Source organism: Rhodosalinus sp. (assembly GCF_046542825.1).
GTDB lineage: Bacteria > Pseudomonadota > Alphaproteobacteria > Rhodobacterales > Rhodobacteraceae > Rhodosalinus.
The window spans coordinates 1-43,232 of the sequence record NZ_JBKHAQ010000008.1; the positions used below are offsets into that span (position 1 = coordinate 1).

Below are 43,232 nucleotides of genomic sequence, written 5' to 3' on the forward strand. Positions count from 1 at the left end.
TGCCTGCGCCACGGCAGCTTGCCACCGCCTGCAGCGCCAGAAAAAGGGGGAAGGCCCGGTGAGCCTTTCCTCTGCCCCCTTGCGATTGGCGCGACGGGGTGAGCTGCCTTTCAGCTTGCCCCCGCGGTGGGTCGTGCATCGCTCCTCCCGGCGGACAGCCTTCCCGAAGCGCCGCACCGACAGCGTCTTTGCCGGGGGCGAACACGCCGGGTGACGGCAGCGCCCGGCAGGAGGCGACTGCGTATCGCCGTGTCACGTTCCGCGTGGTATGCTCCGCGCGCGCTTCGCGCATGACAAGGAAGCGACATGGCTGCGCGGCATCACGGTGCGATCGTCGTCGTTGGGGGTGGAATCGCCGGTCTGTCGGCCGCGATCTACGCACGTCTCAACGATTTCGAGGCCACGGTCTACGAGATGGCGCAGAAACCCGGCGGTGTCTGCGCCGGGTGGGAGCGCAGCGGGTTCCTTGTCAATGGGTCGATCCACTGGCTGGTCGGATCCGCGCCCGGAAGCGATCTGCATGACATGTGGATGCAGTTGGGTGTGCTCGATGACCACCCGCATCTGTCGCCCGCCCGCTTTGCCCTGTTTCGTGACCTGGATGGCGTCGATGTCCACCTGTGGCGGGATCCCGACAAGCTTCAGGTCCATCTGAGCGAGATTTCGCCCGATGACGCCGACACGGTCGCCGAGATGTGCGACGCGATCCGCGTGTTCCGCGATGCCGAGTTTCCCATGCGGCGCGATTTCGAATTGCTCAGCCTGACGGAGTGGATCGGGATCTTCGCGCGCAACATGCCCTTCATGCTGGCGCATCGCCGCTATGGCGCCCTGACGGTCGAGGACTATGCCGCGCGGTTCAGGCATCCCGCCTTGCAGGGCATGTTGCGGAATTTCTGGACACCGGGCCTGTCGATGCAGTTCCTGCTGATGCAACTTGGCTTCGCGGCGCGCGGGACGGCTGCCTATCCACTGGGCGGGTCCGGGCCGTTCATCGACCGGCTGGTGCGCCGTCTCGAGGGGCTTGGCGGCCGGATCGAAACCGGCGTGCGGGTGACGGGGATCGACGTATCGGACGGCAAGGCCACCGGTCTCTTCCTCGCTGATGGCCGCCGCGTGGCCGCCGACCACGTCATCGCCGCCTGCGACGCGACGCAGGTATTCGATCGGTTGCTCCCCGGTGGGGAGGCGCTGCGCCCGGAAAGCCTTGACCACCTGACGACGTTTCCGCCGCTTTGCTACTTTTCGGCCGGTGCAAGCTATGACTTCGCCGGCCTCGAGACGGTTTCGATGGGCCACAACCTGCGTTTCGACCCACCCCTGCAGGTCGGACCGGTGAGCCACCCGCGCGCGACCGTGCAGATCTACAGCTTCGACCCGACGCTGGCGCCGCGGGGCCAGGTCCTGCTCACGGCGATGCTCGACAGCGACTATGACTGGTGGCGCGCGCGTCACGACGAGGGGGCGGACGCTTACCGCTGCGCTCGCGACAACATCGCCGATGCGATGATCGACGGGCTCGACCGGCATTTCCCCGGGTTGCGCGACGGGGTCGTGTTCCGCGACCTTGCCACGCCGCTGACCTATGAGCGCTACACGGGCAACCATCGCGGCGCCTATGAGGGCTGGCTGCCCACGCCGGCGGCCGCGAAGGCCAGGATCCCGACCCATTTCGATGCTGTGCGCAACTTCTGGATGGCCGGCCATTGGGTCGCACCGGGCGGTGGCATGCCGCCAGCCGCCTATACGGGCCGAAATGCGGTTCAACTGATTTGCGATGCAGAAGACATCGAGTTTCGGGTCGGCCTGCCATGATGCGAAATCTTTACGTCTGGTTTCTGAAGAGAATTGCGATCCCCGTAACCTGGTATGCCTCTGCGGTCTTCCTGATCGGTCCCGCGGCGCCCAGCGTGTTCGCGGAATTCGTCAGCGGGGCAGTGGTCCTTGTCGTCTGGGCCGTGGTTGCCGACTGGCCCTTGCAAAAGGACTGACGGCCAGGATGCCGCCTGGCGGCCCTTGCCTGCGCGAAACTCCAACCGCCGCCGTCGAGGATCGCCTTGCGCCCCGTTTTCGCCTGCCGGCGTTCCACGGCGAGATCGACATGGGCCGGGGCTGACCACCGTCGCGAAACCGCGGCGGCCGCCCCGGGGAAATGCTCGCCCAGGGAAATGCTGCCGGAAGGACTCTCCCGGCGCCGTGAACGGCTGCCGGAAACGACCGATGACAGGTCGTTGCGGCGGATCGCGTCGCCCGTCTGCGTCCGCTCGAGCACCAAGCGAACCGGAAGGCCCAGCACCGCCAGGCCGATCGCGACCGGGAAGAGCGCCGCGAGAGCCTGCGGGGCGGCCCCCCGGCTCAGCCCCTGCAAAGTGTCTCCGTCTTGACCTGTCTCAATGTCCCGGCGCCGCCATGACCCTAACGTAACGCACGAGGGCGGGCCACCGCCTTCGCAACGCACCATGAGAAGAGGGAGGAGAGCCATGCGTCGCAACCTGAGTGCCGCCGTGCTTGTCCTGCTCGCGGCCCCTGCCGTGGCGGACGACGACATCGTCACCTACGAGACCGACCTCGCCTTCGGCGACGTCGCCTTCGGGCTCGAGAACGCCATCCTGGACGAGGGGCTGGTGATCGACCACGTGAGCCGCGTCGGAGGCATGCTGGAGCGCACCCGCGCAGACGTGGGATCGGAGATGCAGCTTTACGAAGGGGCGGACGCCTACGGCTTCTGCTCCGCCACCGTCTCACGCGAGGTGATGGAGGCGGACCCGATGAACATCGCCTATTGTCCCTATCACGTCTTCATCATGCAGAAGGCGGGCGAGGACACGGTGACCATCGGCTACCGCGGCTATCCCGACGGGCCGATGGACGCGGTCGAGGAGCTTCTGGACCGTATCGCGCGCAACGCGATCGGGATGGATTAGGCCCGACCGGATCACGCCGGATCACAAGTCTTTTATTGGCCAGACAGGAGGTTGCAGGCTTAGCCTTGAACCCTTGCCAGTCAAGTCGCGTCGGCGGAAATCCCCGCTGAACCTGTGGCACATGTCCTGCGTAGAGGGATCTGGACATCCCGGCATCGGGTGTCCCGAATTGACATTCAGGAGGACAGTCATGTTCCGCAGAACACTTATCGCTCTCGCGTCCGCCACCGCACTTGCCGGCCCGGCGCTGGCCAACGACTCCACGGACATGGATATCGTCGACACGGCCGTTGCGGCCGGCAATTTCACGACGCTCGTTGCCGCTGTCGAAGCGGCCGGGCTGGTCGAGACGCTGAAGGGCGAGGGTCCCTTCACCGTCTTCGCACCGACCGACGAGGCATTTGCCGCACTGCCCGAGGGCACGGTCGAGGGGCTGCTGGAGGACACCGACGCCCTGACCGAGGTGCTCACCTATCACGTCGTGCCGGGCAAGGTGATGTCGACCGACCTCTCCGACGGCATGACGGCCGAAACGGTGCAGGGTCAGGAAGTGACCATCGGCACCGAGGGCGGCGTGACCGTGGACGGCGCCAACGTCGTGCAGGCCGACATCGAGACCTCCAACGGGGTGATCCACGCCATCGACACGGTCATCCTGCCCGAGTGATCGAAACCCAGGGGGCGGCCGGGTCGGCCGCCCCTTCCCGCTTTCCGGAACCGTGACCAGAGGGAGACATGACATGAACCGCCGTTTCGCACTCCGTGCGCTCGCCGGCACCGGCCTTGCCGCGGCCGTCGCCGCCTGCGCCCCGATGGCCCAGCAGCCCACCATCGCCGGCATCCTTTCCACCAGCGACCAGTTCTCGACCCTGGTCGCGGCCGCCGACGCCGCAGGCCTTGTCGAGACGCTCGCCGGCCCCGGCCCCATCACGGTCTTCGCGCCCACCGACAACGCCTTTGCGAAACTGCCGGAAGGCACGGTCGACTCGCTGCTGCAGCCGGAGAACCGCGACCAGCTCATCGAGGTGCTGTCCTATCACGTCGTGTCGGGCGAAGTGACCTCCGACCAGCTGGCGGGCCAGCGCACCAGCGCCACCACCGTCCAGGGCGGGTCGCTGCACATCGACGCGACCGGCGATGCCGTGCATGTCAACGACGCGCGCGTGACGCAGGCGGACATCATGGCCTCGAACGGCGTGATCCACCGCATCGACACCGTGCTGCTGCCTGAATGATCGATCGGCGATGATCCGACGCGAAAGGCCCCCGCCGGCAAACCGGCGGGGGCCTTGTCCTGTCAGGGTGTGACCGGCGTCAGTGCAGGACGGCTTCCTGCGGCGGTTCGCGGTCGGAGCGGCCGACGCGGTCCCCGATGTGCAGGCCCTCGGGACCCGCGCTCACCGGGATGACGTCCCCGTCCCTGACATCGCCGCTCAGCAGCATCTCGGCGAGCGGGTCCTGCAGCGCCTTCTGGATCACCCGCTTGAGCGGACGGGCGCCGAACACCGGATCATAGCCCTCGTTCGCAAGCCATTCCTTGGCGCTCTCGTCCAGTTCCAGCCGGATCTTGCGGTTTGCCAGACGCTTCGCGAGGCGCGACAGCTGGATCTCCACGATGCCGGTCATGTCCTCGCGGCCCAGCCGGTCGAAGACGATGATCTCGTCCAGCCGGTTCAGGAACTCGGGGCGGAAGTGGTTGCGCACCGCCTCCATCACCTCTGCCTTGGCCTGCCCCGAATCCACGCCTTCCGGCAGGCGGCTCAGCGCCTGGGAGCCCAGGTTCGAGGTCAGCACGATCAGCGTCTGCTTGAAATCGACGCGGTGGCCCTGACCATCGGTCAGAACGCCGTCGTCCAGCACCTGCAGCAGCACGTTGAACACGTCCGGGTGCGCCTTTTCGACCTCGTCGAAGAGCACGACCTGATAGGGCCGGCGCCGCACCGCTTCGGTCAGCACGCCCCCCTCGTCGTAGCCCACATAGCCCGGGGGTGCGCCGATCAGCCGCGCGACCGAGTGCTTCTCCATGAACTCGGACATGTCGATACGCACCATCGCGCTCTCGTCGTCGAACAGGAAGTCCGCCAGCGACTTGGTCAGCTCCGTCTTGCCCACGCCGGTGGGGCCGAGGAACAGGAAGCTGCCCAGCGGGCGGTTCTCGTCGTTGAGACCCGCGCGCGCCCGGCGCACGGCGTTCGACACCGCGTGCACGGCCTGATCCTGCCCCACGACGCGCGCGTGCAGTTCCTCTTCCATGCGCAGCAGCTTCTCGCGCTCGCCCTCCAGCATCCTGGACATCGGGATGCCGGTCCAGCGTTCGACCACCGCGGCGATCTGTTCGGGGCGCACGGCCTCCTCGACCATCACGCCGTCGTCCTCGCCCTCGCGCTGCTCGGCTTCCGCGAGCTGCTTCTCGATCTGCGGGATGACGCCGTAGGACAGCTCGCCCGCCTTCGCCAGGTTGCCCTCACGCTTGGCGATTTCCAGATCGGCGCGCGCCCGGTCCAACTGTTCCTTCAGTTCGCGGGCCGAGGCCAGCTTGTCGCGCTCCGCCTGCCAGCGGGCGGTCATCTCGGCCGACTGCTCCTGCAACTCGGCGAGTTCCTTCTCAAGCGTCTCAAGACGGTCCTTCGAGGCCTGGTCGTCCTCCTTCTTCAGCGCCTCGGCCTCGATCTGCATCTGCAGGATCTGCCGATCGAGCGCGTCGAGTTCCTCGGGCTTGCTGTCCACCTCCATGCGCAGGCGGCTGGCGGCCTCGTCCATCAGGTCGATCGCCTTGTCGGGCAGGAAACGGTCGGTGATGTAGCGGTCCGACAACTGCGCGGCCGCGACCAGCGCGGAGTCAGAGATCCGCACGCCGTGGTGCAGCTCGTATTTCTCCTTGATGCCGCGCAGGATGCTGATGGTGTCCTCGACCGTCGGCTCGTCCACATAGAGCGGCTGGAACCGCCGTGCGAGGGCTGCGTCCTTTTCGACATACTTGCGGTATTCGTCGAGCGTGGTGGCGCCCACGCAGTGCAACTCGCCGCGCGCCAGCGCGGGCTTCAGCAGGTTCGAGGCATCCATCGCGCCGTCGGCCTTGCCTGCCCCCACCAGCGTGTGCATCTCGTCGATGAAGAGGATGATCTCGCCGGCCGCCGCGGTGATCTCGGACAGCACGGCCTTCAGCCGCTCCTCGAACTCGCCGCGATACTTCGCGCCGGCGATGAGCGCCCCCATGTCGAGCGCGAGCAGCTTCTTGTTCTTCAGGCTCTCGGGCACGTCGCCGTTGACGATGCGCAGCGCAAGGCCCTCGGCGATGGCGGTCTTGCCGACGCCGGGATCGCCGATCAGCACGGGGTTGTTCTTGGTCCGGCGGGAAAGCACCTGCATGGCGCGGCGAATTTCCTCGTCGCGGCCGATGATCGGGTCGATCTTGCCCTGCTCGGCGGCCTCGGTCAGGTCGCGCGCATACTTGTTGAGCGCGTCATAGCCCTCTTCGGCGCTTTCGGTGTCCGCCGTGCGGCCCTTGCGCAGGTCGTTGATCGCCTCGTTCAGCTTCTGCGGGCTGACGGCGCCGGCCTCCAGCGCGTCCTTGGCGGGGCTTTTCACCATGCCCAGCGCGGTCAGGATGCGCTCCACCGGGACGAAGCTGTCGCCGGCCTTCTTCGCCAGCTTCTGCGCCTCGTCCAGCACCCTGGCGGTCTGGGTGTCCAGATAGATCTGGCCCGCGCCGCTGCCGGACACCTGCGGCACCCTGGCCAGCGCGGCCTCCACGGCCTCGAGCACGCGATCGGGCGCGCCGCCTGCGCGGCGGATCAGGTTGGCGGCGAGCCCCTGCTCGTCGTCCATCAGCGCCTTGAGCAGATGCTCGGGGCCAAGCTTCTGGTGTCCCTCGCGCACCGCGATGGTCTGCGCCGCCTGAACGAAGCCGCGCGACCGCTCCGTGAACTTCGACAAGTCCATGAGTCATATCTCCTTTTTCAAGCGCCTCCAATCGTTCGCCCGCTGTGCGGCACGGCCCGTCGGAAGCCTCGCGCAAAGAGATGGGGAAGAGCGCGGCCTGTTGCAAGTCTGACACAGCCAACGGCAGGCATCCGCGCCCTCTGCAACGCGCCGCGGCCCTGAGCGCCCGGCGACCCACCGGCGGAGCGCGCGCCGCATCCTCCACCGAGCCCGCCTCTTCAGTCGGTCTGCTCGACAGGCTCGTCGGTTTGCTGCTCAGCGGGGTCGGACACCATCTCGCGGTCCGCGCTTCTTACAACCCATATCGCGACGATCGCCACGATGATGAGGATGCCTCCCACGATCAGCGCCACGGATGTTCCGCCGCCCGAGTTTCCTGGTCCATTATCGCGCATAGCTCTCTCCACCCTTACGAAGTGACCTTGCGGGACTGCTGGTCCGTCACCCAAGCAACCGGCGCCCGCATCGGCAGATTTCTTGCTCAGTCGTCCCCGTCATCGTCGGGGGGATTCGGGCGGGCCTCCGGTCCCGCTTCGCCCTCGTTCACCGTGTTCTCTCCGGGCTCCATCAGGTCGGGATCCTCTCCCGTGCCCTCGAAGAGCTGTTCGCCCTCCTCCGCCTCGGTGGCGAGGCCATCGCCCTCGATTCGCTCCTGCGTCTCTTCCGGGGTACGGACACCCTCCTGCTCCATCGAAACGGCACCGTCGTTTTCTCCGCCCGCCATGGGCTCCGTCGGTGCATCCTCTTCGGGAAAGGGGTCGGTCTGCACCACGGGCGTCTCATCGCGCATTCCCAAAAAGACGATCAGACCGATCACCAGGATTGCCGCGACGGCAGCACCTATGATCGGCGCGGGAATGCCGCCGCGCGGCGTGCCGTCGGAATTCTCTTCGGTCTTCCGCTGTGCCATCTGGCCACCTCCAGCTCCCTCGAGCAATGCGTGGCGCGCGTGCGCTGTTCCTCTGCGCTTGTGCGGCGCCTGCATTTGCGGCAAGCCCGCCACCAACCGAAGGACGTGCCCAATGCCTGACCAAGCCGACGACCGCCTGATCGTCGCCCTCGACCTGCCGGACGCCCACGCAGGCCTCACCCTCGCCGGGCAGCTCGGCGAGGCGGTGAGCTTCTACAAGATCGGCCTGGGGATGCTGACCGGCGGCGGCCTTGCGCTCGCCAACGAACTCAAGTCGGAGCACGGCAAGCGGATCTTTCTCGACATGAAGCTCTTCGACATCGGCGCGACGGTCGAGGCCGCGGTGCGTGGCCTCGCCCGCTTCGACCTGGACTTTCTCACCGTGCACGGCGACCCGAATGTCGTGCGCGCCGCGGCGGAGGGCGCGGCCGGATCGGGGCTGACTATCCTTGCCGTGACGATCCTGACCTCGCTGGACCGCGGCGACCTGGACGCCGCGATGATCCGCGCCGGCGACCTGCCGGAGATTGTCACGGAGCGGGCCGCGCGCGCCTTCGAGGCAGGGGCCGGCGGCGTCATCGCCTCGCCGAACGAGGCTGCAGCGATCCGCGCCCTGCCCCAGGCCGCCGGCCGGCTGATCGTGACGCCGGGCGTGCGGCCGGCGGGCGCCGATGCGGGCGACCAGAAGCGGATCGCGACACCGGCGGCGGCGCTGGCGGCCGGGGCCGACCACATTGTCGTCGGTCGCCCGATCTGGCAGGCCGCGGACCCGCGCGCGGCGGCAGAGGCGGTGCTGGCAGAGCTTCCGGCCCCGGTCTGAGATACGGTTTCAGGCCGGATCGGGTTGCCCTTCGCCATCCCCGGCGTTTCTTCCAGATCGACCGGAACGGCAGGGACCGCCGCGTGGACCTGCTCCTCACCCTCGGCCTGCCGCTGTCCCTTGCGGGCATCATGGCTTCGCTGGGCCTGATCTGAGCGGAGCGGACTGCGCCCGCGTGCTGACGGCGCCGCGGGCCTTCCTCGTGGGTGCCCTGGCGCAGGTGGCGCTACTGCCCGTGGTGGCCTTCACGCTCTTGCAGATCGCAAGGCTGCCGCCAGGAGCTGGCCTTCGGCGTGATGACCCTCGCCGTCTGTCCGGGCGGCGTGACGACGAAGATGCTGACGCGGATGGCGGGCGGCGACGTGGCCTTCCGTCGCAAAGACCGCGCGGGCACGCCCGCCTGAAACACTGGACGCAGGCACACGGCGGGCGCATCTTCGCCCCATGCCCGCCCTCTGCCGCGACTGTCTGACCTGCTTCGAGACCGGCCACCGCTGTCCGGCCTGCGGACGTCCGCGCGTGACTGCGCATCCCGAACTCTTCGATCTTTCCATCGCACACATGGACTGCGACGCCTTCTATGCCAGCGTGGAGAAGCGCGACCGCCCGGACCTGGCCCACAAGCCGGTGATCATCGGCGGCGGGCGGCGCGGCGTGGTCTCGACCGCCTGCTACATCGCGCGCATCCGCGGCGTGCGCTCTGCGATGCCGATGTTCAGGGCGCTGGCGCTCTGCCCCGACGCGGTGGTGCTCAGGCCGCGCATGGAGCTTTATGCCGAGGTCAGCCGCGCGATCCGCACCATGATGGAAGAGCTGACACCCGCGATCGAGCCGCTGTCGCTCGACGAGGCGTTCCTGGACCTTTCGGGCACCCAGCGCCTGCATGGCGCGCCGCCCGCGGTGCTGCTCGCCCGGCTGGTGCGGCGGATGAAGGACGAGCTGGGCGTCACCGGCTCCATCGGGCTCTCGCACAACAAGTTCCTCGCCAAGCTCGCCTCGGACCTCGACAAGCCGCAGGGGTTTTCCGTGATCGGCCGAGTGGAAACGATCGATTTCCTGGCCGAACGCCCGGTACGCGACATCTGGGGCGTGGGGGAGGCCGGCCAGGAGGCGCTGGCGCGCGCCGGCATCCATCGTTTCGCCGATCTGCGCCGCTGGGAGAAATCCGCGCTGGAGGCGCGATTCGGCTCCATGGGACCGCGGCTGTGGCATCTGGCGCGCGGGGAGGACGCGCGCCGCGTGGCGCGCGATGCGGCCCCGAAGTCGATCTCGAACGAGACGACCTTCGGCGAGGACATCGACGACCCGGACATCCTCGACGGGCACCTGTGGCGAATGGCGGAAAAGGTGGCGGACCGCGCCAAGGCCAAGGGCCTTGCGGGCCGCGTCGTGACGCTGAAGCTCAAGCAGGCGGACTTCCGGCTGGTTACCAGGCGGCAGGCGCTCCGGGACGCGACGCAGCTTGCCGACCGGCTCTATCGCGCCGCGCGGCAGCTCTTCGACGCGGTGCCGGCAGGCCGCGCCTACCGGCTTCTGGGCGTGGGCCTTTCCGATCTGTGCCCCGAGGCGCAGGCCGAACGCTCCGGCGACCTGCTCGACCCGCAGGCGGCGCGACGGGGGCAGGCAGAGCGCGCGGCCGACTCGATTCGCGCGCGTTTCGGCTCTGACGCGATCCTGAAAGGACGCGCGCTGCGCTGACCGAAGAATTTTCGGTCGAAAATTCTTCTGACCCGCTGCGCTCGCGCCACCGATTTTTCGATCGAAAAATCGGTGCGCCTCATTCCGCCGCGAGCGGCAGTGAGCTGTGCCCGCCGCCGCCAAGCGCGGCGACCTCGGCCACGATCCCACGCAACACGCGGCGGAACGCGTGGAAATCCGCGTTCGGGCGCACGCTGCGCTCGTCCATGTAGATCGCGCGATCGATCTCGATCTGCACGACATGCTGATGGCGCGAGGGCCGACCGTAGTGCTGCGCGACGTAGGCGCCCGCAAAGGGCGCGTTGCGCACCACCGTCAGTCCGGCCGCGGCGAAGGCGGCCTCGATCCGGTCCACGATGTCGGGCGCGGCCGAGGCACCGAAACGGTCGCCCAGAACGATCTGCGGACGCCGCGCGCCCGCCCGGGCGATCCCGTCCACCGCTTCGTGCGGCATGGAATGACAATCGATCAGGACGGCCTGGCCATGCGTCTCGTGCGCGACGGCAAGCTGGCGGGCGAGTTCCGCGTGATAGGGGCGCCAGACGCCGTCGATCCGCCGCTGTGCCTCGGCTAGGTCCAGCTTGCCGCGATAGATGGCGCGTCCGTTGGCCACCACGCGCGGGATCACGCCCAGGCCGGAGGTGACGCGCGGGTTGTGGCTCGACCGGCGCACCCCCTCGATCAGCGCGGGGTCCAGCTCCTCTGCCGAGCGGTTGAGATCGACGTAGGCCCGCGGTGCGCCGGCCCGCAGCAGCGGCGCGCCGAAATCCGGCGCGCAGTCGAACAGCCGGTCGACATAGGCGTCCTCGGACGAGCGGATCGAAAGCTCGTCGAGCACCGTGCGCCGCAGGAAGCTCCAGGGATAGTCGCGCCCGCTGTGCGGCGAGGCGAAAACGACGCAGGAGGTTCGCCGCACCGGCAGATCGATGTGATAGGCAGCCTTCGGCACCGCGCCCCTCCGCTTCTCTGACGCCGAACATAGCGCGTTTGCACATCGGGCCAAAAGCCCTTGATCCCCCCGGGAACTCCTTTTATAGCCCGCCCATCCGGCGCGGGCTTCCGCGCCCCCTTTCGTTTCGGGGGCGCATCGGAGCGCCCATTGCCGAGGGCGGTTAGCTCAGCGGTAGAGCACTACGTTGACATCGTAGGGGTCACTGGTTCGATCCCAGTACCGCCCACCATCGAACAGGCCGCGACGGCGGCAGCTCATCGGGCGCCCCGGCGCCCACGCGAAACTGGGAGAAGACCGATGAAGGTCAGGAACTCGCTGCGCTCGCTCAAGAACCGCCACCGCGACTGTCGCGTGGTGCGGCGCAAGGGCCGCGTTTACGTCATCAACAAGACACAGCGCCGGTTCAAGGCCCGCCAGGGCTGAATCGCGCCGCGTGACGCCGCCCGAACGGGCAGACAGGGGGCCGTTCCGCAGGAGCGCGCCCCTTTGTGCGTGCGCGGCGCGAGGCTGCATGGCAGCCTGTCGTCAAGCGGCTGTCACATGGCTGTCACGCGGCGGTGACAGACCCGAGGCGGAAAACAGCGCGAGGTCATGCGATGCCAAGGGACGACTCCCCGGCCCCCGATAGACACACGGCCGGCTCCCGGCTTGCAGAGGCGCCGGACGGCCATCTGCGCCATCAGGATCACCCGCACGAGACGTTGGACCGCGCGACGCGGGCGCTGCAGGCGCGGCTGACGGGCGGTGTGTCGCCGCACGCCGCATGGTCCGCCTGGTTGGACTGGGCCGCGCACCTGGCGCGTTCGCCCGGCCGGCAACTGGAACTTGCCGAACGCGCCGCGCGGAACGCCTGGAAGGTGACGAGCCATGCCGCCGGGCTGACCGAGGCCCCCTTCGCGCCCGAGCGCACCGATCACCGCTTTACCCACGAGGGGTGGCAGCGCCCGCCGTTCTCGGTCTGGCAGCAGGCCTTCCTGGCAACACAGGACTGGTGGGATCTGGCGACCGACCCGATACGCGGCGCCCGCGCGCGCAGCGCGGAACGTGTGCGCTTCATGGCGCGGCAGGGGCTCGACACCGTCTCGCCCTCGAACATGCCTGCCCTCAATCCCGAGATCATCGAGGCGCTGCGCGAAAGCGGTGGGCAGGCGCTTCTGGACGGGTGGCACAACCTGCAGGCGGACGTGCTGGCGGAACTGACGGGCGATACGGAGGCACCGGAAAGCCGGTTCCGTGTCGGCGAGACCCTCGCCTGCACACCGGGCCAGGTCGTCTTCCGCAACGAGATCCTCGAACTGATCCAGTACACGCCACAGACGGACACGGTGCACCCCGAACCCGTGCTGATCGTGCCGGCCTGGATCATGAAATACTACATCCTGGACCTTCAGCCGCACAATTCGCTGATCAACTGGCTTGTCGGGCAGGGCTTCACCGTCTTCACGATCTCCTGGTCCAACCCTACGGCCAAGGATCGCGACCGGAGCCTTGACGACTATCGCCGCGCCGGCGTCATGGCGGCGCTGGAGGCCGTAACCGCGATCACCGGCGCGGAAAAGGTGCATGGCTGCGGCTACTGCCTTGGCGGCACGATCCTGTCGATCGCGGCGGCCGCGATGGCGCGCGACGGCGACGCGCGGCTTGCCTCGCTCTCGCTGCTGGCGGCGCAGACCGATTTTGCCGAGGCGGGTGAACTGCTGCTCTTCGTCGACGAGAGCCAGCTCGCCTTTCTCGAGGACATGATGTGGGATCAGGGCACGCTCGAATCCCGCCAGATGGCCGGTGCCTTTCAGGCGCTGCGCGCAGAGGATCTCATCTGGACCCGCGCGGTGCGCCGCTACCTGATGGGGCAGGAGGAGCCGGACGCCGACATCCTCGTGTGGAACCGCGATGCCACGCGGATGCCGGCCCGGATGCATTCCGACTACCTGCGCGCGCTCTTCATGGAGAACCGGCTGACCGCCGGACGCTTCGCCGTGGACGGGCGCGTGGTCGTGCTGCGCGACCTGCGCGCGCCGATCTTCGCCGTGGGGACCGAGCAGGACCACATCGCGCCGTGGCGCTCGGTCTACAAGGCGAAGCTCTTCACCGACGTTGACATGCGCTTCGTGCTGACCAGCGGCGGGCACAACGGCGGCATCGTGTCAGAGCCCGGCCACAGGGGCCGCCGCTACCGCATCGGGCACCGGCCGCCCGGCGCGCTCTACATGGACCCCGACACCTGGCTCGACCATGCCGAGCAGAAGGACGGCTCCTGGTGGCCGGAATGGGGGGCCTGGCTTGCGGAGCGCAGCGGCGCTCCGGTCGCGCCGCCGCCGATGGGCGCACCGAAGAAGGGGCTGAAGCCGCTTGCCCCGGCGCCGGGCACCTACATCTTCCAGAAGTGACCGGCCCGCGCGTCGGCCCCGTGCGGGCCTCTTCGCAGCGAGGAGGCCCGTCAGGGCCGACGCGCGGCCCTCAGTCGTACTTGCGCCGGTCCTCGATCACGATGCCGTCGCGTGGCAGGCTTCCGGGGGCCACGATCTCGACCGCGCCGCGCAGCTTGAGCACCTCCGCGACGCTCGCCTCGAAGACGGCAGGCTCGCCACCCTCGGCCTCGACCTGCACGCACATCGCATCGCGCTCGCCCTCGCGGGTGACCACGACGCGGGCGCGTGCGATCTCGTCGTGCCGCGCGACCAGCGCCGCGACCTGCTCGGGGCGCACGAACATGCCCTTGATCTTGGTGGTCTGATCCGCCCGGCCCATCCAGCCCCTGATCCGCATGTTGGTCCGGCCGCAGGGGCTTTCGCCCGGCAACACGGCCGACAGGTCGCCCGTGGCGAAGCGGATCAGCGGATAGTCCGGATTGAGCGTGGTCACGACCACCTCACCCACCTCGCCGTCCGGCACCGGGTCGCCGGTGCCCGGCGTCACGATCTCGACCACGACGTGCTCGTCCACGATCATGCCCTCCTGCGCGGCACTCTCGTAGGCGATGTTGCCCAGATCGGCCGTCGCGTAGCACTGCAGGCAGGCAATCCCGCGCTCGGCGTAGAACTGCCGGAGCGAGGGGAAGAGCGCACCGCCGCCCACGGCGGCCTTCTCTATGCGCAGCGTCTCGCCCATCTCGTCGGCCTTGTCGATGATCGCCTTCAGGTAATCCGGCGTGCCGGCATAGGCGGTGGTGCCCACATCCACGGCCGCGCGCACCTGCAGTTCGGTCTGCCCCGTGCCGGCGGGCAGCACCGCGGCACCCACCGCCCGCGCCCCGCTTTCAAAGATCATGCCCGCTGGCGTCAGGTGGTAGCCGAAACAGTTCTGCACGATGTCGCCTGGCCCGATCCCGCAGCCATGCAGGAAACGGCCCATCCGCCACCAGTCGCGTGCGTCGCCGCCGGGCTCGTAGATCGGCCCCGGCGACTGGAAGACATGCGCGAATTCATGCGCCGCGCGTGTCGTGTAGCCGCCAAAGGGCGCATCGGCCGCCTGCGCATGGCCGATCCGCGACTTGCGCAGCACCGGCAGGGCCGCCAGCGCCTCGCGCGTGGTGACCTTCTCCGGCTCGACGTCCTCCAGCGCCTCGGCATATCCGGGCAGGGAGCGCGCCAGCGCCACCTGCTTCGGCAGTTCCTGGGCCAGCCAGGCGGCCCGCGCCCCGGCGCTGCGCGTCTCCAGATCGTCGAAATGCCCCTCCGCTCCCGCCTTGTCCTTCATGCAGCTGCCTCCTTCACTCTGTCGCTCGGCCCGTCGAGCCAGACGCGCGCCAGCGCCGTCACCAGCCGGACGAAGCGCTCGCGCCCGCCCGCGATCTGGGCAAGCTCCTCGGGTCGCTCGGGCAGGCCGAGATCCTTCGCCTGCTCCAGCGCGTGAGCGTCCGCCATGGGGAAGACCTCGTCCCAGACAAGCTGTGCCTCGCGCAGGAAGATGTCGGCGCCGACATCACCGATGCCCTTGACCCCCTTCAGCCGCGCCCGGATGCCGGCTGCATCGCGGCCCTCCTCGCGCAGTCGGCGCAGGTCGCCGCCATAGGTCTCCTGCACCAGTTGCGCCGCCTCGAAGATCTGGTCCGCGCCCACGTTGTCGAAGCGCGCGTAGCAGTTCTCGTTCAACACGCGGATGCGCTGATCGCGCTCGGTCTCGAGCACGCCCTGCACGGTACTCATCTCTTCCAGCTTCAGCGCGCCGGCCGCCTTGGCCGCCATCGTCGCGTCGATGCGCGCGGACATCAGCAGCGCGCCCAGAAGCCAGTGGAACCAGTCCTCGGGCGTGTCGAGGTCGATCCGCGCGCCGATCTCCTCGCTCCAGAGCCGCCCCTGATCCTCGATCAGCGCCCGCACGAGTTCCTTGCGATCCATCTCCGCCTCCATTGGCCTTGTCAGGCGCAACGGGCGGTGCAGGACCGGGTTCCGGACACGCGCTCCCATCAGGCAAGCCACCGCTTGCGCCGCCGGTAGCTGCGCACGTCGCGGAAACTCCGCCGTCCCTCGTCGGAAATGCCGAGGTAGAATTCCTTCACGTCGGGGTTCTCGCGCAGGTCGTCCGCGGGCCCCTCCATCACCACGCGCCCCGATTCGAGGATGTAGCCGTGCCGCGCGAACCTGAGCGCCACGTTGGTGTTCTGCTCGGCCAGCAGGAAGGTCACCCCCTCGTTCTCGTTGACCGATTTCACGATCTCGAAGATCTGCTCGACCAGCTGCGGCGCAAGGCCCATCGACGGCTCGTCCAGCAGGATCATCTCCGGGCGCGACATCAGCGCCCGGCCGATCGCCGTCATCTGCTGCTCGCCGCCCGAGGTATAGCCCGCCTGGCTGCGGCGCACGTCCCTGAGCCGCGGGAAGTAGTCGTAGACCATCTCGAGGTCCTGCCGCACCGCCGCCGCGCCGTCCGAGCGCGTGTAGGCCCCGGTCAGCAGGTTCTCTTCCACGGTCAGATGCTCGAAGCAGTGGCGCCCCTCCATCACCTGGATCACGCCGCGCTTGACCAGCGCGGACGGGTCGAGGTCCTGCACCCGCTCGCCGCGGTAGACGATCGAGCCCTTCGTCACCTCGCCGCGTTCCGATTTCAGCAGGTTCGAGATCGCCTTGAGCGTGGTGGTCTTGCCCGCGCCGTTGCCGCCCAGAAGCGCGACGATCCCGCCCTTGGGCACCGTCAGGCTCACGCCTTTCAGCACGAGGATGACGTGGTTGTAGATCACCTCGATGTTGTTCACTTCGAGGAGCGCCTGGTCGGTGCGGCCTGCGTCGAGCATTCTCGTTTCTCCCGCCGGGGTGCGGCCGGGCGCGCGCGCCCGGTCCTTCCTCTTGCCAGAAATACCCGTGACGCCCCGGTCGCAGCGTGCGCCGCGGCCGGGGCTTTGCGCGCTCAGCTCTCGTTGCAGCGCGTCTCGATGTTGTTCTCTTCGGCGAAGGCGACCGAGTCCGCCTCGACCAGCGGCTGGATCACCTCGTGGTCGGGCTCGATGTAATCGGTCAGCGGCTTCCACTCGCCGGCCGCGGCATCCCACTGCTGCACGATGCCGCCGCCGGAACCGCCGTGGTTCGAGCAGGACACAGAGAACTCCGGCCCGATGCCGGGCATGCCGAGTTCTTCCATCCTCGCTTCGGTCATCTCCAGCGCCTCCATCCCGTCGCGCATCATCGCGGCGTCGATCTCTTCGGTGCCGTGGATCTCCTGCGCGGTCTTGGCCGCCTCGACCGCGAGCATCGCTGCATACATCCCCCGGGTGTAGAGCACCTTGCCCACGTTCGAGCCCTCGCCGGCGGCCAGCCCCTTGTCGATCACATGCTCGCGGATGTCATCGAACACCGGGTAATCGGCGATCCGGTTCATGTTGAGCGCCTTGTAACCGTCGGCAGCCTCGCCCGCGGGGGTCACGTCGTGCTCGGCGCCCGCCCACCAGTTGCCGATGAAGTTCTCCATCGGGAAGCGGACGTTGGCGGCCTCCTGCACGGCGACCTGGTTCATCACGCCCCAGCCCCACATGATCACGTAGTCGGGCCGCTCGCGCCGGATCTGCAGCCACTGGCTCTTCTGCTCCTGTCCCGGATGGTCCACCGCGATCGTGGAGAAATTGTAGCCGTGCTTTGCCGACAGTTCCTCCAGCGTGCGGATCGGCTCCTTGCCGTAAGCGGAGTTGTGGTAGAGCAGCGTGATGTCCTTGCCCGACAGGTCGCCGCCGTTCTCGTCCAGCAGGTACTTGATCGCGACCGAGGCGGCGTCCCAGTAGTTGGCGGGGTAGTTGAACACCCACTTGAAGACCTCGCCGTTCTTGGCCGAGGTCCGGCCATAGCCCATCGTGTGCAGCGGGATGCCGTCGGACTGCACCTTCGGGATCAGCTGATAGGTGATCCCGGTCGAGAGCGGCTGATAGACCAGCGCGCCCTCGTCGCGCGTCGCCTCGTAGCACTCGACGCCCTTTTCGGTGTTGTAGGCCGTCTCGCACTCGATGACGCGGGCCTCCACGCCGCCGATGCCGCCGTCTCGCTCGTTCACCAGCGTGAAGTAGTCGCGGTAGCCGTCCGAGAACGGGATGCCGCCGGCGGCGTAGGCGCCGGTGCGGTAGCTCAGATCCGGGAACACCAGATCGGCAAGCGCCGGCCCGGCGGCCATGCTGGCGGCGAGCGCCGCTGCGGTCAGTTTGGTCTTCATGGGATCCTCCTCCCTCTTGGTCGTCGTTGACTTGCGGCGCTACCCGCCGCCGCGCCCGTCCCTCAGTAGGGGAAGGGCCAGAGCCTCATCTTCTCCTTCGCGAGGCGCCAGAGCTGGGCGAGCCCGTGCGGCTCTGCCACCAGAAAGAAGATGATCAGCCCGCCCACGATCATGAACTCCAGATGCGCGGCCAGGTCCGAAGGCCAGCCAAGCCCGCCCACCAGCACGTTCTTCAGGAACACCGGCAGCAGCACCAGGAAGGCCGCGCCGGCGAAGCTGCCGAAGATCGAGCCGAGCCCGCCGATGATGATCATGAAGAGCACCAGGAAGGATTTCTGGATGCCGAAGGCCTCGCCCACCTCGACCGCGCCCAGGTAGACGGAGAAGAAGAGCGCGCCCGCGATCCCGATGAAGAAGGACGAGACCGCGAAGGCCGAAAGCTTCGCCGCCAGCGGGTTCACCCCGATGATCTCGGCCGCGATGTCCATGTCGCGGATCGCCATCCATTTCCGCCCCTGCGTGCCGCGCGTCAGGTTCCGCGCCGCGATCGCGACGAGCGTCAGGAAAAGCAGGCAGACCAGATAGGCCGCCCAGGCCGGGACATCGGGCCCCGTCACGGCCACCCCCAGAACGGTCCGCTCGGGCGCGGTGATCTGGCCCGAGGCGGAGTAGTTGTAGAACCACGGCACCCGGTTGAAAAGCCAGACGAGGAAGAACTGCGCGGCCAGCGTGGCGACCGCGAGGTAGAAGCCCTTGATCCTGAGCGAGGGCAGCCCGAAGAGCACCCCCACCGCCGCCGTGATCCCGCCCGCCAGCACGATGTGGATCAGGATCGAGACGTCCGGGAAGGCCGTCATCAGCTTGTAGCAGCCATAGGCGCCCACCGCCATGAAGCCCCCGGTGCCAAGGCTCACCTGACCGCAGTAGCCCGTCAGGATGTTGAGCCCGATCGCCGCGATGGCGTAGATCAGGAAGGGCAGCAGGACGGCGTTGGCCCAGTAGTCGGTGATGACGAAGGGCACGATGCCGAAGGCCACGGCCAGCACCGCGTAATACCGCCAGCGATCGAAGCGGATCGGGAAGGTCTGGCTGTCCGCTGTGTAGCTGGTCTTGAAGTCGCCCGCCTCACGATAGAGCATCGGTCTTCCCCCATTCGGCCTGCGCGTTTTCGCGCTTCTCCGGCGGCATCCGGCAGGACCGCCACGCATGTCCCGTGGCCTCCGCGCGCCGTACCGCCCATATCCATGCGGCCAGGCCCGTCACCAGCCCCGCGAGGGCGATCGCCGTCGCCATGACCGTCTGCCCCTGCGACGCAGGCCCCGGGGCGAGCGCGACGTGGCCCAAGGCCCAGACCCCCGACAAGGCGAAAACGTCGACGATGGCGATGCGCTTGCGCATGGTGTCACACCCTCTCGATGATCTTCTCGCCGAACAGCCCCTGCGGCCGGAAGACGAGGAAGACGAGCGCAAGCACATAGGCGAACCAGTTGTCCGTCGCCCCGCCCAGCATCGGGCCGATCAGGAATTCGAAAAGCTTCTCGCCCACCCCGATGATGAGCCCGCCGACGATCGCGCCGGGGATCGAGGTGAACCCGCCCAGCATCAGGACGGGAAGCGCCTTGAGCGCGATGAGCGAGAGCGAGAACTGCACGCCCATCTTGGTGCCCCACATGATCCCGGCGACGAGTGCCACCAGCCCCGCGAGCGACCAGACCATGATCCAGATGAAGTTGAGCGAGACGCCCACGGAGAGCGCCGCCTGGTGATCGTCGGCCACCGCGCGCATGGCGCGGCCCTGCTTGGTGTACTGCGCGAAGAGGATCAGCACCGTGACCAGCGCCGCCGCGATCAGCGTGGCCGCGATGTCGAGGTTGTCGATGAAGAAGCCGTAGCCGAACCACTCGAAGGTCATCTGGTCGATGGTGGCGTTGATGCCCTGCGGCAGGCCGACCTCCAGGTTCTTGATGTCGGCGCCCCACATGACGTCGCCGAGACCTTCCAGGAAATAGGCAAGCCCGATCGTCGCCATGAACAGGATGATGGGCTCCTGCCCCACGAGAAAGCGGAAGATGAAGCGCTGCACCGCCCACGCAAGCGCCACCATCACCCCCGCGGTCAGCACGATCGCCACCAGCGCCGGAAGCTCCCATCCGAAATGATGCAGCTTGGTGCCGAAGACCGCGTTGATCAGATGCGCGAAGGGCACCCGCCCCTCCATGATCCCCACCAGCGTGAGCGCCGCGAAGAGCGCAAGCACCCCCTGCGCGTAGTTGAAGATGCCGGAGGCCTTGAAGATCAGCACGAAGCCCAGCGCCACCAGCGCATAGAGCACCCCCGCCATCAGGCCGTTCAGCACGACCTCGACGCCCCAGAAGAACTGCTCAGGCATGGCTCGCCTCCCTCATGGCCTTCCGTTCCGCGCGCGCCGCACCTGCGGGACGGCGGGCGGGGCGATGGCGCAGCCGAGCGCCGGCCGTCCGCTCCTCAGTCATGCGCCACCCCCAGATAGGCGTCGATCACCTCCTGATTGGCGCGCACCTCGTCGGGCGTGCCGTCGCCGATCTTCTTGCCGTAATCCATCACCACGACCCGGTCGCTCAGGTCCATGACCACGCCCATGTCGTGCTCGATGAGCGCGATGGTGGTGCCGAACTCGTCGTTCACGTCCAGCACGAAGCGGCACATGTCCTCCTTCTCCTCGACGTTCATGCCGGCCATCGGCTCGTCGAGCAGCAGGATCGTGGGCTCCGAGACCAGCGCGCGCGCAAGCTCCACCCGCTTCTTCAGGCCGTAGGGCAGGCGCGAGACGGGCGTCTTGCGGATGTGCTGGATCTCGAGAAAGTCGATGATCTTCTCCGCCTTCTCGCGGTTCTCCACCTCCTCGCGCTCGGCCGCGCCCTTCCAGAGCGCCTGCGAGAAGAGGCCCTGCTTCATCTGGGTAAGCCGGCCGGTCATCACGTTGTCGAGCACGCTCATGCCCTCGAAGAGCGCGATGTTCTGGAAGGTGCGCGCGATGCCCTGGCGGGCGACCTGATAGGGCCGCATCGGCGGGCGCTTCGCGCCGCGGAACCACACCTCGCCCTCCTGCGGTATGTAGAAGCCCGAGATCACGTTCAGCATCGAGGACTTGCCCGCGCCGTTCGGCCCGATGATCGCCCGGATCTCGCCCTCGCGGATGTCGAAGGAGATGTCCTTGATCGCGGTGACGCCGCCGAAGCGCAGCGTGATGTTGCGCATCTCCATCACCACGCCGCCGATCCTGCGGCCGTCCGCGGTGAGGTGATCCTCCGCCGCGGTATCCCCCGTTGCGGCGCCGTGGGCGCTCTCGTGGATCGCCGCGTCCAGAACTTCGCGGCTCACTGCCGGATCGCTCATTCGTGTCCCCCCCCCGCCAGAAGCGCGACGGCGCCGACAAGCGCCCCGTAGACCGCGAGCACCCCCGCGAGGGGCAGCAGTCCGATGTCGCCGTAGCCCGAGAGTTGCACGGCCCCGATCCCGCAGCCGCCGGTGACGGCCCCGGAAAGCCCCGGAACCCATGAGCGCCGGGCCATCCGCCCGATCGCTGCCGCGAGCGCAAGCCCGAAGAGCGCCAGCGCCCCGGCAAGCAGCACCGTCGAGGCGTCATTCATGCCGCAGCCCCCCGTTCTTCGCTGCACCGACGCCTCGTCGCGGCCCTCCGGGCGCTCCTCGGCCCGGCGATGCAGCCCGGCAGGGCGAAAGAGCGCCCGCATCTCTCATTCAGCCGCCTCCTTCTTTGCCGGCGCGCGGACAGGCACCACCGCCGCGTCGCGGATTTCCAGCGTGGCCTTGATCTTGCCCTTGCGGCCGTCCTCGTAGGTGACCTCCGTCTCGGTATAGACGCTCTTCGAGCCGTCGTAGAGCGCCTGCACGAGGTCCGCGAACTTCTCGCCGATCACCTTGCGCCGCACCTTGCGGGTGCGCGTGAGCTCGCCGTCGTCGGCGTCGAGTTCCTTGTGCAGCACGAGGAAGCGGTGAACCTGGCAGCCCGAGAGCATCTCGTCCTGGGCCACCGAGCGGTTCACCTCCTCGACGTGGCTCTGGATCATGTCCAGCACCTTCGGGTGCCCCGCCAGTTCCTGGTAACTGGAGTAGGCGATGTTGTTGCGCTCCGCCCAGTTGCCGATCGCGCTGAGGTCGATGTTGACGAAGGCGCAGCACTTCTCGCGCCCCGCACCGAAGACCACCGCCTCGAGGATGTTGGGATAGAACTTGAGCTTGTTCTCGACGTATTTCGGCGCGAAAAGGCTGCCGTCGGCCATCTTCGCCACGTCCTTGGCCCGGTCGATGATCCGCAGGTGCCCGGTGTCGGGCTCGAAGAAGCCCGCATCGCCCGTGGCCACCCAGCCGTCCGGGTCCTTGGTGTCGGCGGTGGATTCGGGGTTCTTGTAGTATTCCACGAAGACCCCCGGAGAACGGTAATAGACCTCGCCGTTCTCCCGCACCTCCACCTCGACGCCCGGGGACGGCACGCCCACGGTGTCCGAGCGCACCTCGCCGTCGGGCTGCTGGGTGATGAAGACGGAGGCCTCGGTCTGGCCGTAGAGCTGCTTGAGGTTGATGCCGAGCGAGCGGTAGAAATCGAAGATCTCCGGGCCGATCGCCTCTCCGGCGGTGTATCCCACGCGGATGCGCGACATGCCCAGCACGTTCTTGAGCGGGCCGTAGACCAGCAGGTTGCCCAGCGCGTATTTCAGCCGGTCCCAGGTGCCAACGGACCGCCCGTCGAGGATCGCCGGCCCCACCCGGCGCGCATGCGCCATGAAACTGTCGAAGAGCCGTTTCTTGAACCGGCCCGCATCCTCCATCCGGATCATCACGGTGGTGAGCTGCGACTCGAAGATGCGGGGCGGCGCGAAGTAATAGGTGGGACCGATCTCGCGCAGGTCGGTCATCATGGTGTCTTCCGACTCGGGACAGTTGACGCAGAAACCGCACCAGTAGGCCTGCCCGACCGAGAAGATGAAATCGCCCACCCAGGCCATCGGCAGATAGGCGAGGATCTCCTCGTCCGCGCGCAGGTGGTCGAACTCGGCCGAGGCCTTCGAGGTCTCGATGATATTGCGGTTGGACAGCACCACGCCCTTGGGCTTGCCGGTGGTGCCCGAGGTGTAGAGCATCACGCAGGTGTCGTCGTAGTCCAGCCGGCTGCGCCGGCGGTCGAGTTCGGGCGCGAACTCCTCCTCCGCCGCGCGGCCCTGGTTCTGCACATGGGAATACTGATGCAGCCGCGAATGGTCGTATTTCCGCAGGCCGCGCGGGTCGATGTAGACGATATGCTCGAGCTGGTGCAGCCGCTCCTGCACCTCGATCAGCTTGTCCACCTGCTCCTGGTCGGCCACGACCGCGAAGCGTGCGCCGCAGTGGCCCATGACATAGGCCATCTCCTCGGCAACCGCATCCTGGTAGAGCGGGACGGGCACCGCGCCCACCGATTGCGCCGCCACCATCGCCCAGTAGAGCGCCGGGCGGTTGCGCCCGATCACGGCGACGAAATCGCCCTCTGCCACCCCAAGGTTCAGAAGGCCCAGCGCGAAGGCGTCGATCTCGGCCGCGGTCTCGGCCCAGGTCCAGCTCTGCCAGATCCCGAATTCCTTCTCGCGGTAGGCGGGCTTCGACCCGAACCGCTGGACGTTGCGCGCCAGAATCGCAGGGATCGATGCCGGGGCGCCGCTCGCCGTCGCTGTGTCGGTCACGTCTCCTCCTCCCTGCCCGACCCTCCCCGCCGGGCAGCCCCCAGAGCGGGGCGTGTCCGGCAGGCTGGCGCGCGAGTCTTGCGCCATCTTGTCCGGAGTCTTGCGAATTGTAACAGGCCGGACGCGCGGGACAATCGACGCGGCAAGGGGGTGCCGCCCCCCATCTGCCGCTGGCGCGGCGTGCACCCTCCGTGACAATTCCCGTCCAGGAAGAAGTGGCAGGTAGGATGCGTGCCTGCACGCCCGCCGCCGGGCCCGTGTCGCCCGAGCCGCGGGAGGCGCGCTGCGTCTTGGACGGGCGCGACGGTCTATGCTGCGGCAATCCGGGATGCTAGCCATTGTCTCCGGAAGGAGGAGGAGGCCGCATGGCGTCACGAACGGGCCGGACCGAGGCGCTGATGACCGCCGGGCTGAACCTGATTCAGCAGGCGCTGTCGATCTACGACAGCGATCTGCGGCTGGCAGCCTGCAACCGCCGCTTCCAGGAGATGTTCGATCTGCCCGACCGGCTGGTCACGCCGGGAGTGGACTTCGAGGACACGATCCGCTTTCTCGTCGAGCGGGGCGAATACGGCGCGGTCGAGGATGCGGAGGAGGCGGTGCGCGCCCGCGTCGAGATCGCCCGGCAGTTTCAGCCGCACTACATGGAACGCACCCGCCCCGACGGCCGCACCATCAGCGTCGAGGGCGCGCCGCTGCCCGAGGGCGGCTGGGTCACCGTCTATACCGACATCACGCCCACGCGGCAGCACGAGGCGATGCTGCGCGCCCGGTCCGAGGAACTGTCCGAACAGCTCGTCACCCATGCCGAGGAACTCTCCGCCGCCAACCGGCAACTCGCCGCCACGAACGCCGCGCTCGAGGAGACCTCGCGCCAGCTGGCGGTGATGGAGGCGCGCACGCGGCTGACCGCCGAGATGATGCCGGCGCACATCGCCCATGTGGATGCAGAGCGTCGCTACACCTATTCCAACCGTCGGCTGAGTTCGGTGCTGCCCGGCCGCCCGCGCGACATCCTGGGCCGCCCGATCGCCGAGGCGCTGGGGGGCGCGGCCCATGCCCGGATCGCGCCGCATCTCGATGCGGCCTTCGAGGGGCGCGAGAGCGTCTTCGAGTTCACCGACGAGATCAGCTCGCGCCGGATTCGCGTGGCCTTCACCCCCGACCGGCGCGAGGAGGGAATCGAGGGCGTCTATATCCTGTCGATGGACGTGACCGAGGAGACGCAGGCGCGCGCGGCGCTGCAGCAGACGCGGCGGCGCGAGATGGCCGCGCAGCTGACCTCGGGGCTGGCGCACGACTTCTCGAACCTGCTGACCATCATCCTGGGCAGCCAGTCGCGGCTGTCGGCCCTGCCGCTGCCCGCCCAGGCGCGGCCGCTGGTCGATGCAACGCTGGCGGCGGCGCGGCGGGGCGGCACCCTTCTGGAGCGGCTGGCGCAGCTCACCGGCGCGCGGGACTGGACCCCGCAGGCCTGCGCGACCGACGCCTTTCTCGCCGATCTGGAGACGCTGGCGCGCGCCGGCCTGCCCGAGGACATGGCGCTGCACATCCGCAACGAGATGCCGGGCGCGCGGCTGATGCTGGACCCGGGCCTCGTGCAGGACGCACTGCTGAACCTGATCCTGAACGCGCGCGACGCCTGTGGCGGGCAAGGACGCATCGGCGTGACGCTGAGCGCGCTGCAGGGCACCTGGGTCGAATTCGCGGTGACCGACAGCGGCCCCGGGTTTTCGGACGCGGCGCTGAAGCGCGGGTGCGAGCCGTTCTACACCACCAAGGGCGGCGAGGGATCGGGCCTGGGCCTTGCCATGGTCTACGACATGGCCAAGCTTGCGGGCGGGCGCGTGACGCTGGGCAACAGCTTTTCCGGCGCGCGGGTGGCCCTGCGCCTGCCGCTGCGCGCGGCGCCGGCGGAAGGGGCCGGGCGACTGGTGCTGCTGGTCGAGGACAGCCCCGATCTGCGCGCCACCGTGCGCGAGATGCTGACGCGGCTGGGCCATGCCGTCGTGGAGGCCGCAAGCGTGGCGGAGGCGCGGGCGCTGCTCGACACGCTGACCGAGATCGGCGCAGTGCTGACCGACATCACGCTGGAGGGCGGCGAGACCGGGCTGGACCTGGCCGCGGGGATCGGGCCGACCGGCCCCCCGGTCTGGTTCATGACGGCGCTGCCGCGCGCGCATCCGCTGCACGCCGCGGCGCGGGCGCGCGGCCCTGTGCTGGCCAAGCCCTTCACGACGCAGGCGCTCGCGCAGGCGCTGGACGCCGGACGCGCCGCATGAGCGCACCGCTGGTCACCATCCTCGACGACGAGCCCGAGGTGCGCGAGATGCTGGCCGAGGCGCTGGAAGAGGCGGGCTTCCGCACCCTGCGCTTCGCGCGTGCCCGAGAGTTCGAGGCGACGCTGCGCTCGACCGCGCCGGACGTCTGCCTGGTGGACCTCAGCCTGCCCGACCGCGACGGGCTGAGCCTGGTGCACCGGCTGGCGCTGGAAAGCGGCGCGGCGGTGATCATCATCTCGGGCCGGGCGCAGGTGCAGGACCGGGTGACGGGGCTGGAGCTGGGCGCGGACGACTACATCATCAAGCCCTTCGAGCCGGCCGAGGTGGTGGCGCGCGTCCGCGCCCGCCTGCGCAAGCGCACGGCGCCCGAGGCCGGCGGCGACACTGCGCGCTTCGAAGGCTGGACCGCGCATTTCGACCGCTACACGCTGGAGGATGCGGAGGGGCGCGAAACGCCCTTCAGCCATGCCGAGGGCGAGGTGCTGCGGCTTTTCCTGGAAAGCCCGCGGCGGTTGATCTCGCGTGCCCGGATGCAGGAAGCGCTGGGGGGCGCGGCGGGCGAAAGCTTCGACCGGGCGATGGACGTGCGCATCTCGCGCCTGCGCACCAAGCTGCGCGAGGACCCGCGAAACCCGCGGCTGATCAAGACGATCTACGGCGCAGGCTACATCTTTCTGGGCGAAGTGCGCTGGGGGTGAGGGCTGACGCCTCCTTCGGGACCGTTTTCGTCCCGCCGATCGACGCGCGACCGGCAGGGCGCGGGGAGAGCGCGCTCACTCGTCCCAGGGCGTGAGGTTCTCGAGCTGTTCCTCGGTCATCTTGCTGACGAAGTGCGACTCGTTCCAGGAAAGCGACTCCATCGGCACCTGCACGTCGCTGTCGAAGATGCCAAGGAAGCCGTCGATGCCGACGACGTAGCCGGCCGGGCGGCCTTCGGCATCGAGCAGCACGTCCTCGATCGTTCCGATCAACTCGCCGTCGCCGGTCCGCACCTCCAGATCCTGGGCGACCTGAAGATAGTCCTCGTCGCGCGTGTCGACGGGGCCGCTCCGGCCTTCGTCGGTGGCGTTCTCCTGCGCGGCGCCGGACGAGGCAAGCGCCAGCGCGGCGGCTGCGGCGAACGGGATGAGACGGGGCATGGGGGCCTCCCTTGTCATGATCGTGGCCAGCCGACAAACGCGCGGTGCAGCCGCCCCGTTCCGCCGCGAAACCCGTTTGGCAAGCGCGCCGGAATCGCTTAACCGCTCGACGGAAAGGAGCGTCGCGACATGGGAGAGATCATCCTGATCCGGCACGGGCAGGCGAATTCGGCCGCCCGCGACGAGGAAAGCTACGACCGCCTCTCTGCGCTGGGCCACCGGCAGGCTGCCTGGCTGGGCGAGCATCTGCGCGGCGCGGGCGAGCGCTACGACCGGGTGCTGATGGGCGCGCTGCGCCGGCACCGCGAGACGGCTCAGGGGCTGGGCGACCTCGGGCTCGCGCCCGAGACGGACGCGCGGCTCAACGAGATGGATTACTTCAACCTCGGAAAGGCGCTGCGCGACCACCGCGGCGTTCCGATGCCCGAGCGGGAGGAAGACTTCGCCGGCTACCTTTCGCACCTGCTCGCGTCCTGGCACAACGCCGAGATCATGGGGCAGGAGACCTTTTCCGACTTCGAGCTTCGGGTCACCGACATCCTGCACGAGGCGGCCGAGCCCGGCCGGCGCGTGCTCTGCGTGACCTCCGGCGGGGTGATCGGCATGATCGTGCGCACGCTGATGAACCTCGACACCGAAGGGCTGGCGCGGATCATGCTGCCCATTCTCAACAGCTCGGTGCACCGGCTGCTCGTGACCGACCACGGCACGATCCTTGCTGGCTTCAACGCGATACCGCACCTGGAGCGGCCCGACCGGGCGCACGCGCGCACCCATTACTGACGGAGGGGACATGACGCATCTCTGGGTCCGGGCGGAGGAGCGCGCGAACGAGCGCCGCGTGGGCCTCACCCCCGAGGGCGCGGCTGCGCTGCTGGACCGCGGCATCGCGGTGACGGTCGAGGAAAGCCCCGACCGCATCATCGCGACCGAGGATTATGCGCGCGCCGGCTGCCGCATCGCGCCACGCGGAAGCTGGCGGCAGGCGCCTGCCGAGGCGCTGATCTTCGGGCTGAAGGAGCTGCCCGAGGACGGCACGCCGCTCGCCCACCGGCACATCATGTTCGGCCACGCCTACAAGGGGCAGCGCGCGGGACGGCGGCTGCTTGCGCGTTTCGCGGCGGGGGGCGGCACGCTCTACGATCTCGAATACCTTCTGGACCCGGAGGGGCGGCGCGTCGCCGCCTTCGGCTACTGGGCAGGCTACGCCGGCGCGGCGGTGAGCCTGCTGGCCTGGGCCGCGCAGGCGCGGGGCGCGGACTGCCCCGCCGTGGACGCCTGGCCCGACAAGCCCGCGATGGACGGCCAGGTGCGCGCCGCCCTCAACGGGCTCGACACGCCCTCTGCCATCGTGGTGGGCGCGCTGGGCCGCGTGGGCACGGGCGCGGCGGACCTGTGCGAGGCGATGGGCGTGCAGCCCACCCGCTGGGACATGGCCGAGACCGAGGGCGGCGGCCCCTTCCCCGAGATCCTGACGCATACGCTCTTCTTCAACTGCATCCTCGCACGCCCCGGCACGCCGGTCTTCGTCCGGCCCGAGGACGCGGATGCCACCGACCGCGCGCTGCGGGTTATCGGCGACATCGCCTGCGACCCGGACAGCGACTACAATCCGGTGCCGCTCCATGACCGGGCGACGACATGGGCCGCGCCGGTCGTCCGGGTGCGGGAGACGCCGCCGCTCGACGTCATGGCGATCGACAACCTGCCCTCGCTGCTGCCGCTCGAGTCCTCGCGCGACTTCGCCGAGCAGCTCTTGCCCTCGCTTCTCGCGCTGGACAGTCTCGATGCGGGTGTCTGGGGGCGCGCGGCGGCGGAATTCGACACGCATGTGAAGGAGGCGGCGCAATGACGATTCACTGGTGCGGCACGGGACTGTCCGCGGTGCCCGGCCTGCGAAAGCTGATCGCGGCGGGCAATGCCGTCACCGTCTGGAACCGGACGGTGGACAAGGCGCAGGCGGCGGTGGGCGACATCACCGGCAACATCCGCGCCTTCGACCTCGACGCGCTGCGCGCGGCACTCGCGCCCGGCGACGTCGTGGTCTCGATGCTGCCCGGCGACTGGCACGTTCCGATCGCCGAGGCCGCGATCGCGAAGGGCGCGCATTTCGTCTCCTCCTCCTACATCTCGCCGGAGATGCGCGCGCTGGACCCGGCGGCGAAGGAGGCCGGCGTCGCGCTGATCAACGAGGTCGGGCTCGACCCCGGCATCGACCACCTGATGGCGCACAGGCTGATGGCGGATTACCGCGAGTCGGACGCCTTCGACCCCGCCAACACGCTGTCCTTCCTCAGCTACTGCGGCGGCGTGCCGAAGCAGGCCAACGATTTCCGCTACAAGTTCTCCTGGTCGCCGCTGGGCGTGCTGAAGGCGCTGAAATCGCCCTCGCGCTCGATCCGCGATTTCGAGGAGCTGCGCGCGGAGTGCCCCTGGGACGCGCTGTCAAGCTACACCGCCCCCCTGCCCGCGCCCGAGACCTTCGAGGTCTATCCCAACCGCGATTCGCTGCCCTTCATGGCCGAATACGGCTTTGACCCCCAATGGCCGGTGAAGGATTTCGTGCGCGGCACCCTGCGGCTGGAGGGCTGGTCCGACGCATGGTCCGACATCTTCCGCACCGTCGAGAACCTGCCGCCGGGCGACGCGGGCGAGCAGGTGCTGCGCGACCTGTCGCAGCGGCTGTGGCAGGAACACGCCTACGACGCGGAAGAGCCCGACCGCGTGGTGCTCTGCGTCAGCCTGGAGGCCACGCGCGACGGGCAGCCCGTCTGGCACCGGAGCTATGTCATGGATGCCTGGGGCGATGCGCGCGGCACGGCGATGGGCCGGCTGGTCAGCCACATGGTCGCGGAAGCGGTCGACTCGGTGCAGGCAGGCGACATCCCGCCGGGCGTCTCGGCCGCGCCCTCGGACCCCGCACTGGTCGCGCGCTGGATGGAAGAGGTCGGCCGCCTGGCCCAGCACCTCGAGATCGTCCGCCACGTCTGAACGCGAAGAGGCGCGCCCGACCGGGCGCGCCCCTTCTTCACACGATGCCGCGAGGATGGCGTTACGGACGCGCCGCGTCCGTCTCCACCTCTCCGTTCTCGCCCTCGAAGGTCTCGACATCGCGGACTTCGCCGGTGGTCTGCTCCTGGTCGCGCTCCGACAGATAGTTCTCCGTCAGAACCAGCCGCTCGCGGCCGTCGGTCTCTTCGGGATCGGCACCAAGGGCCTCGTCGCGCTCCGTCGGCGCTCCGTCGGCACTGGCTGCATCCTCGGCATGTTCGGCCATGTCCTCTTCGTCGATCTTCACCAGCGTCACTTCGTAGAGCTGGCCGCTCTGATCGGTCATGTAGATCCGGTCCTCGACCTCGACTTCCTGCGCGGCAGCAATGCCGGCGGCAAGGCCGAGGGCTGCGGCTGCAGTGGTCAGTGTCCTGATGGTTTTCATCACTCGCCTCCTATGGTTCCGCATTGGTAGCGACTCCACACCAAACGAGCGTGAGGACGGCTGGTTCCCGAGACCCGCGCGCGCAGGCGCACGGTTGCGTGACGGAGGCGCCTAGAGCAGGTCGTCCTCGACCTCTCCGGGCGAAATGCCCAGTGCCTCCAGCCCGGCCTCGAGGTGATCGGAGACATGCGGCGTGCCGATCAGGTAATCGGCGGTCGGCGTCGTCGCCTCGGAATAGGCGGTGGACAGCGCCTCGTCCCAGTCCCCGGCCTCGAAGGCGCCGCGCCCGATCCACATGATCGCGACGAGTTCGGCCTGCTCGTCCTCGTCCATCCGGTCGATGAAGGCGCGCAACTCGGGCTCCGCACGGTCGAGTTCGCGCGCCATGATGATGACCTGTGCCACCTTGCGCGGGGAAATGTCGGGCATGGTCTCGTCCTTTTGCGGCACTTCGGGAAGCGCGACAATGTTACGAGAAGATGCGATAGTAAAGCCAGTCCGGCAGAAACTGGCTGCCCCGGAACACCCACGAAAACAGCGTGGGGAAGCTGCGCTTGAAACGATCCCCGGACATGTGCTCGAACATCGTGCGTGCCGCCTCCTCGGGTTCCATCAGAAACGGCATGTGAAAATCGTTCTTGTCGGTCAGCCGGGTGCGGATGAAGCCGGGATTGGCGACCTGCACCTGCACGCCGGTCTTGCGCAGGTCGCAATACATGCTCTCGGCCAGCGCCATGACACCCGCCTTGGACGGCGTGTATCCCACCGCCCCCGGCAGGCCGCGAAACCCCGAGAGCGAGCCGGTCAGCACGATGTGCCCGCTGTCGCGCGCCACCATCGGCGGCAGGGCCACGGCAACCGCGCGCAGTGCGCCGGTGAAGTTGATGTCGCCCATCGCCTCGATCTGTTCCGCGTCGATCTCGCGCGCGCCGAAGGGCCAGTAGGCGCCGGCCAGATAGACCATGCCGTCGATCTCGCCCGCCTCTTCAGCGGCTTGCTTCAGGCTGTCGAGGTCGGTGACGTCCAGCGGCACCGCCATGGCCCGGCCGGGCAGGCGGTCTGCCAGCGCCTCGAGCTTGTCGCGCGACCGCGCGGACAGAACGAGTTCGACGCCCGCCTTGCTCATCCGCTCGGCCAACGCCTCGCCCAGCCCTTCGCTGGCGCCGATCAGCCAGTAGCGTTTGCCAGTCCAGTCTCTCACGCGGCGTCCTTCCTGTGCATCGTGGCCACAAGCTCGGCCACCTTGATCCCGTATTTTCGAAACTGACTGCGATTTACGATGGTTCCGGCAGGCGTCAGATACATCCAGTCGGTCGTGTCGAGAACGTGCCCGCCCGACTCGCGGGGCAGGCGGATGCGGTATTTCAGCTGCACGGCAGAGCCCTTCTGCCAGCCTTCGCCCTCGCCCACCACGTCCTCGGCCAGCGCCCGGATGCGTCCGTCGTTGCCGAGGGTCAGCTGCCAGGCGCGGTTCTGCACCGTGCCGCTGTCGTATTCGAAGCGCTCGCGCATCACGCCGGTATTGCCCTGCCAGCTGATGTCGAAATCGCCCTTGAAGCGCGAGGTGACGCGCCCTGTCGGCCCGTAGATCACCCCGTCGCAGACCAGCGGCCCGTTCAGGTGCCGGCGGATGTCGAACTGCGGCCCCGCGTCGCCGTAGTCTGCCGGTCGCTGCGCCACGAATCCGAAGAAGCGTGTGCGCAGCCAGACCAGCATCGCCATAGCCGTCGCGCCGGTCAGCGCGTAGAGGAAGTTTTCCATGTGTCCGTCTCCGTGTGGTCCCGGCTCTCGCTGTCGCCCAGGGGCGCGGTCGCCAGCAGCGCGATCGCGGCCAGTTTCAGGATGCAGGGCAGACCGGCGTAGAGCAGCGTCAGCGTCCAGAGCGCCTGCGCGTCGTTCTCGGTGCCCGCCTGGAAGCCGGCGGCCTGCAGAGTGGGCAACAGCGTGGCGGCCGCGATGGCCAGCGTCGCCTTGGTCACGAAGGACCACAGGCCAAAGGCCTCCGCCGCGCCGGGCGCCACGGTCTCCAGCCGCCGCGCGAAGAGCGCCGACAGCACGACCATGTCCGCGCCCAGCGCCGCGCCGGTGACGACGCAGATCGCCGCGAAGGCCGGCCAGTCGCCTGTCCCCAGACCCAGCGCGAAGACGAAGCCCACCACCGAGGCCCCCATGCCGAAAAGCAGCACACGCCGCGCGCCGTAGTGGTCCGCGGCCTTGCCCCAGAAGGGTGCGCTGAGCGCGGCGGCAAGGAAGAAGAGCAGCAGCAGCGGCCCCTCCATCCCTGGCGCCTGCAGCCGGCTTTCCACGAAGAAGAGGAACAGGGTCGAGGTGACGGCCACCGGCGTCGCGTTCACCAGCGCCACCAGCAGCAGCCGCCGTGCCAGCGCATCGCGCAGCACCGGCGCGAACCCGCCTGCCGGCGCCTCGACCGGGCCGCGCCACTCGCCGCGCATCGAAAGCCCCGCAAGCAGGGCGAGGATCGCGAAGGCCAGCGCGAAGCCGGCAAAGCCCAGCGCCACGGGCGCCACCGCCGCCGCGCAGACGCCCAGGAGCGCGCCGGTCTCGCGCCAGCGGGCCACCCGCAGGTGCCCGCCCTGGCCAAGGTCCGCCGCCGTCGTCACGCCCTGCGCGTAGAAGGCGATGGTGAGAAAGCTGAAGGCCGAGAAGACCAGCGTCAGCATCGCGGCGAACCACCACAGCGGCGCAATCGGCGGCGCCACCGCGAAGAGCCCCACCATCGCCGCGCCGATCACCGCGACCGCCACGCCGACAGCCAGCGCGCGCCGCGCCCGAAGCGCCGCGGCCAGCCGGCCCAGCAGCGGGTCCTGAACCACGTCGAGCAGCCGCAGCCCGAAGAGCACCGCGCCCAGTGCGGCAAGGCTCACGCCGTATTCGTCCACATAGACCTTGGGCGCATGGATATAGAGCGGCAGGCCCGCCGCCGCGAGCATCGCGGCGAAGAGCCCGTAGGCGGGCAGGCGGTGGGTCATCGGGTGACCTCGGCCTCCGGCGGCTCGGGGCGGGAATGAAAGCGCGCGCCCTTCCACCAGAGCTTCAGCGCCTGCCAGTGGATCAGCGCCAGCACCCGGCGCGAGCCGAAGGGCCGCCGCAGCAGCGTGGCGAGCAGCCCGCGGGTCGTGAGCGCCCGCCGCCGGCCGGTGAGAGTGGCGTAAAGCCCGCCCTCGTTCCCGGCGCTGTAGTCGATCCAGACGCCGATCCGCTCGGGCCGGATGTCGAAGCGGAAGGTATAGCCGCCCTCGACCGGCTGGAACGGCGAGACGTGGAACACCTTGCGCGCGGCCAGCCGGTCCTCGGGGCCGATGGGCCGCAGGTCCTCGTGATGGACGAGATAGCAATGGCGGTCACCGAAGGTGTTGTTGACCTCGGCGATCACCGCACAAAGTTGCGCCTCCGCGTCGTGGCAGAGCCAGAAGCTCACCGGGTTGAAGACGTGCCCCAGCACCCGCGGCTGCGCCAGCAGCAGCACTTGGCCCGGCAGGTCGAGGCCATGCGCCGCCAGCACGCCGCGCACCCAGGCCGCGCCGCGGCCGTGGCCGCGCGGCCCGCCGTGGTCGGCATCCCGGAGCGAGACGAGCCCGCGGCGGTTGCGCGCAAAGAGCGCAGGCGCGGTCACCCGCTCCGCCTCTGCGTCGAGCAGCATGTAGTCCACACCGTAGCGAAAGCCGTTTTCGATCGCCCCGCGCCGCCCGTGCCAGGTCTGGCCCGCGATATGCTCTACCCGGTTCACGCTGCCACCATGTCCGTTTCCGCGCGCCGCAGGATCGCCTGCGCCACGTCATGCCCCGATGACAGACCGTCCTCGTGGAAGCCGTATTTCATCCATGCCCCGCAGAACCACGTCCGGTTCGTGCCGTTGATGCGCGCCACCTCGGCCTGCGCGGCAAGCGCCGCGGCATCGTAGACCGGATGGTCGAAACGCACCTGGTCGTGGATATGCTCCTCGCGGATGCGCGTCGTCATGTTGAGCGAGACGAAGAGCGGGTCGTCCTGCGGGATCGGCTGCAGCGAGTTCATCCAGTAGCTCACGCCGATGCGGTCGCCGCGCTGCCCCGCGGCCTCGGTGTAGTTCCACGACGACCAGGCGATGCGCCGCCGCGGCATCACCGTGGGGTCGGAGTGCAGCACCACGTCGTTGGGCTGATAGGCGATGCGCCCGACGCTCGCGCGTTCCTGCTCCGTGGGGTCTGCAATGATCCGCATGGCCTGGTCCGAATGGGTGGCGAAGATCACCTCGTCGTAAAGCTCGGGCTCGGCGCCCGGCGTCTTGACCGTCACCCCCTCCGGGCCGCGCCGCACCCAGTCCACCGGCGCGCCGGCGCGCAGCTCCACCCCCGCCTTGCGCAGGGAGGCGGTCAGCCGGTCGACGTACTGCACCGATCCGCCCTTCACCGTATACCACTGATGCTGCCCCGTCACGCCGAGCAGAGCGTGGTTGTGGAAGAAGTCCAGCATCGCCCGCGCGGGGAAGTCGAGGATCTGCTCCTTGGGCACCGACCAGATCGCGCCGGAGAAGGGCAGCAGGTAATGCTCGCGGAACCGCCGGCCCAGCCGCAACTCCTGCAGGAGGACGCCCACCGTCATGCCGTCCTGCCGCGACAGTGTGTAGCCGCGCGCATTGAAGCGCAGGATGTCGCGTAGCATGCCGAGGTAGCCGGGGTTCAGAAAGTTCCGTTTCTGCGCAAAGAGCGCGCCGGGCGTGCGCAACGCGTATTCGAAACGCCCGCCGTCGATCGACACGCCGAAGCTCATGTTGCTCTTCGCCACCGGCACGCGCAGGTCGTCGAACAGCCGGGTGAGCAGCGGATAGTTGACGTGGTTGAACACGATGAACCCCATGTCCACCGGCTGATCGCCGCGCTTGCCGGCGATCACGGTGCGGGCATGCCCGCCAAGCCGCGGCTCGGCCTCGTAGAGCGTGACGCGATGCGCCCCTGCAAGAAAATGCGCGGCACCCAGTCCCGAGATGCCGCCGCCGATGACGGCGATACGACGGGGGGCGGCGGGGGCGGATTCGAACGGCATGTCCTGGAGTTCCCTTGTCTTGCTTGTGGTTCCCTGTGGTCTTACGGATGCGGTCCGCGGCCGGATGCAAAAGAATTGACGGCGCGGGTGATCCGGTCGCAATCCCGCGCCGTATCCGCTACATGTTCAGCAATGTCGACTGGATCGAAGACTTCGACGCACTGGCGCTTCCGGCGTCCGGCGCGCTGGCGGCGGACGATCCCTTGCGCCCGGCTGCAGACTGCGCCAGCGTGACCAGGGTGACAAGGATGAACGATGGCCCGACGCACGCCGCAGCCGATTGGATCGAGCATGTGCTGCGCATCCGCGACGCCCGCGACGAGGCGGCCTTTGCCGAGCTTTTCGCACATTTCGCGCCGAGGGTGAAAGCCTTCCTGATCCGCTCCGGCGCCGACAACGGACTTGCCGAGGAGTGCGCACAGGAGGTCATGGCGACGCTGTGGCAGAAGGCGCATCTGTTCGACCCCGCACGCGCCAGCGTCTCGACCTGGGTTTTCACCATCGCGCGCAACCGCCGGATCGACGCGCTGCGCCGGCAGCGCAGGCCAGAACCCGAGGACCTGGCCTGGGGTCCGGAGGCAGAGCCCCATCAGGAAGACGTGCTGGCCCTGCAACAGGACAGCGACCGGCTGGCCGCGGCCCTGCGCAGCCTGCCCGAGAAACAGAGACTTCTGATCGAGCGCGCCTATTTCGGCGAACTCTCGCACAGCGAGATCGCCGAAGAGACCGGCCTGCCGCTCGGAACCATAAAATCCCGCATCCGGCTCGCACTCGACCGGCTGCGCCATGCGCTGAAGTGACCAACACGATGACCGACACGATCACTCACCATCTCACGCCGCAGTTGCTGATGGCCTATTCGGCCGGAACGCTGCCGGAGGCTTTCGACCTGATCGTCGCCTCTCACCTGTCGCTCTGCGATCAGTGCCGCGCGGAGGCGGAGAGTTACGACGCCGTGGGCGGCGCGCTGCTGGAGGACGAGACGGCAGATATGTCCGAGGACAGTCTGGCCGAAACCCTGCGCATGATCCACAGCGGTGCAGAGGAACCGGCATCGCCGCCCGCGCCCGCCATCGACGCCGTGCTGCCCCGCCCCATCCGCGACTTCGTGGGCGGAGACATCGGTGCCGTGCGCTGGCAGAACGTCGGCATGGGCGTGCGCCAGGCGCTGCTGCCGGTGAACGGCGAGGCGCGCGCGCGCCTCCTGCACATTCCGGCCGGATCGGCCGTGCCCGACCACGGGCACCGCGGCATGGAACTGACCCTCGTGCTGCGGGGCGCGTTCCGCGACGAGGGCGGGCGGTTCGGCCCCGGCGACGTCGAGATCGCGGACAGCGATCTTGAGCATACGCCCGTGGCCGAAGAGGGAGAGGATTGCATCTGCCTCGCCGTGACCGATGCGCCGCTCCGGTTTTCCGGCCTCATGCCGCGGCTTGCGCAACCGTTCCTCAAGATCTGACAAGACAAGATCTGACAAGACCGCCCGGCCACAGCGGACACGGGTGGCCGGCGCCGCGATCCAGCGCGGCGCCGGAACCGAGTGCCGCGGTCAGCCTTCGACCTTCTGCGGCGCGCCAGTGGCCATGTTGGTCCCGATGTAGGGCAGCTTGGCCGCCTTCCACGCGCCGAAACCGCCCTCCATGTGGGCGATCCGGTCCAGCCCGCGCTCCATCGCCAGCCGCGCCATCTTCTCGCTGCGCACGCCCGAGCCGCAGTGCAGCACGATCTTCTTGTCGGTCTGTCCCGGCAGCATCTCGGGCTTGAAGAAGGGCAGCGGCATCAGCATCGCGCCCTCGATGTGCTCGAACATGTATTCCTGCGGCGTGCGGACGTCGATCACCACGATCTGGCCCTTGTGACAGGCCTCGAAGACCTCCTCGGGTGTCCACGTCTCGAAGGTCGCCTCGCCCACATGTTCGGTCTTCATCGCGCTGGTCTCCTCAGAATTTGTTGGCCGGGATCTTGAAGTAGCTCTTGCCGTCGTCCTCTGGCGCGGGCAGCCGCCCGCCGCGCAGGTTCACCTGCAGGGCATAGAGCATCCGGTCCGGCAAAGGGAGCGTCGCGTCGCGCTCTTCGCGGATCTTCACGAATTCCTCGCGCGTCGTGCCGCCGCCCAGGTGCTTGTTGTGGGCCTTGTGCTCGGCCACCGTGGCCTCCCACGCGGGATCCTTCCGGTCGCCGACGGGCGGATAGTCGTGGCCCACGAAGAGCCGCGTCCGGTCGGGCAGCGACAGGATCGCCATGAGCGAATCGTAAAGCTCCGAGGCCGAGCCGCCGGGGAAGTCCGCGCGGCTGGTGCCGGCATCGACATGCATCAGCGTGTCATGCACAAAGGCCGCGTCCTCGCCCACCACATAGGTGATCGAGCCCAGCGTGTGGCCCGGCGAAAGCATCACGCGCACGGGCAGGTCGCCGATCGAGAAGGTCTCGCCCTCCTCGAAGAGACGGTCGAAATCCCGGTCCGGGTCGAGCGCGCCGGGCGTGTTGTAGATGCCTTCCCACAGCTTCGCGATCTCGCGCGCCTTGGCACCGATCGCGGCAGGTGCGCCCAGCTGTTCCTTGAGCCAGGCAGAGGCCATCATGTGGTCGGCATGCGGGTGGGTGTCGAGGATCCACTCGACCGTCAGCCCCTCGGCGCGGACGAAGTCGAGGATTTCCTGCGCGGCGGAGGTGTCGGTGCTGGCGTGGGCCGGGTCGAACCCCAGCACCACGTCGATCAGCGCGGCCTTTTTCGTCGAGGGGTCGATGACGACATACTGGATACTGCCGCTGGGCTCTTCGTAGAAGCCCACCACGCGCGGCGAGCCGGGACCCTGCGAGGGGCTTTCTCTTGTGAACATCGCGATTTCCTTTCGTGGTCTGCGTTTGACATGCACCTAATGGAATGTCTTCCGTTTTAAAGGGGCACGTCTGAGCGCTGGCCAAATCGCGCGCGACCATGCTAGGTTTTGCGGCATGAATGACGCGAGCCACAAGATGCACCCCGCCCGCCCGGCGATTCGCGCCCTCGACGAAGCGGCCATCAATCGCATCGCTGCCGGCGAGGTGGTCGAGCGTCCCGCCTCGGCGGTCAAGGAACTGGTCGAGAACGCGCTCGACGCGGGCGCGCGACGAATCGAGGTGGCGCAGGCCGACGGCGGCAAGACGCTGATCCGCGTCACCGACGACGGCCACGGCATCGCGGCCGGGGACCTGCCGCTCGCGGTCGCGCGCCACGCCACCTCGAAGATCGACGGCTCGGACCTGCTCAACATCACCAGCTACGGCTTCCGGGGCGAGGCGCTGGCCTCGATGGGCGCCGTCGGGCGGCTCTGCATCGCCTCTCGCGTGGCCGGTGCCGAAGCGGCCGAGATCACGGTGACCGGCGGGCGGCTGGGCGAGGTCCGGCCGGCGGCGCTGCGCCGGGGCACGGTGGTCGAGCTGCGCGACCTCTTCCGCGCGACGCCCGCGCGGCTGAAGTTCCTGCGCTCCGACCGGGCCGAGGCGCAGGCGATCGGCGACATCCTGCGCCGGCTGGCGATGGCGGAACCCTTCGTCAGCTTCACGCTGACGGATGGCTCGGGCGGCGAGGAACGGGTGAGCTTTCGCGCCGATGCGGAGACCGGCGATCTCTTCGACGCGCTGCACGGCCGGCTGACCCGCGTGCTGGGCGCGGAGTTCACGAAGAACGCCCTGCGGATCGAGGCAGCGCGCGACGGGCTGCGCCTGACGGGCTATGCCGCGCTGCCCACCTATTCGCGCGGCGCGGCGGTGGCGCAGCATCTGTTCGTCAACGGCCGGCCGGTGAAGGACCGGATGCTGTTGGGCGCGCTCAGGGCGGCCTACATGGACGTGCTGCCTGCGGGCCGTTACCCGGCCGCCGCGCTCTACATCGACTGCGACCCGGAGCTTGTGGACGTCAACGTGCACCCGGCGAAGACCGAGGTGCGCTTCCGCGATCCGGGCCTCGCGCGCGGCCTCATCATCTCGGCGCTGCGGCATGCGCTGGCAGAGGCCGGGCACCGCGCGTCCTCGACCGTGGGCGCAGGGCTGCTGGGCACGGCGCGCCCCGAGGCGCCGGCGGCGCCGCGCTACCAGATGGACCGCCCTTCGGCCTCGGCGCGCGCTGCCGCATACGGCGCGCAGGCGCCGCAGCCCGGCTTCGCCGAGATGGCCAGAGACTGGTCGGCGCGGGTGGAGTCGGTCGAGGAGGCCCCGCAAGGGGCCGAGGAGACCCCGGCAGAGCGCCTGCCGCTGGGCGCGGCGCGGGCGCAGCTGCACGAGACCTACATCCTTGCCCAGACCATGGACGGCATGGTGATCGTCGATGCGCACGCGGCGCACGAACGGCTGGTCTACGAACGGCTCAAGCGCCAGTTCGAGGCGCGGGGCGTCGCCGCGCAGGCCCTGCTCATCCCCGAGGTGGTCGAGATGCCAGAGCCGGGGCGCACGCGACTGATCGAGGCCGCGCAGGCGCTGGCCACCCTCGGCCTTGTGATCGAACCCTTCGGCGGCGAGGCGCTGGCCGTGCGCGAAACCCCCGCGCTCCTGGGCGAGGTGGATGCACCCGCGCTCTTGCGCGACGTGGCCGACGCGCTGGAAGAGACGGGCAGTGCAACCGCGCTGGAGGCACGGCTGATGGCCGTTCTTTCGCGCATGGCCTGCCACGGCTCGGTGCGCTCGGGCCGGCGGCTCCGGGCCGGGGAGATGAACGCGCTGTTGCGCGAGATGGAGGCGACGCCGCTTTCGGGGCAGTGCAACCACGGGCGGCCCACCTACGTCGAGCTGAAGCTCGCGGACATCGAGCGGCTGTTCGGGCGGCGATGATCGAGATCGACGGGCGGGCCCTTTCGCTGGAGGATCCGGGGGTGCTGGCCGTGCTGGGCGGCGCGGCGCTGACCCTCCTGGTCCTGCTCCTGCTGGTTTCGACCGCGCGCGCGGCGGGCCGCGCGGCACGGGTCGCCGCGCCCCTGGCGGCCGAGATGGACCGGCTGGGCCGGCAGGTTCAGGCGCTGTCGGACGGGCAGCAGCGCCTGACCGGCGGACTCACCCACGTCGCGGACACGCAGGCCCGTGCCCAGGCAGAGACGCTGCGGCTGATGGAGGCGCGGCTGGCCGAGGTCAACACGCAGATGGCCGAAAGCCTGACGGGCAGCGCGCGCCGCACCGCGCAGACTCTGGGCGAATTGCAGGAGCGGCTCAAGACCATCGACCGCGCGCAGGAAAAGATCACGCGGCTGTCGGGCGACGTTCTCGGCCTGCAGGACATCCTGTCCAACAAGCAGACCCGCGGCGCCTTCGGCGAGATCCAGCTCAACGACATCCTCGCAAAGGCGCTGCCGCGCGACAGCTACACGCTGCAGCCCACGCTTTCAAACGGCGCGCGGCCCGACTGCGTGATCCACCTGCCGGAGCCGCCCGGTCCCATCGCCATCGATTCGAAGTTCCCGCTGGAGGCCTACGAGGCGCTGCGTCGCGCCGAGACCCCAGAGGACGCCCGCCGCGCCGGACAGGCGCTGCGGCAGGCCGTGCGCACGCACATCCGCGCAATCGCCGAGAAATATGTGCTGGAGGGCGAGACGGCCGAGGGCGCGATCCTCTTCCTGCCGTCGGAGGCGGTGTATGCCGAACTGCACGCGAATTTCCCGGAGGTCGTGCGCGAGGGCTTCGCCGCGCGGGTCTGGATCGTCTCGCCCACCACCTGCATGGCGACGCTGACAACGATGCGCGCGATCCTCAAGGACGCGCGGATGCAGGCAGAAGCCGGGCGCATCCGCCGCGAACTGTCGCTTCTGCACGCAGACGTCGAGCGGCTGGGCGCGCGGGTCCAGAACCTGGATCGTCACTTCGGCCAGGCCGCGCGCGACATCGCCGAGATCAAGGTCAGCGCGGAAAAGGCCGGCACGCGGGCGCGCCGGCTCGACAGCTTCGATTTCGAGGATCTCGCGCCGGACGCCCCCGTCGCGGTCGCGCCCCGAGGGTAGAGCGCGTCGCATCGCGCAGGCGACAGTGCGACTCGCTCTTCCGGAAAAAGAGGACCCGGGCGGCGCACCGCCCGGGTCCGGACTTGACGGGAGAAGCCCGGCTCAGGCCGCGCCGCCCTTGGAGAATTCCGGATAGGCCTCCATGCCCAGTTCCGACATGTCGAGCCCGTTGACCTCGGATTCCTCGCCGACGCGGATGCCCATCGCAGCCTTCAGGATGAACCAGACCACCAGGGAGCCGCCGAAGGTGAACACGCCGTAGGCCAGGATACCCGTGAGCTGGGTGATGAGGTTCGCCTCGCCGTAGAAGATCACGGCGATCGTGCCCCAGATGCCGGCGAAGAGGTGCACCGGGATCGCGCCGACGACGTCGTCGATCTTGAACCTGTCAAGCAGCGGCACGGTGAACACCACGATGACGCCGCCGATGGCACCGATCCAGAGAGCGCCGAAAAGCGACGGCGCGAGCGGTTCCGCGGTGATCGACACCAGGCCGGCCAGTGCGCCGTTGAGAACCATGGTCAGGTCGGGCTTGCCGTAGACCGCCTGGGTCAGGATCAACGCGGTCACCGCGCCGGCCGCGGCGGCCATGTTGGTATTGGCGAAGATGCGTGACACGTCGGACACGTCGCCCACGGTGCCCATGGCGAGCTGCGAGCCGCCGTTGAAACCGAACCAGCCGAGCCACAGGATGAACGTGCCCAACGTCGCCAGCGCGAGGTTCGAGCCCGGCATCGGATGCACCTTGCCCTCCTTGTCGTACTTGCCGAGGCGCGGCCCGAGGACGATCGCCCCCGCGAGCGCGGCCCAGCCGCCCACCGAGTGCACGACCGTCGAGCCGGCGAAGTCGGAGAACCCCATCTCGGACAGCCAGCCGCCGCCCCACTGCCACGAGCCCGAAATCGGGTACATGACGCCGGTCAGCACGATGACAAAGATGAGGAACGGCCACAGCTTGATCCGTTCGGCCAGGGCGCCCGACACGATCGACGCGGTGGCGGCCACGAATACCAGCTGGAAGAAGAAGTCCGAGCCGATGGACGCGTAGTCCAGCGCCGCCTCCTCGGGCGCGACTCCGACCGGGTCAAGCACGGTCGTGCTGAAGAACGGTCCCACCCAGCCGCTGATGAGCCAGCCATCGCCGGGATACATCAGGTTGAAACCGATCAGCCAGTACATGATCGCGGCGAAGGAATAGAGCCCGATGTTCTTCGTCATCTGCATGGTGACGTTCTTCGAGCGGACGAGCCCGCCCTCGAGCATCGCGAAGCCCGCCGCCATGAAGAAGACGAGAAACCCCGCCATGCAGAACAGCAGAGTGGTCATTATGTACGGCCCGATCACGTCGAAGCCCGGCGCCGCCGTCTCGTCCTGCGCCATGGCGAGCGCGGGCAGCGCCGCCAGCACGCCGGCCAGGGCAAGAGTTCTCGTGAGTTTCATGAGTGCTTTTCCCTCTTTCATCCTTTGGCCCGCGTCAGAGCGCGTCCGCATTCGTCTCGCCCGTGCGCACGCGCACGGCCTGTGCCAGATCGAGCACGAAGACCTTGCCGTCACCGATCTTTCCGGTGCGCGCGGTCTTGGCGATGGTATCGACCACCTGGTCGGCCATCGGCGCGTCGACCGCGATTTCCAGCTTGATCTTGGGCACGAAATTCACCGCGTACTCCGCGCCACGGTAGATCTCCGTATGGCCGGACTGCGCCCCGAACCCCTTGATCTCGGTTACCATCATGCCGCGCACGCCGATGGCGGTCAGGGCTTCCCGGACCTCCTCCAGCT

Annotated in this window: 44 protein-coding genes and 1 tRNA gene; 18 read left to right on the forward strand and 27 right to left on the reverse strand. The window is 68.8% G+C overall.

The window, feature by feature from the left end; genetic code table 11:
* Positions 1 to 306 precede the first annotated feature (306 nt).
* Positions 307 to 1,815, forward strand: a complete 1,509-nt coding sequence (locus tag ACLFOB_RS02095) for a phytoene desaturase family protein (protein WP_410924607.1) — start codon at positions 307 to 309, stop codon at positions 1,813 to 1,815.
* A 10-nt stretch (positions 1,816 to 1,825) separates the two neighbouring features.
* Here ACLFOB_RS02095 and ACLFOB_RS02100 read toward each other — a convergent pair whose 3' ends face one another.
* Positions 1,826 to 2,368, reverse strand: a complete 543-nt coding sequence (locus ACLFOB_RS02100; protein ID WP_410924609.1) for a hypothetical protein — start codon at positions 2,366 to 2,368, stop codon at positions 1,826 to 1,828.
* Positions 2,369 to 2,480: 112 nt separating this feature from the next.
* Here ACLFOB_RS02100 and ACLFOB_RS02105 point away from each other — a divergent pair, with 112 nt between their 5' ends.
* The 3 genes from ACLFOB_RS02105 to ACLFOB_RS02115 all read left to right on the forward strand — a co-directional run bounded on the left by ACLFOB_RS02105 (position 2,481) and on the right by ACLFOB_RS02115 (position 4,159).
* The gene (locus tag ACLFOB_RS02105) at positions 2,481 to 2,924 is read left to right on the forward strand and encodes a DUF302 domain-containing protein (protein ID WP_410918228.1); all 444 of its coding nucleotides are present in this window, start codon (positions 2,481 to 2,483) and stop codon (positions 2,922 to 2,924) included.
* A 190-nt stretch (positions 2,925 to 3,114) separates the two neighbouring features.
* Positions 3,115 to 3,591: a fasciclin domain-containing protein gene (locus ACLFOB_RS02110; protein WP_410918229.1), complete on the forward strand. Its 477-nt coding sequence runs from the start codon at positions 3,115 to 3,117 to the stop codon at positions 3,589 to 3,591.
* A 73-nt stretch (positions 3,592 to 3,664) separates the two neighbouring features.
* The gene (locus ACLFOB_RS02115; protein WP_410924610.1) at positions 3,665 to 4,159 is read left to right on the forward strand and encodes a fasciclin domain-containing protein; all 495 of its coding nucleotides are present in this window, start codon (positions 3,665 to 3,667) and stop codon (positions 4,157 to 4,159) included.
* Positions 4,160 to 4,238: 79 nt separating this feature from the next.
* Here the strand turns inward: ACLFOB_RS02115 and clpB are convergent, their stop codons facing one another.
* The 3 genes from clpB to ACLFOB_RS02130 all read right to left on the reverse strand — a co-directional run bounded on the left by clpB (position 4,239) and on the right by ACLFOB_RS02130 (position 7,776).
* Positions 4,239 to 6,866 carry an ATP-dependent chaperone ClpB gene (gene clpB / locus ACLFOB_RS02120; RefSeq protein ID WP_410924613.1) on the reverse strand — a complete coding sequence of 876 codons (2,628 nt, stop codon included), beginning with the start codon at positions 6,864 to 6,866 and terminating at the stop codon, positions 4,239 to 4,241.
* Between the two features lie 218 nt (positions 6,867 to 7,084).
* Positions 7,085 to 7,219 (reverse strand): hypothetical protein, encoded by a 135-nt coding sequence (locus ACLFOB_RS02125; protein WP_410915772.1) that lies wholly within the window; start codon positions 7,217 to 7,219, stop codon positions 7,085 to 7,087.
* Between the two features lie 128 nt (positions 7,220 to 7,347).
* Positions 7,348 to 7,776 carry a hypothetical protein gene (locus ACLFOB_RS02130; RefSeq protein WP_410915773.1) on the reverse strand — a complete coding sequence of 143 codons (429 nt, stop codon included), beginning with the start codon at positions 7,774 to 7,776 and terminating at the stop codon, positions 7,348 to 7,350.
* Between the two features lie 112 nt (positions 7,777 to 7,888).
* Here ACLFOB_RS02130 and pyrF point away from each other — a divergent pair, with 112 nt between their 5' ends.
* Both pyrF and ACLFOB_RS02140 read left to right on the forward strand, forming a co-directional pair.
* The gene (gene pyrF / locus ACLFOB_RS02135) at positions 7,889 to 8,596 is read left to right on the forward strand and encodes an orotidine-5'-phosphate decarboxylase (RefSeq protein ID WP_410915774.1); all 708 of its coding nucleotides are present in this window, start codon (positions 7,889 to 7,891) and stop codon (positions 8,594 to 8,596) included.
* A 444-nt stretch (positions 8,597 to 9,040) separates the two neighbouring features.
* Entirely contained in the window at positions 9,041 to 10,294 is a 1,254-nt protein-coding gene (locus ACLFOB_RS02140; RefSeq protein ID WP_410924615.1) for a DNA polymerase IV, read from the forward strand.
* A 79-nt stretch (positions 10,295 to 10,373) separates the two neighbouring features.
* Here ACLFOB_RS02140 and ACLFOB_RS02145 read toward each other — a convergent pair whose 3' ends face one another.
* Positions 10,374 to 11,243 carry an N-formylglutamate amidohydrolase gene (locus ACLFOB_RS02145; protein WP_410924617.1) on the reverse strand — a complete coding sequence of 290 codons (870 nt, stop codon included), beginning with the start codon at positions 11,241 to 11,243 and terminating at the stop codon, positions 10,374 to 10,376.
* Positions 11,244 to 11,400: 157 nt separating this feature from the next.
* Here ACLFOB_RS02145 and ACLFOB_RS02150 point away from each other — a divergent pair.
* From ACLFOB_RS02150 to ACLFOB_RS02160, 3 genes are all read left to right on the forward strand, one after another.
* A tRNA-Val gene (locus ACLFOB_RS02150) sits at positions 11,401 to 11,475 on the forward strand.
* A 68-nt stretch (positions 11,476 to 11,543) separates the two neighbouring features.
* On the forward strand, positions 11,544 to 11,669 hold the full coding sequence (gene ykgO / locus ACLFOB_RS02155; RefSeq protein WP_005850168.1) for a type B 50S ribosomal protein L36: 126 nt from the start codon (positions 11,544 to 11,546) through the stop codon (positions 11,667 to 11,669).
* Between the two features lie 173 nt (positions 11,670 to 11,842).
* Entirely contained in the window at positions 11,843 to 13,633 is a 1,791-nt protein-coding gene (locus ACLFOB_RS02160) for a PHA/PHB synthase family protein (protein ID WP_410924619.1), read from the forward strand.
* Between the two features lie 70 nt (positions 13,634 to 13,703).
* Here the strand turns inward: ACLFOB_RS02160 and ACLFOB_RS02165 are convergent, their stop codons facing one another.
* The 10 genes from ACLFOB_RS02165 to ACLFOB_RS02210 all read right to left on the reverse strand — a co-directional run bounded on the left by ACLFOB_RS02165 (position 13,704) and on the right by ACLFOB_RS02210 (position 23,590).
* Complete coding sequence (locus ACLFOB_RS02165) at positions 13,704 to 14,942, reverse strand: phenylacetate--CoA ligase family protein (RefSeq protein ID WP_410924621.1); 1,239 nt, start codon at positions 14,940 to 14,942, stop codon at positions 13,704 to 13,706.
* On the reverse strand, positions 14,939 to 15,583 hold the full coding sequence (locus ACLFOB_RS02170; protein ID WP_410924623.1) for a hypothetical protein: 645 nt from the start codon (positions 15,581 to 15,583) through the stop codon (positions 14,939 to 14,941). The genes ACLFOB_RS02165 and ACLFOB_RS02170 overlap by 4 nt, the downstream gene beginning before the upstream one ends.
* A gap of 68 nt (positions 15,584 to 15,651) precedes the next feature.
* Positions 15,652 to 16,476 (reverse strand): ABC transporter ATP-binding protein, encoded by an 825-nt coding sequence (locus ACLFOB_RS02175; protein WP_410915779.1) that lies wholly within the window; start codon positions 16,474 to 16,476, stop codon positions 15,652 to 15,654.
* Positions 16,477 to 16,589: 113 nt separating this feature from the next.
* Positions 16,590 to 17,876: an ABC transporter substrate-binding protein gene (locus ACLFOB_RS02180; RefSeq protein ID WP_410924625.1), complete on the reverse strand. Its 1,287-nt coding sequence runs from the start codon at positions 17,874 to 17,876 to the stop codon at positions 16,590 to 16,592.
* 62 nt (positions 17,877 to 17,938) lie between these two features.
* Positions 17,939 to 19,015, reverse strand: coding sequence for a branched-chain amino acid ABC transporter permease (locus ACLFOB_RS02185; protein ID WP_410924626.1), 1,077 nt, complete (start codon positions 19,013 to 19,015; stop codon positions 17,939 to 17,941).
* Positions 19,002 to 19,274 carry a hypothetical protein gene (locus ACLFOB_RS02190; protein ID WP_410924628.1) on the reverse strand — a complete coding sequence of 91 codons (273 nt, stop codon included), beginning with the start codon at positions 19,272 to 19,274 and terminating at the stop codon, positions 19,002 to 19,004. Before ACLFOB_RS02190 ends, ACLFOB_RS02185 begins: the two co-directional genes overlap by 14 nt.
* 4 nt (positions 19,275 to 19,278) lie before the next feature.
* Complete coding sequence (locus tag ACLFOB_RS02195) at positions 19,279 to 20,265, reverse strand: branched-chain amino acid ABC transporter permease (RefSeq protein ID WP_410924630.1); 987 nt, start codon at positions 20,263 to 20,265, stop codon at positions 19,279 to 19,281.
* A 95-nt stretch (positions 20,266 to 20,360) separates the two neighbouring features.
* A complete protein-coding gene (locus ACLFOB_RS02200; RefSeq protein WP_410924647.1) occupies positions 20,361 to 21,119 on the reverse strand; it encodes an ABC transporter ATP-binding protein in 759 nt (252 codons plus the stop codon).
* A gap of 128 nt (positions 21,120 to 21,247) precedes the next feature.
* Positions 21,248 to 21,505: a hypothetical protein gene (locus tag ACLFOB_RS02205; RefSeq protein ID WP_410915784.1), complete on the reverse strand. Its 258-nt coding sequence runs from the start codon at positions 21,503 to 21,505 to the stop codon at positions 21,248 to 21,250.
* A 105-nt stretch (positions 21,506 to 21,610) separates the two neighbouring features.
* A complete protein-coding gene (locus ACLFOB_RS02210) occupies positions 21,611 to 23,590 on the reverse strand; it encodes an AMP-binding protein (protein ID WP_410924631.1) in 1,980 nt (659 codons plus the stop codon).
* 365 nt (positions 23,591 to 23,955) lie between these two features.
* Here ACLFOB_RS02210 and ACLFOB_RS02215 point away from each other — a divergent pair, with 365 nt between their 5' ends.
* Both ACLFOB_RS02215 and ACLFOB_RS02220 read left to right on the forward strand, forming a co-directional pair.
* Positions 23,956 to 25,872, forward strand: coding sequence for a PAS-domain containing protein (locus ACLFOB_RS02215; RefSeq protein WP_410924632.1), 1,917 nt, complete (start codon positions 23,956 to 23,958; stop codon positions 25,870 to 25,872).
* Positions 25,869 to 26,570: a response regulator transcription factor gene (locus ACLFOB_RS02220; RefSeq protein ID WP_410924633.1), complete on the forward strand. Its 702-nt coding sequence runs from the start codon at positions 25,869 to 25,871 to the stop codon at positions 26,568 to 26,570. Before ACLFOB_RS02215 ends, ACLFOB_RS02220 begins: the two co-directional genes overlap by 4 nt.
* A 75-nt stretch (positions 26,571 to 26,645) precedes the next feature.
* On the opposite strand, the gene ACLFOB_RS02225 is transcribed toward ACLFOB_RS02220, so the two are convergent.
* The gene (locus ACLFOB_RS02225) at positions 26,646 to 27,011 is read right to left on the reverse strand and encodes a PRC-barrel domain-containing protein (protein WP_410917218.1); all 366 of its coding nucleotides are present in this window, start codon (positions 27,009 to 27,011) and stop codon (positions 26,646 to 26,648) included.
* A 129-nt stretch (positions 27,012 to 27,140) separates the two neighbouring features.
* Here ACLFOB_RS02225 and ACLFOB_RS02230 point away from each other — a divergent pair, with 129 nt between their 5' ends.
* The 3 genes from ACLFOB_RS02230 to ACLFOB_RS02240 are packed head-to-tail and all read left to right on the forward strand — an operon-like array spanning position 27,141 to position 30,002.
* Positions 27,141 to 27,794, forward strand: a complete 654-nt coding sequence (locus ACLFOB_RS02230; protein WP_410917219.1) for a histidine phosphatase family protein — start codon at positions 27,141 to 27,143, stop codon at positions 27,792 to 27,794.
* A 10-nt stretch (positions 27,795 to 27,804) separates the two neighbouring features.
* Positions 27,805 to 28,863, forward strand: a complete 1,059-nt coding sequence (locus ACLFOB_RS02235; RefSeq protein WP_410924634.1) for a saccharopine dehydrogenase — start codon at positions 27,805 to 27,807, stop codon at positions 28,861 to 28,863.
* Positions 28,860 to 30,002 (forward strand): saccharopine dehydrogenase family protein, encoded by a 1,143-nt coding sequence (locus tag ACLFOB_RS02240; RefSeq protein WP_410924636.1) that lies wholly within the window; start codon positions 28,860 to 28,862, stop codon positions 30,000 to 30,002. Before ACLFOB_RS02235 ends, ACLFOB_RS02240 begins: the two co-directional genes overlap by 4 nt.
* Positions 30,003 to 30,063: 61 nt before the next feature.
* On the opposite strand, the gene ACLFOB_RS02245 is transcribed toward ACLFOB_RS02240, so the two are convergent.
* The 7 genes from ACLFOB_RS02245 to ACLFOB_RS02275 form a co-directional block, all read right to left on the reverse strand.
* Positions 30,064 to 30,447, reverse strand: a complete 384-nt coding sequence (locus tag ACLFOB_RS02245; protein ID WP_410917222.1) for a hypothetical protein — start codon at positions 30,445 to 30,447, stop codon at positions 30,064 to 30,066.
* 111 nt (positions 30,448 to 30,558) lie between these two features.
* Positions 30,559 to 30,876, reverse strand: coding sequence for a DUF3775 domain-containing protein (locus ACLFOB_RS02250; protein WP_410917223.1), 318 nt, complete (start codon positions 30,874 to 30,876; stop codon positions 30,559 to 30,561).
* A gap of 40 nt (positions 30,877 to 30,916) precedes the next feature.
* Positions 30,917 to 31,648, reverse strand: coding sequence for an SDR family NAD(P)-dependent oxidoreductase (locus ACLFOB_RS02255; RefSeq protein ID WP_410917224.1), 732 nt, complete (start codon positions 31,646 to 31,648; stop codon positions 30,917 to 30,919).
* On the reverse strand, positions 31,645 to 32,208 hold the full coding sequence (locus ACLFOB_RS02260) for a DUF3833 family protein (protein ID WP_410917225.1): 564 nt from the start codon (positions 32,206 to 32,208) through the stop codon (positions 31,645 to 31,647). The genes ACLFOB_RS02255 and ACLFOB_RS02260 overlap by 4 nt, the downstream gene beginning before the upstream one ends.
* Positions 32,184 to 33,437: an MFS transporter gene (locus ACLFOB_RS02265; RefSeq protein WP_410917226.1), complete on the reverse strand. Its 1,254-nt coding sequence runs from the start codon at positions 33,435 to 33,437 to the stop codon at positions 32,184 to 32,186. Before ACLFOB_RS02265 ends, ACLFOB_RS02260 begins: the two co-directional genes overlap by 25 nt.
* The gene (locus tag ACLFOB_RS02270; protein WP_410924638.1) at positions 33,434 to 34,195 is read right to left on the reverse strand and encodes a DUF1365 domain-containing protein; all 762 of its coding nucleotides are present in this window, start codon (positions 34,193 to 34,195) and stop codon (positions 33,434 to 33,436) included. The genes ACLFOB_RS02265 and ACLFOB_RS02270 overlap by 4 nt, the downstream gene beginning before the upstream one ends.
* Complete coding sequence (locus tag ACLFOB_RS02275) at positions 34,192 to 35,490, reverse strand: NAD(P)/FAD-dependent oxidoreductase (protein WP_410917228.1); 1,299 nt, start codon at positions 35,488 to 35,490, stop codon at positions 34,192 to 34,194. The genes ACLFOB_RS02270 and ACLFOB_RS02275 overlap by 4 nt, the downstream gene beginning before the upstream one ends.
* A gap of 248 nt (positions 35,491 to 35,738) precedes the next feature.
* Here ACLFOB_RS02275 and ACLFOB_RS02280 point away from each other — a divergent pair, with 248 nt between their 5' ends.
* Both ACLFOB_RS02280 and ACLFOB_RS02285 read left to right on the forward strand, forming a co-directional pair.
* On the forward strand, positions 35,739 to 36,290 hold the full coding sequence (locus ACLFOB_RS02280; RefSeq protein ID WP_410917231.1) for a sigma-70 family RNA polymerase sigma factor: 552 nt from the start codon (positions 35,739 to 35,741) through the stop codon (positions 36,288 to 36,290).
* Between the two features lie 8 nt (positions 36,291 to 36,298).
* Positions 36,299 to 36,949: a ChrR family anti-sigma-E factor gene (locus ACLFOB_RS02285; protein ID WP_410917229.1), complete on the forward strand. Its 651-nt coding sequence runs from the start codon at positions 36,299 to 36,301 to the stop codon at positions 36,947 to 36,949.
* Positions 36,950 to 37,039: 90 nt separating this feature from the next.
* Here the strand turns inward: ACLFOB_RS02285 and ACLFOB_RS02290 are convergent, their stop codons facing one another.
* Positions 37,040 to 37,417 (reverse strand): rhodanese-like domain-containing protein, encoded by a 378-nt coding sequence (locus ACLFOB_RS02290; protein WP_410917230.1) that lies wholly within the window; start codon positions 37,415 to 37,417, stop codon positions 37,040 to 37,042.
* Positions 37,418 to 37,430: 13 nt separating this feature from the next.
* A complete protein-coding gene (locus ACLFOB_RS02295; protein WP_410924640.1) occupies positions 37,431 to 38,330 on the reverse strand; it encodes an MBL fold metallo-hydrolase in 900 nt (299 codons plus the stop codon).
* A 115-nt stretch (positions 38,331 to 38,445) separates the two neighbouring features.
* Here ACLFOB_RS02295 and mutL point away from each other — a divergent pair, with 115 nt between their 5' ends.
* Both mutL and ACLFOB_RS02305 read left to right on the forward strand, forming a co-directional pair.
* Positions 38,446 to 40,296, forward strand: a complete 1,851-nt coding sequence (gene mutL, locus ACLFOB_RS02300) for a DNA mismatch repair endonuclease MutL (protein ID WP_410924642.1) — start codon at positions 38,446 to 38,448, stop codon at positions 40,294 to 40,296.
* The gene (locus tag ACLFOB_RS02305) at positions 40,293 to 41,453 is read left to right on the forward strand and encodes a DNA recombination protein RmuC (RefSeq protein ID WP_410924643.1); all 1,161 of its coding nucleotides are present in this window, start codon (positions 40,293 to 40,295) and stop codon (positions 41,451 to 41,453) included. Before mutL ends, ACLFOB_RS02305 begins: the two co-directional genes overlap by 4 nt.
* Before the next feature lie 102 nt (positions 41,454 to 41,555).
* Here the strand turns inward: ACLFOB_RS02305 and ACLFOB_RS02310 are convergent, their stop codons facing one another.
* Together ACLFOB_RS02310 and ACLFOB_RS02315 are read right to left on the reverse strand one after the other, a co-directional pair.
* Positions 41,556 to 42,893 carry an ammonium transporter gene (locus ACLFOB_RS02310; RefSeq protein WP_410916023.1) on the reverse strand — a complete coding sequence of 446 codons (1,338 nt, stop codon included), beginning with the start codon at positions 42,891 to 42,893 and terminating at the stop codon, positions 41,556 to 41,558.
* A 34-nt stretch (positions 42,894 to 42,927) separates the two neighbouring features.
* The gene (locus ACLFOB_RS02315) at positions 42,928 to 43,230 is read right to left on the reverse strand and encodes a P-II family nitrogen regulator (RefSeq protein WP_410924645.1); all 303 of its coding nucleotides are present in this window, start codon (positions 43,228 to 43,230) and stop codon (positions 42,928 to 42,930) included.
* Positions 43,231 to 43,232 lie beyond the last annotated feature (2 nt).

Coding starts and splice junctions, on each gene's coding strand:
- ACLFOB_RS02130 (WP_410915773.1), bottom strand. CDS start 7,776: ATGGCACAGCGGAAGACCGAAGAGAATTCCGACGGCACGCCGCGCGGC.
- ACLFOB_RS02265 (WP_410917226.1), bottom strand. CDS start 33,437: ATGACCCACCGCCTGCCCGCCTACGGGCTCTTCGCCGCGATGCTCGCG.
- ACLFOB_RS02230 (WP_410917219.1), top strand. CDS start 27,141: ATGGGAGAGATCATCCTGATCCGGCACGGGCAGGCGAATTCGGCCGCC.
- ACLFOB_RS02260 (WP_410917225.1), bottom strand. CDS start 32,208: ATGGAAAACTTCCTCTACGCGCTGACCGGCGCGACGGCTATGGCGATG.
- ykgO (WP_005850168.1), top strand. CDS start 11,544: ATGAAGGTCAGGAACTCGCTGCGCTCGCTCAAGAACCGCCACCGCGAC.
- ACLFOB_RS02140 (WP_410924615.1), top strand. CDS start 9,041: ATGCCCGCCCTCTGCCGCGACTGTCTGACCTGCTTCGAGACCGGCCAC.
- ACLFOB_RS02205 (WP_410915784.1), bottom strand. CDS start 21,505: ATGAATGACGCCTCGACGGTGCTGCTTGCCGGGGCGCTGGCGCTCTTC.
- ACLFOB_RS02180 (WP_410924625.1), bottom strand. CDS start 17,876: ATGAAGACCAAACTGACCGCAGCGGCGCTCGCCGCCAGCATGGCCGCC.
- ACLFOB_RS02275 (WP_410917228.1), bottom strand. CDS start 35,490: ATGCCGTTCGAATCCGCCCCCGCCGCCCCCCGTCGTATCGCCGTCATC.
- ACLFOB_RS02110 (WP_410918229.1), top strand. CDS start 3,115: ATGTTCCGCAGAACACTTATCGCTCTCGCGTCCGCCACCGCACTTGCC.
- ACLFOB_RS02240 (WP_410924636.1), top strand. CDS start 28,860: ATGACGATTCACTGGTGCGGCACGGGACTGTCCGCGGTGCCCGGCCTG.
- ACLFOB_RS02220 (WP_410924633.1), top strand. CDS start 25,869: ATGAGCGCACCGCTGGTCACCATCCTCGACGACGAGCCCGAGGTGCGC.
- clpB (WP_410924613.1), bottom strand. CDS start 6,866: ATGGACTTGTCGAAGTTCACGGAGCGGTCGCGCGGCTTCGTTCAGGCG.
- ACLFOB_RS02235 (WP_410924634.1), top strand. CDS start 27,805: ATGACGCATCTCTGGGTCCGGGCGGAGGAGCGCGCGAACGAGCGCCGC.
- ACLFOB_RS02185 (WP_410924626.1), bottom strand. CDS start 19,015: ATGCTCTATCGTGAGGCGGGCGACTTCAAGACCAGCTACACAGCGGAC.
- ACLFOB_RS02115 (WP_410924610.1), top strand. CDS start 3,665: ATGAACCGCCGTTTCGCACTCCGTGCGCTCGCCGGCACCGGCCTTGCC.
- ACLFOB_RS02200 (WP_410924647.1), bottom strand. CDS start 21,119: ATGGAGATGCGCAACATCACGCTGCGCTTCGGCGGCGTCACCGCGATC.
- ACLFOB_RS02195 (WP_410924630.1), bottom strand. CDS start 20,265: ATGCCTGAGCAGTTCTTCTGGGGCGTCGAGGTCGTGCTGAACGGCCTG.
- ACLFOB_RS02295 (WP_410924640.1), bottom strand. CDS start 38,330: ATGTTCACAAGAGAAAGCCCCTCGCAGGGTCCCGGCTCGCCGCGCGTG.
- pyrF (WP_410915774.1), top strand. CDS start 7,889: ATGCCTGACCAAGCCGACGACCGCCTGATCGTCGCCCTCGACCTGCCG.
- ACLFOB_RS02280 (WP_410917231.1), top strand. CDS start 35,739: ATGAACGATGGCCCGACGCACGCCGCAGCCGATTGGATCGAGCATGTG.
- ACLFOB_RS02165 (WP_410924621.1), bottom strand. CDS start 14,942: ATGAAGGACAAGGCGGGAGCGGAGGGGCATTTCGACGATCTGGAGACG.
- ACLFOB_RS02095 (WP_410924607.1), top strand. CDS start 307: ATGGCTGCGCGGCATCACGGTGCGATCGTCGTCGTTGGGGGTGGAATC.
- ACLFOB_RS02105 (WP_410918228.1), top strand. CDS start 2,481: ATGCGTCGCAACCTGAGTGCCGCCGTGCTTGTCCTGCTCGCGGCCCCT.
- ACLFOB_RS02250 (WP_410917223.1), bottom strand. CDS start 30,876: ATGCCCGACATTTCCCCGCGCAAGGTGGCACAGGTCATCATCATGGCG.
- ACLFOB_RS02290 (WP_410917230.1), bottom strand. CDS start 37,417: ATGAAGACCGAACATGTGGGCGAGGCGACCTTCGAGACGTGGACACCC.
- ACLFOB_RS02170 (WP_410924623.1), bottom strand. CDS start 15,583: ATGGATCGCAAGGAACTCGTGCGGGCGCTGATCGAGGATCAGGGGCGG.
- ACLFOB_RS02215 (WP_410924632.1), top strand. CDS start 23,956: ATGGCGTCACGAACGGGCCGGACCGAGGCGCTGATGACCGCCGGGCTG.
- ACLFOB_RS02310 (WP_410916023.1), bottom strand. CDS start 42,893: ATGAAACTCACGAGAACTCTTGCCCTGGCCGGCGTGCTGGCGGCGCTG.
- ACLFOB_RS02285 (WP_410917229.1), top strand. CDS start 36,299: ATGACCGACACGATCACTCACCATCTCACGCCGCAGTTGCTGATGGCC.
- ACLFOB_RS02305 (WP_410924643.1), top strand. CDS start 40,293: ATGATCGAGATCGACGGGCGGGCCCTTTCGCTGGAGGATCCGGGGGTG.
- ACLFOB_RS02245 (WP_410917222.1), bottom strand. CDS start 30,447: ATGAAAACCATCAGGACACTGACCACTGCAGCCGCAGCCCTCGGCCTT.
- ACLFOB_RS02190 (WP_410924628.1), bottom strand. CDS start 19,274: ATGCGCAAGCGCATCGCCATCGTCGACGTTTTCGCCTTGTCGGGGGTC.
- ACLFOB_RS02175 (WP_410915779.1), bottom strand. CDS start 16,476: ATGCTCGACGCAGGCCGCACCGACCAGGCGCTCCTCGAAGTGAACAAC.
- ACLFOB_RS02160 (WP_410924619.1), top strand. CDS start 11,843: ATGCCAAGGGACGACTCCCCGGCCCCCGATAGACACACGGCCGGCTCC.
- mutL (WP_410924642.1), top strand. CDS start 38,446: ATGAATGACGCGAGCCACAAGATGCACCCCGCCCGCCCGGCGATTCGC.
- ACLFOB_RS02225 (WP_410917218.1), bottom strand. CDS start 27,011: ATGCCCCGTCTCATCCCGTTCGCCGCAGCCGCCGCGCTGGCGCTTGCC.